The following is a 57,671-nucleotide window of genomic DNA, read 5'->3' as shown; positions in this document are numbered from 1 at the left end:
TAGAGTGTGAAGTAGGATCAATTGGTGGAGAAGAAGATGGAGTTATCGGAACTGGAGAATTAGCAGACCCTAAAGAATGTCAAATTATGGCAGAATTGGGAATAGACTTCTTAGCTGCTGGTATTGGTAATATTCATGGTAAATATCCAGAAAATTGGGCAGGACTAAGCTTTGAAACATTAGAAGAAATTTCTAAAGTTACAGGAGGTATTCCATTAGTATTACACGGGGGATCAGGAATTCCTACAGAACAAATTCAAAAAGCTATATCTTTAGGTGTATCAAAAGTTAATGTAAACACAGAATGTCAATTAGCTTTTGCAGCAGCAACTAGAGAATATATCGAAAATGATGGAGATTTGAAACCTAAAGGTTTTGACCCAAGAAATCTATTAAAACCAGGATTTGAAGGAATCAAAGCTATGGTTCATTCAAAAATTGATATTTTTGGTTCAAGAAATAAAGCATAATAAATACACTATGTTATAAAAGAGTTATTCTTATTGAATAGCTCTTTTTTGTATTTTATACTTAAAAGATATTATCTATTTTTTGTTAAATCACATATTTATTTAATAATTATTAACAGTTAAACAATTATATATAGCTAAAAATATTTTATTATGATAAAATTAAAATATTAAATAAATAAAAGAGGTATTTATGGGAAAAGAAAGAGCAGATGTTCTTTGTGTTAGTCAAGGTTTATTTGAGTCTAGAGAAAAGGCTAAACGGGCGATAATGGCTGGTATTGTCTATAATGATAGCACTAGAATTGATAAACCAGGAGAAAAAATAGACACTACAGCAGAACTACGTATAAAAGGGAAGACTATGCCTTATGTAAGTAGGGGTGGTCTAAAATTAGAAAAAGCAATAAAAGAATTGAATTTTAATGTTGAAGATAAAGTGATGTTGGATATTGGATCATCAACTGGAGGATTTACTGATTGTGCTTTACAAAATGGAGCTAAATACGTATATGCACTTGACGTAGGAACAAATCAATTAGCATGGAAATTACGAATAGACGATAGAGTAAAGGTTATGGAACAAACAAACTTTCGTAATTGTACTAAAGAAATGTTTACACTGCCAGTAGAAAGAGCGTCTATAGATGTTTCTTTTATATCATTGACATTGATACTACCAACTTTAGCTAAAATTATTGAAAAAAATGGTGAGGTTTGTGCTCTTATTAAACCACAATTTGAAGCAGGAAAAGAAAAAGTCGGTAAAGGTGGAATAGTTAAAGATAAAAAAGTTCATTTAGAGGTAGTAGAAAAAATATATTTATTTGCTAACAGTATAGGATTTAGTGTTAAAAATATTTCATTTTCGCCAATTACAGGTGGAGAAGGTAATATAGAATATTTAATGATTTTAAAATATACAAAGGATACTATTCTCAACCAGAAAATAGATATAAAAGAAATCGTTGATTTATCAAATAAATATTTCAAATAGGAGATTTTATGTTAATACAATTAAATATAAAACAATTTGGTATTATACAAAATGCTACTGTAGAGCTGGGTAAAGGTTTGACGGTTTTAAGCGGAGAAACGGGAGCAGGAAAATCTATGATTTTGGCAGCTATTTCACAATTATCAGGTCAAAGAACATCTACGTCATATATAAGACACGGTGAAGATAAGGCGACAGTAGAGGGAATATTTGATTTTCCAAATGATAATAGTTTAACAAAAATATTAAATGATTTAGATATAGAAATAGATGAAGATACAATTATTATTAGAAGAGATATCTATAGTAGCGGAAAAAGTGTTTGTCGTGTAAATAATACAATAGTTAATTTAACAACACTAAAAAGTATTGCCTCATATTTACTAGACATTCATGAACAGCATGATAATCAAATATTATTAATAGAAAAAAATCATATAAAACTATTAGATTCATATGGTAAAGATAAAATATATTCAGTTTTATCAAGTTATAAAGAAAAATATAATGAATATAAGCATATTACAGAAAAAATAAATGCATTAAAGAAACAAGAAAGTGAGATATTACAAAAAGTTGATTTCTTAAAATATCAGTACGAAGAAATAGATGTTCTGGAATTAGAAAAAGATGAAGATATTTCATTAATAGAAGAAAGAGATTATTTACAAAACTACGAAAAAATAAATACTATAACTTATGCTATATCAGAAGAGTTATCAGGAGATTATGGAGTACTTACAGGGCTATATAATATTAAAGAAAATTTAAGCAAACTAAGTAAGTATAATAATAACTTTGAAGAAAAAAGTGAAGAGATAACAAATTTTTATTACATTTTAGAAGATTTACAGTATGATTTATCACGATTTAATAACCATATAGAGTATGATGAAGGTAGATTAAATGAAGTAGAATTTAGATTATCGAAAATTAAATCTTTGGAAAAGAAATATTCAAAATCGTTAAATGAATTAATTATATTTAAAGAAAGTATAAAACAAGAACTTTACGAACTAGAAAACTATGAAGAAAATTTTAATCAATATCAAGAAGAACAAAGTAAGTTAAAAATAGAACTTAAAGAATTAGCTAATAAATTAACTAAGATTAGACAAACTATCGCTACAGATTTAGAATTAAAAATACAAGACGAATTAAAATTTTTATGTATGGAAAAGAGTATTATAAAGATTGATTTTAAAGAAAAAGATTTTGCTAATGATGGTCAAGATAGTATAAAAATACTGATAAGTGCAAATTACGGAGAACCTTTAAAATCTTTATCAAAAGTAGCTTCTGGTGGAGAATTATCTAGAATAATGTTGGCACTTAAAATTATTTTTTCTAGTAGTATTGATGCAGTATCTATTATATTTGATGAGATTGATACAGGAGTTAGTGGTAGAGTATCGCAACGTATGGCAGAAAAAATGTATCAATTAGCAGTTAAATCACAAGTATTGTGTATTTCTCATTTACCACAAACAACTTCACTTGCAGATAATAATCTACTAATAAGTAAAGAAGTTATCGATGAGAGAACTATATCTATAATAAGAGAACTCTCAGGCAAAGAAAAAATAGAAGAAGTGGCTCGTATGATGTCAGGGACAACTAAGACTAAATTGTCCTTACAACACGCTTTAGAAATGGAAGAGATATCAAACTTAACTAGACAAGAAATAACTAAAAAGGTACTTAATCATGACTAATTACTTGGAAATTTATGACTATATAGACAAATTTTTAGAAAGTATATATAGTTCGAAATATTATATTAATTATATTACTGCTGTCAAAGAATATAATAAAAATTTAACAGTACAAAAAACTTATAATGAAATTTTAGATATTAATAAAGAGTTAGAAAAATTAAAAGAAAAATACACTATTTATAGTAAAGAATACCAAGAAAAGAATCGTCAGTTTAACGAATTAAAAAAATATTTTTTTGATATTCCAGATGTTGTTAAATTACGATATACTGAACGCAGGCTACAAAATATTTTTGACGAAGTAATGGATAAAATATCAAGCAATTTTTCTACTCATATGGATAAGCAAAAAGACGATATGTTTTTAAGAAATTGTCTAACTTGTGATTGTAGTATTAAAGGAGAATAATGTTAGAAAAGACAGGTAAAATTGTTAAAGCACTAAGTGGTTTTTATTATGTGTTATTAGAAAATGGAGAAATCATAACAGCTCGAGCTAGAGGAAATTTTAGAAATAGTAATATTTCCCCTTTAGTAGGAGATATAGTAACTACAAAAATAAAAGAAGATTCTATAGGTTATATTACTAATATAGAAGAACGTACTAATGAACTACTGAGGCCTAAAGTTGCCAATGTTGATTATAATGTTGTAGTTACATCTATAAAAGATCCAGATTTTTCTAGTAAGTTACTAGATAAAATGTTAATACTTGCTGAGTATAGTTCTGTATCAAGTATTATAGTATTTACTAAGTTAGATTTGGTAACTAATAATAATGAATTTGAAGAATTTACAGAAATTATGAATTATTATGAAAAACTAGGATATATTGTATTAACTAACTCTAAAGAAGATATAGATAAATTTAAAAACATAGTTAGTGGAAAATTTATTTCAATTTCAGGACAATCTGGTAGTGGTAAATCAACATTTATAAATACTTTATCTAGCGGATTACTTAACATTGAAACAGCAAATATTTCAAAAGCTTTGGGAAGAGGTAAGCACACTACAAGACATATAGAATTTCATAAAATTGATGATTTTTATATTGCCGACACTCCGGGTTTTTCATCATTAGATATTACATTTATAGAAAAAGAAGAATTAAAATATTTGTTTAAAGAGTTTGGTGATACAAATTGCAAGTATCAAACATGTAATCATATTGATGAACCTAATTGTCAAATTAAAGAAGAATTAAAAAATAATGGTAGTAAATATTTAACTAGGTATGAAAATTATAAAACTATATTTAATGAAAAAAAAGAACAAAAAAGGAGATATTAATTATGAAAAAAATATTACCGTCAATTTTATCAGCAGATTTTGCTAATTTAGAAAGAGATATTAAAAATATGGAAAGTTTAGGAGTGGATATGTTTCATATAGATGTTATGGATGGGAATTTTGTTCCTAACATATCACTAGGATTCCCTATTATAGAATCTATAAGAAAAGTGTCTAATAGCGTATTTGATGTGCATTTAATGATAGATAAACCAGAGCTTTATGTTGAACAATTCTGCGATATTGGCGCAGATATGATATCTTTTCATATAGAAGCGACGAATCATGCTGATAGACTACTACAATTAATAAAAGATAATGGAAAAAAAGCGGGAATAGTTTTGAATCCACAAACAGCTATTACTTCAATAAGGCATTTACTGCATAAAGTTGATTATGTTTTAATAATGACTGTAAATCCAGGTTTTGGAGGACAAAGTTTTATTCCTGAAATGATAAATAAAATAAAAGAATTATCTGATATTCGAAGTTCTAATAATTATAAATTTATGATAGAAGTAGATGGTGGTATAAATATTCAAACTTCAAAAGAATGTAGAGATGCAGGGGCAGATCTTTTAGTGTGTGGATCGTTTTTATTTGGCGCAGAAAATAAAGAAGATACATTAAAAGAACTATTAAAATAATTATGAATATATTAGAAATTAGAGAATTGAATTTGATGTTTGGAGGATTAGTTCCTAAATCTTTACCTGAAACAAATAACTGGTGTGCTGTGGATTCGGGTGTAGAATATTTACTAGATAATAATATAATGCCTTTGGCAGTTTATGGAGATTTTGATTCGTTAAAAACTACCAAAATTTTTGAGAATGATAATATTTTGTTTAGAAAAAAAAATAGTCAAAATTTAACTGATGGGGAATTTGCTTTGGAGAAGATTACAAAAGATTTCCCTAATATTAAAAAAGTAAATATTTATGGAGCAACAGGAAAACGTCTAGATCATTTCTACGGTAACATGCTGCTTTTAAATAACAAAAAATATGAAAAGTTAAATTTAACTATAGTAGATGATAATAATATTATGTATGTAGTTAATAAAGGAACTCATATTATTAAAAATAACAGGAGATATAAATATATTTCTTTTGTCCCTATTTATGAAAATACTGCTATAACGATAAAAAATGCTAAGTATAATGCAAATAATTTAATATTATCCTTGGTTAGACCGAGTGCAACAAGTAATGAATTTGTAGAGGACAAAAATATTGAGTTAATAACAAATAAACAGTGTTTAGTAATTTATGCTAAAGATTAACGAGGAGAAAATACGATGACAGATATAATATATTTAATAATATGGTCATGTTTGGCTGGATTTATAGGGTCTTTAGTAGGATTAGGTGGAGGGTTAATTATTACTCCAGTATTAACAATTTTGTTTGGTGTTGATATAAAATATGCTATTGGCGCTAGTATAGTAGCAGTAATAGCTACCAGTAGTGGGGCTGCTGTTGCGTTTGTTAAAGATGGATTATCTAATGTTAAAATAGGATTATTTCTTGAAATTTTTACAACTGTAGGAGGAATTATAGGCGCTATAATTTCAGGACTTTTCTCTTCGAAAGCATTGTATATATTTTTCTCATTAATTTTGATTAACGCTTTTTATGGAATGTTGAAGAAATCTGGTATAATAAAAAAATTGAAGAGTTATAATGATAATATAGAAAATGATAAATATTCTAAAAGGTTAGACTTTGCATCACAATATTATGATAAGGCAGAGAATAAGGTTGTGAAATATAATGTAACTAATGTACCGCAAGGATCTTTAGTAATGTTTGGAGCAGGAGTAGCTAGTGGTATGTTAGGAATAGGAAGTGGTGCATTTAAAGTTATAGCTCTTGATAATTATATGAGGTTACCTATTAAGGTTAGCACAGCTACAAGTAATTTTATGATGGGAGTAACTGCATGTGCGAGTGCATTAATATATTTTTTTAATGGAACTATTAATCCGTATATTGTTGCTCCGGTTGCTTTAGGAGCGTTAATCGGTTCAAGAAGTGGAGCTAAAGTAATGCAACATATTAATGCTAAGTATATAAGATTAATATTTCTACCTATTTTATTATTTACTATAATCAATATGTTACTGAAAGGACTGGGGGTAATCTAGATGAATAGTGATACTATGGCAAAAAGAATATCAAAAGTTTTAGTAACAGGAGTATTAACTAGTTCTATTTTAATTATCATAGGAATAATTTTGGCTGTTGTAGAAAATAATTTTAACTACAATTTAGAACATTACGATTTCAAAGTACTAAAAAATGATTTACTTAATTTTAATTCAAGAGCATTTTTAATGTTAGGAATATTTGTTCTTATTTTAACACCTATAATTAGAGTTTTTTGCATGTTCATACAATATTATATTGAAAAAGATTATACATATATTACCATATGCTTGATAATATTATTAGTGTTAGTTATAAGTTTGTTTTTAGGAGCAACTCATTCGTAATTGTAATTTGTGTCTAAAATGTGTCGTTTTAATGATTGTTTTTCTAAAATATACTTTAAATTAATTATTTTTATTTATTATTACATTATAATATATTAAAATTATAGTGTAATAATTTTTTTATTTATTATTTATATAAAATTGTAAGGAGGAAATTAAAGTGGATTTATTATTACTTTCTAGGTTACAATTTGCTGCAACAACAATATTTCACTTTTTCTTCGTACCAATAACTATAGGTATGGTATTCTTAGTTGCAATATTTGAAACTATGTACGTTAGAACAGGTGATGAGCATTATAAAAGAATAACGAAATTTTTCGGTCATTTATTCTTGATTAACTTTGCTGTAGGAGTTGTAACAGGTATTTTACAAGAATTCCAATTTGGTATGAACTGGTCTGAATATTCATCTTTTGTTGGTGACGTCTTCGGTCCATCATTGGCAGTAGAAGCATTGCTAGCATTTTATTTAGAATCTACGTTTATTGGAATTTGGATTTTCTCATGGGAGAAAATTAATAAAAAATTACACGCAATGTGTATATGGTTAGTATCTATTGGTACTATGTTATCAGCTTTTTGGATTTTATCAGCTAACTCATTTATGCAACGTCCAGTAGGATTCAAAGTAGTGGAAAATGATGTAATTGGAAAAAAAGCAGAAATGGTTGATTTTTGGGCGATAATTACCAATAGTTATTTATGGAATCAATTTCCGCACGTATTAGCTACATCATTAACTATCGGAGCATTCTTGATAGCAGGTATAGCTTGTTGGAAAATTAGTAGAAAACATGAAGTTACAATGTTTAGAAAAGCATTTAAAGTTTCTATAGTAGCAGGTCTTATAGGTTCTATGGGCTTACTGTGGAGCGGACATTCACAAATGCAATACTTAGTTCGTGAGTATCCAATGAAAGTCGCTGCAGCAGAAGCATTATATGAAGATTCTTCTGATCCAGCACCATTTACTATATTAGCCAAAATTAATGAAAAACAACAATCATCAGAACCAATCTTAGAAGTTCCTGGATTGTTAAGTTTCTTATCTTACGATAAATTTGAAGGTTCATTAAAAGGTATGAAAACTTTACAAGAAGAAATGGATCAAAAATACTATCCAGTAGTAGGAGAACACTTGAATTATATTCCAGAAGTTACATTAATATTCTATACATTTAGATTGATGTCAGGAGTAGGTGCGTTATTGTTCTTATTAGGATTAATAGGTACATATTATGCATTTAGAAAAAATAAAAATGAAAGTAAATGGTTCTTAAAAGTTATGCCATGGACTATATTATTTGCAGAATTAGCAGCCGCTTCTGGGTGGATAATGGCAGAAATTGGACGTCAACCATTTATAATTTTTGGACTAATGCCAACTAGTGCCGGAGTTTCTCCGATATCTGCTAATTCAGTATTATTCTCATTAATTGTATTCTGTGCATTATATACAATATTAGGATTTGCACAATTTATCTTATTTAGATATATGATGAAGAAAAAAGAATCAACTGTAGAGGAGGTAATATAGTATGGATTGGTCAGTAGCATTACCAAATATATGGTTTATTTTGATAACAGTATTGTTCACAGGATTCTTTATTCTAGAAGGTTATGATTTTGGAGTAGGAGTTTTAGCTCAACTATTAGGACGTAATGATTTAGAAAAAAGAGTGTATTTTAATACCATAGGTCCGTTCTGGGATGCCAATGAGGTTTGGTTACTAACAGGGGGAGGTGCAATGTTTGCAGCATTTCCTATTTGGTATGGTAAATTATTTAGTGGATATTATATAGCATTTGTTTTAATGTTAGTAGCTCTAATATTACGAGGCGTTTCATTTGAATTTCGTGGTAAATTAGGAGATAATAAAAAGTGGATTAAGACATTCGATCTAGCGATGTTAGTTGGAAGTATTCTGCCTCCGATTTTATGGGGGGTGGCAGTAGCTAACTTTATGACTGGTGCAAAACTTGATGAAAATAAATCTTTAACAGAAGGATTTTTAGGGTTATTATCGCCATTTACAGTATTAGGTGGTATAATGATGTTACTTCTTATGTTAGTTCACGGAGCACAATTCTTGGCTCTAAAAACAGAAGGAGACTTGCGTCAAGGAGCTAGAAATGTATCTAGTTTATTATTCCCATTTACAGCAGTAGTAACATTAATTTTTGCAGTTTGGGCATTATTTAAAACAGATATATTTACAAGACATTATTACATAGGACTTGTATTAGCATTAGTGGCAGTAGTATTCTTTGTTTTATCTTTCATTTTTAATAAGCAAGGAAAAGACTTAAAAGCATTTTTAGCAACTGGAGCTACACTAGGATTTTTAACAATAAGTGTTTTTGTAGGATTATTTCCAAGAGCTATTATCAATAGTGAAGATGTGTCTCAATCATTATTCATATATGATGCGGCTAGTGGTGGATACACGTTAAAACTTATGACGATAATTGCATGCTTTATGTTACCTTTTGTTTTAGGGTACCAAGTGTGGTCTTATTATGTATTCAGACAAAGACTTAAAAAAGAAGATGAATTGGAGTATTAATTAATGGTAAAAAAAGCTAGGAAGAAAAAGATAAAACTTCCTGTAAAAAATAGCTTGAACCTTTTGTTATTAATATTTTCAGTACTAGAAGCAGTTTGTATAATTTTACAAACTGCTTTTTTAGCTAAAGCAATAGTATTGTTATTTAATGGTAATTATAACATTGAAAAAGAGGCACTATTATTTTTTACAGGATATGTATTAAGGACAGTATTTTTACATTTACAACAATATTTTACAGAATTAGAAGCAGTTAAATTGGAGAAAAAATTACGACAAGATCTTATAAATAGTTATTTAGTTAATGGATTAGATTTTGTGCAAAAAGAAGGAACTGGAAAATCTGTTACATTAGCTATTGAGGGGCTAGGTCAAGTAAAAAATTATTTTGAGTTAAACGTATCTAAGAAACTTAGAAGTATTATAATACCTACTTTTATTGTATTTTTTATTTTTTATACAGATCGTGTTTCAGCTATAATGATTTCTTCATTTTTACCTGTTATAGTTATATTTATGATATTACTTGGTGTAACTGCTAGAGAAATGTCAGATAAACAATACAAAAAATATAGAATGCTGTCTAATAACTTTATTGATACAATAAGAGGTATAGAAAGTTTAAAATTTTTAGGAATTAGTAAAAATTACTTACCAATAATGGAAGAAAAAAGCAAAGAGTATAGAAAAAGTACAATGACTACACTTAGGTATGCATTTTTAAATAGTTTTGCACTAGATATTTTGACAACATTAGCTATTGCTTTTTTAGCTGTAAGGCTAGGTATTTTACTGTTAGATGGTGAAGTTTATTTACTGCCATCATTAACTGTATTATTAATAGCTCCTGAGTTTTTCTTGCCGATGAAACAAGCAGCAACTGATTATCATGCTTCGTTAAATGGACAAGTAGCGTATGAAGAAATACTTAGAGTAATCAATAACAAACCTAATTTTAAAACTGATAAAAAAATTATCAATAATTTTGAAACATTACATTTAGAAAATATAGTAGTTGAAAAAGAAGAAAATACTATATTAAAAGATGTTAATTTAACTATAAATAAAGGTGATAAAATTTGTATAGTAGGGCATAGTGGAAGTGGAAAGACTACACTTATATCTGTTCTAGCAAGTTTTTTAGATGCTACATCGGGAACTATAAAATTAAATAATGAAGTAATAGAGTTGAAAAATTCAAATTGGATAAGCAATGTGTCATATATTTCACAATTTCCATACATATTTCCTATGTCTATTAAAGAAAATATTTTATTTTATGCCAAAGATAAAGTAACAGATGAGCGTCTAAAAGAGGTATGTAGTATTGTAGGATTAACTGATTTTATTGAAAACTTAGATAATAAATATGATACTTTAATAGGGGAGAGTGGCTTAGAACTTAGTGGAGGTCAAGCTCAAAGGATAGCTATAGCAAGATCGTTAATAAGTGATCATAAAATAATTATATTAGATGAACCTACAAGCCATTTAGATATAGAAACAGAATTTGAAATAAAAGAAAAATTACTAAACTTATTTGAAGACAAGACAGTCATTATTGCAACACATAGACTACATTGGCTTAACGATATGGATTATGTAGTACATATGAAGGCAGGAGAAATAGTAGATTTTGAAAAGTTAGATACTTATAGAAAATCTAAAAAGTATGAAAATTTAAAATATTTATTAACAGGAGGTAAATAATGACAACAGATTCATTAATTGTAAAAGATGTAAAGAATAATAAAAGTCAAATGTCTTTAATAATAATTCTAGGTTTACTTTCTGTGATAAGTGGTGCTGCATTAATGTATGTTTCAGGTTTTTTAATAAGTAAATCATCATTAAAAATAGGTAATATATTAATGCTACAAGTACCTACAGTATTAACGAGAACATTCTCACTTTCTCAATCAGTATTTTCTTATATACAAAGATTAGTTAGCCATGATTTAGTTCTTAAAATTATTGAAAAAATGAGAAGTAAAGTATACGTAATATTGGAACCTATGGCACTTAGATTAAAGAAAACTTATAAATCAGGAGACTTGTTAGGATTAATATCTGAAGATATTGAACATTTGCAAAATATTTATTTAAAGAGTATATTTCCTAGTATTATATCATTATTACTTTATGTAATTTTTATTACCGTAATGTTTGGATATGATGCATCTTATGCAATTTTAGCAACACTTTTTGGAGTGTTTATAATATTTGTTATTCCTTTTATTTCACTAATAGTAACTAGAAATAATTTAGCTATTATGAAAAATTCAAAATATGAACTTTATAAGGATTTTACTAATGCAATTTTTGGAATATCAGATTTAGTTTCGGCTAATAAAGAAGAAGATTTTATAAAAGATTATAGAAGTAAAGAAGATATTTTGTTGAAAAAAGAGCATAAAACTAAGTTATTTATCCATATAAGAGAAGTAATAATTCAAATACTAGCAGCTTCTGTAGCTTTATTTATGGTTTATAGTTGTAGAAATATGATAATAAATAATACAATAGAAAATGTTTATATAGCATCATTTTGTATGGTTACATTATCGGTATTATCAGTAGTAGTTATGACTGGAGAAGCAATTTCACAAATTCCGGCATATCAAGTTTCTATTGATAGGGTTAAACAATTTTATAAATCTGAAGAAAATATATCTAATGTTGATTTAGAAAAAAAAGATAGTGATTATATAATAGAAGTTAATAATCTTAAATTTTCATATGATGATAAAACTCCCGTTTTAAACGGTATAGATTTAAAAGTTAAATGTGGAGAAAAAATTGCTATTTTAGGACGTAGTGGAGTAGGAAAATCAACTTTAATTAAAGTGTTAACAGGAACATATACAAATTATACTGGTGATATATCTATTTTAGGGTATAAACCTAATGAAAAATTGTTAGGAAGTAAGATTTCGTTATTAAACCAAAAACCTTATTTATTTGATATGACTATTAAAGAAAATATTGAATTATCAGTATTAGATGATAATTATAAAGAATTAGATATAGAAGATAGCTTAGAAAAAGTACAAATTAAAAATTTAATAGATGAATTACCTAATAAATTAAATACCAGTGTTTATGAATCGGGAGGAAGATTTTCTGGTGGAGAACGTCAACGATTAGCATTTGCTAGAACTCTGATTCAAAATAATGAACTGCTGTTATTAGATGAACCTACAGTAGGACTAGATCCAAAAACAGAAAAAGAATTGTTAAAAACTATTTTTGATAACAGTAAAGATAAAACAATATTGTGGATAACTCATCATATGAATTCTATAGAAAATATGGATAGAATAATTTTTATAAAGGATGGAAAAATTGAAATGCAAGGCAGTCATGAAGAATTGTATAGAACAAATAGTAAATATCGACAACTTTATGACTTAGATATGGGATATTAATAGTTATACTAACGATTTAACATAAATATTTTAAAGAACTCTATTTAAATAGAGTTCTTTTTTGTGTTAGATTTAATGAAAAATTTATCGAACTATGTTATCATATAAAAATATAATTTAAGATTGGAAGATTTATAATATGCAGAAGAAAAATAAAATTGTTATTCAAGGAGCAAGGGAAAATAATTTAAAAAATATAAATTTAGAAATACCTCGTGATAAATTTGTAGTTATTACTGGGTTAAGTGGTAGTGGAAAAAGTTCTTTAGCATTCGATACAATATATGCAGAAGGTCAAAGAAGATATGTGGAAAGCCTAAGCGCTTATGCTAGACAATTTCTAGGAAATGTAGACAAACCTGATGTTGATCTAATAGAAGGTTTATCACCAGCAATATCAATTAATCAAAAAACAACTTCCAAGAATCCACGTTCTACTGTATCTACTGTTACAGAAATATATGACTATTTGAGATTACTTTATGCACGTATAGGTGAAATATATTGTCCTAATCATAATATAAAAATAGAAAGCAGCTCTATTAGTCAAATAGTAGATTCAGTTATGAAATTGCCAGAAAAAAGTAGGATACAAGTAATAGCTCCTATGATAAAAGATAAAAAAGGGACTCATAAAAAACTATTAGAAAAATTAGTTAAAGATGGCTATTTACGATTTAAAATAGATGGGGAAAGTTATGAGTCGGATTTTTTACCTGATTTAGAGAAAAATAAAAAACATAGTATAAGTGTAGTAGTAGATAGAATAATTATAAAAGATGATATTCAAACTAGATTAGCGGATTCGATAGAAGCATCATTAAATTTATCAGATAATGGTTTAGTTGAAATAGAAGATATAAAAGAAAATAAAATATATCTATACTCTACTAAACATAGCTGTAAATATTGTGATTTTACAATGGGTGATTTAGAGCCTAGAATATTTTCTTTTAATAATCCTCAAGGTGCTTGTCCATCTTGTGACGGTTTAGGTATCCACGAAACTGTTGATATTAGTAAAGTAATTGATTGGGATAAATCTATAAATGAGGGAGCTATATTACTATTCAATAATTCCACGTCTGTTTATTACCCGAGTCTTATTAAAGCAGTTTGTGAAAAATTTAATATTGATATGGATATAAGTTTTAAAAAACTTTCTAAGGAACAACAAGATATAATATTCTATGGAAATAAGGAAACAGAAGTTACCCATAAATATATTAATGATGAGGGGATTGTAAGAACAAGAGTTATTTATTTTGAAGGTATAGCAACTGTAATATATCGTCGTTATACGTCTGGAATGACTAAAACATCTAGAGAAGCAATGGCGAAGTATATAAAAGAAGATAAATGTAAAACTTGTAACGGCCAACGATTAAAACCTGAGATATTATCGGTATATGTTGCTAAAAATAATATTGCGGATATTACTAAAATGTCGATAAAAGAAAGTTATGATTTTTTTACAAATATAAAATTAAGTGATAAAGATTTTACAATAGCAAAATTAGTATTAAAAGAAATAACTTCTCGTTTACAATTTCTTAATGATGTAGGGCTTGATTATTTAACATTAGATAGATCATCAGGAACTTTGTCAGGAGGAGAAGCCCAACGTATAAGGCTTGCAACACAAATTGGGTCAAAATTGATGGGAGTAACATATATTTTAGATGAACCTTCTATCGGTCTTCATCAAAGAGATAATGAAAAATTAATCAATACAATGATATCAATGAAAGATCTTGGCAATACTGTTTTGGTTGTTGAACACGATGAAGATACTATGTTAGCTTGTGATTATATAGTAGATATAGGACCTAAAGCAGGAGAACATGGAGGAGAAGTTATTGCAATTGGTACACCTAAGGAAATAATGGATAATCCTAATTCTATAACTGGAGCTTATCTTTCTGGCAGAAAAAAAATTGAAGTACCTACAGAGCGAAGAACTGGAAATGGAAATTTTATAGAAATTAAAAAAGCTAACCAAAATAATTTAAAAAATGTCAATGTCAAAATACCTTTAGGAAAATTTGTAGGTGTTACCGGAGTTTCTGGTAGTGGTAAATCGACTTTAGTAAATGAAATATTGTATAAATCAGTTAAAAATATTTTAAATAAAGAAGATATAGATACGACAGTAGTAAAAAGTGTAACGGGTGTTGCAGAGAATATAGATAAAGTTATTGATATTGATCAAAGTCCAATTGGAAGAACTCCAAGGAGTAATCCGGCTACATATATAGGTGTTTTTGATGATATAAGAGATCTATATGCTACTACTAATGAAGCTAAACTTAGAGGTTATAAAAAAGGACGTTTTAGTTTTAATGTTAAAGGTGGGCGTTGTGAAGCTTGTACAGGTGATGGTATTTTGAAAATAGAAATGCATTTTTTACCTGATGTTTATGTTCCTTGTGAAGTTTGTAATGGAAAAAGATATAATCGAGAAACGCTAGAGATAAAATATAAAGGAAAAACTATAAGTGATGTATTAGATATGACAGTAGGCGAAGCGGCAGAATTCTTTAGTAATATCCCCAAAATACAAAATAAAATTAAAACTATGGTTGATGTAGGATTAGAATATATTCGTTTAGGGCAGAGTGCTACTACATTATCTGGTGGAGAAGCCCAACGTGTTAAATTAGCCAGTGAATTATATAAAAAATCTACTGGAAAGACATTGTATATTTTGGATGAGCCTACTACTGGATTGCATATTGATGACATAAGCAGATTAATAAAAATAATAGATAAATTAGTTGATGGTGGAAATACTGTAGTGGTAATAGAACATAATTTAGATGTTATAAAATGCTGTGATCATTTAATAGATTTAGGACCAGAAGGTGGTCAAGGTGGAGGTACAATATTAGCTGAATGTTCTCCGGAAAAATTGGCTACAATACAAAAAAGTTATACAGGGAAATTCTTGCGAAAATTACTGTAAAAATTTACAGATAAATACAAAAACGTTATAATATAGAGTCTTATAAGCTTCAATTAATTATAATTTACTTATAATTAAATTATAAAAAATATTATAAATATATTGTTAAGTATAAAAAAATATGGTAGAATGTATATAGAACTTAAGTATTCGTAGGGCTTATTTATATTCGGGCCTAACACTTTTTTTAAGGGAATAAGAATCTTCTATAAGTATTATGTGCTTAGCCTCTTTATGACGCTAAGATTAAAGAAAGTAGAGCTATTATACCCACCTGATTATATCAGGACCAATTTTTATAAGTTTCTACGATACTTCGGTCTAATGACTTAGCTTGCCTAAGTCATTTTTTAGTTGTAGATTTTTATTACACAATAAATATAAATTTACAATATTTGATGAATAGAAATTTAATGAATAGATTTTGTTTAGGCAATATAGAAATAATTTATAATTAGTAGGAGGATAAGGGTGTTACATCAATTTTCAAGGAATGAATTAGTAATTGGAGAAGAAGGTCTAAATATATTAAAAAACAGTAGAGTAGCTATTTTAGGTATAGGAGGGGTAGGTTCTTTTGCGGCTGAGGCTTTAGCCAGAAGTGGTATAGGATCTTTAGTATTAATGGATAAAGATAATATTGATGTAACTAATATCAATAGGCAAATACACGCTAATACATTAACAGTAGGAAATAGTAAAGTAGAAGAGATGAAAAAAAGAATATTAGCTATAAATCCTGAATGTGAAGTCATAGCACTAAAAAATTTCTATACAGAGGATACTTATACAGAATTTTATGAGAGACCATTAGATTTTGTAATAGATGCATGTGACACTGTAACATATAAAATTCATTTAATTAAATATTGTTTAAAAAATAAAATAAAATTCATTTCTGTAATGGGTGCGGCTAATAAATTAGATCCTACAAAGTTTGAGATTTCTGATATAAAAAACACAAAAATTTGTCCATTATCTAAAGTTATTAGATTAAAATTAAAAAAAGAAAAAGTTTTAGGAAAAGTTCCAGTAATATATTCAACAGAGAGCCCATTGATACCTAGAGAAGAATATACAACAAGAATAGGGAACCAAGAGTCACATATTAGAAAAGCAAAGACCCCACCGTCATCTAATGCTTTTTGTCCATCTGTTGCTGGATTAATTGCTGCTGGGTATGTATATAGAAAATTATTAGAACATATTACTATTAGAACTATAGAGAAAAGTAATTGAATACGCTAAAATTCATTGCTAAAATTAATAAATAAATTTTGGTAGTGTTTTGATTTTTTTTGTTAAACATTATATAATAAAAGTGTATGGGAGGGATAATTATGCAAGCCAAGGATTCTGTATTATCTAACAATCTAAAAAAACTTAGAAAAAAGCACGGTTATTCAATGGTAGAATTAGCTAATACATTAGGTTTATCTTCTCACGGAGTTTATGCTAACTGGGAATATGGAAGAAACGAGCCTAATATCAATACCATAATATCAATAGCTAACTTATATAAAATTACCGTTGATCAGCTTTTAGGTTATTCTGGTGATAAGCGAGATATCATTGTAGGTGATATTCATGAAGAAGTCATAGATTTAATTAATGATTTAACTATTGATGATGTTAAACTAATAAAAGATGTGATTGAAAGATTTAGTGGCTACTCTTTTTCAAAAAAGCGTAAATTGTAATTAGTTATTCGTTGTTACCAAAAGAGAGTCTACGAAAGACTCTCTTTTTTAGGTAGGTGATAGTTATAAACGTAAAGAAACAAATGCAAGAAATTTTAGATTTTGCTATCGAAAATAAAGCAAGTGATATTCACATTTACCCCACATTAAATAACACTAATAAAATAAAGTTTAGAATTAAAGGAGAGTTATCAGAACATATAAAATTAAACAATGATGAGATAGAAAGTGTTATTTCCCTTTTAAAATTTAATGCCAATATAGATATAGCTCTAAATAAAACCCCTCAAAGTGGCAAATTCAAATATACATTTAATGATAAAATATATTATTTAAGAGTATCGACACTTCCTTTAACAGAAATTATGGAAGGGTGTGTTATTCGAGTTTTTACCGATGAAATTGATGACGTTAATTATAGTTTGTTACCGGAAGATATAGTAAAAATTGACTCATTAAAAAAATATACAAATGGTCTTATTATATTTTCTGGACCTACTGGTAGTGGGAAATCAACGTCAATGTACAAGTTAGCAAAAGATATTTCTAATTATAATAAACAAATAATATCTATTGAAGATCCTGTAGAAAAGAATATAGATAAAATAGTACAGATGCAAGTTAATGAAAAAGCTGGAATAAACTATGATAATGCTTTAAAATCTATATTACGTTGTGATCCCGATGTAATAATGGTAGGAGAAGTAAGAGATAGAGTTACTGCAAAATATGTAATAACAGCTAGTTATTCTGGACACTTGTTATTGACGACAATACATGCAGAAAATTGTATAGGTGTCATAAATAGACTATTAGATTTAGGAATAAGTATCGAAGATTTGAAACAAACTTTGTTATGCATTATTTCACAAAGATTAGTAAAAACAAAGAACAACGAAAGACAATTAATTACAGAAATTTTAGATAAAGAAGCTCTCTATAACTATTTACATAAAGATGAAGTCAATTTTATTACTATGCAGGAGAAATTTGATAATGCATATAAGGAAGGTATAATATCTTATGAAGAAAAAGAAAAATGGGGATATTAAAAAACTTTTATCCAAAGACGATAAAATATATTTTATTAAAAGACTTCACGAATTAATAAAACATGGCTATATGTTAGAAGAGTCTATAGAATTTTTGATGATTCAATATGATGTTCCAGCAGAACGTATTTCTATATTGAAAGAAGAAATGGCTAGTGGAAAAAAATTATCTTACATTTTAGAAAAACTATCTTTTTCTCAAGCAGTAGTTAGTAGAATGCAGTTTGCGGAGTATTATGGTAAAGTAGAGAGTATGCTTTTAGAAATAGAGAATTATTTATTAATAGAGAAAAATCAAAAAGATAAAATTATTAAAACTATTAGATATCCCATGATTTTGACTACAATGCTTATTATACTTCTTATTATTTTCAATTTGTTAGTTATCCCACAATTTCAAAATATTTATACAACTTCAAATATAAAAATGGATACACAAGTTACTATACTTATCAATATTTTATATTATTTACCTAAAATACTTGTAGGTACAATTATTATATTATGCACTTTTTCAATTTATATTTGGTACACTTTTAAATACAAACCCCAAATTTTTTTAAAGACTATTCCTAAAATACCATTAATCAATACTTATTATAAGTATTACTTTTCTTATCAATATTCTTCAGAACTTAGTTTGTTTTTGATGAGTGGTTTTTCTGTAAAAACAGCTCTGGAAGAAATTATAAAAAAAGATTACAATTTTTTCTTTACTATATTTTCTGAGAAAATTAAAGAGGAATTAGTTTTAGGAGAAAACTTTGAAAATGCAGTACAAAAAATAATATATTTTGATTCTAATATTAGTAAGTTTATAGTACATGGTATAAGAAATAGTATGTTAGATAAAGAATTAAAACTTTATAGTGACATAATGCTAGATTCTTTTATAAAATTAATAGATATAAGATTGAAAAAAGTTCAACCCATACTGTTCTTTTTACTAGCTTTTGTCATAATGGGATTATATTTAACGATACTATTACCTATATTTAATATGACAAGTACATTAAAATAGAAAGGAAAAGAATATGAATAGACTAATAAAATTAAAGAAAAAATTTTCAGGGAAAAAAGGATTTACTTTGATAGAAATGTTAATAGTTATATTTATTATAGCAATATTGTTACTATTAATAATACCTAATATTACAAAAAATCTTGATACAGCGAAAGATAAAAGTTCAGAAGCATATGTAAAGACAGTACAGTCTCAAATAACAGCTTACGAAATTAATGAAAATGACAGTAATGTAACTTTCCAAAAATTAGTTGATAAAGGTTATCTAGAAGGTTCTGCTGAAGAAGCTAGTAAAGCTCCTAATGGAAAAACAGTAATAATTAATAATGGTAAAGCAAGTTTACAGCAATAAGGGATTTAGCTTATTAGAAACTATAGGTGTATTATTTATAATAAGTGTAATAATTATAATTTTATCATATAATCCTGTAAAAATTTTTGATAAATACAAAGAAAGACTTGCAGTTAATGAAATTGTATCAGACATTTATAAAGTACAAACTAAAAGTTTAGTTAGTGATAAAGGAAACTCTATTCATTTCTTTGAAGAGTCAAATAGATATATTGTTTATTGTGATTCGATAAGAGAAGATAAATATATAAATGCATATGGTGTATCAGGAACAGGGGATAGAGATTTTAAGTTTAGATACAATAAAGGAAACGTTAATATTGCTAATACAGTTTTGGTAAAATTTAAGCATAGCACATATGAAATAATAATACACCTAGAAACAGGTTATGTAACTGTAAATGAAAAATAATAAAGGTTTTACATTGTTAGAAGTTTTAGCTGGGATATTTATATGTTCTTTGATACTAATATTTTTAATTCCAAATTTAGTTCTTGAATATAATAATTTGAATGATATGGAACAAAAATTAGAATTAAAATATATACTGTATGAAGAATTATCTATTAATGACAATGAACAATTTGAACTTGTAAGAGATGACTATAAAATAGTTGTTACGGATAGTGGAGCAACTATAGAGAATTTAATTACAGGTGATATTGTTGAATACAAATAGTAACAAAGGATTTACTTTAATAGAGGTAATTATTTCAGTTTTATTATTATCTATCTTAGTGATATTATTATCTTATATTTTAAATTTGAGTTCAAATATTTCAAAAAGATTTTTGAGTTATAGTGATTATGAATACGCAATGATGCACAAAAAAATCTTTGAAATATATAATAATTCATCTAAAATGGAAGTTGTAGGAAAAAATATATATTTTATAAATAAAGAAGAAGATATTGAAGATAAGATTGTGTTTACTAGCAAGAAAATATATAAGCAAAGAAAAAATCCAGATAAATATTCTGCTAGGGGTTATTCTCTTTTGTTAGAAAATATTAAAGAATCTTCTTTTGATATTAATAATGAAATATTAACAATAAATATTAAAGATAGAGAAAATAATGTGAGAAAGCTGAAGTTAAAAATAAAAAAAGAACAATCCGAAGAAAATGAAAATTCCGATGAAGATAAAAAGGGAGAAAATGATAATTAAAAAATTAGATAAATTAAAAAATAATACAAAGGGAAGTGCAGTAATAGTTTCTCTTATAGTTTTAAGTTTAATCGTCATTGTAGTTGTTAGTATATCTACCATATACATAAATAAAATCCACAGTCTAAAAAATATAAATGATTATTACGACAAACAAATTATTAAAAAATTAGAATCTAGATAACTAAATTAAAACCTATCTTAAGATATATTCTCTTAAGATAGGTTTTAAACATTGATAAAATTGTATATTCAATATATTGATTGCTAGTTGAGATTAATCTATTTATATAGTATAATTAAATGTAAAATAAAAAATGAGGAAGAAGAAAGATGAGTAAAGTAAGAGTTAGATATGCACCGTCACCAACTGGTAATTTACATATAGGTAATGCACGAACAGCATTATTTAATTATTTATTTGCTAAACATTATGGAGGAGATTTTGTATTAAGAATTGAAGATACAGATTTCAAACGTAATAAAGAAGAAGGTGAAAGAAGCCAACTTCAATATATGAAATGGCTAGGATTAGAGTATGATGAGGGTATATATAAAGAAGGTAAGTTTGGTCCTTACAGACAATCAGAAAGATTAGATATTTATAAAAAATATGCGGAACAATTATTAGCAGAAGATAAAGCATATAAGTGCTATATGACTGCTGAGGAATTGGAAGCTGAACGAGAAGAACAAATAAAAAATGGATTACCTCCTCGTTATAGTGGTAAGCATGCACACTTAACTAAAGAACAGCAAGAAGCTTTTGAAAAAGAGGGAAGAAAGCCAGCTATTCGTATTAGAGTTCCACAAGATAGAACATATAGCTTTAATGATATGGTTAAAGGTGATTTAAGTTTTGAAGGAAAAGATTTTGGAGATTTTGTTATTCTAAAAAATGATGGAGTAGCTACTTATAATTTCTGTGTTGCAATTGATGATCATTTAATGGAAATTTCACATGTATTAAGAGGTGATGATCACATCTCTAATACTCCGAAACAATTAGTGGTTTATGAAGCTTTAGGATTTACACCACCTATTTTTGGACATATGACACTAATAGTTAATGAAAATAAGAAGAAGTTGTCAAAACGTGATGAAACTATTATTCAATTTATAGAACAATATGATTCTTTAGGTTATTTGCCAGAGGCTATTTTTAATTTTATAGCATTATTAGGTTGGTCACCAGAAGGTGAAGAAGAAATATTTAGCAAGGAAGAATTTGAAAAGATATTTGATGAAAAACGTCTTAGCAAATCACCTGCATTCTTTGATAATCAAAAATTAACATGGATAAATAATCAATACATTAAAAAGCAGCCTTTAGAAAGAATAGTAAACTTGTCAATTCCGTTTTTAATAGATAAAGGAATTGTATCTAAAGAGCAAGTAGAAAATAATAAAGAATGGTTTAATAAATTAATTGCGTTATATCAACCGCAGATGAGCTTTGGAGCAGAAATAGTAGAATTAACTAGTATGTTTTTCAAAGAAGAATTAGTATTTGGAGAAGAAGAAAAAGAAATTATATCTTTAGAGACTTCAAAACATGTATTTGAAACTTTAATAACTAAGATAGCAAACTTAGAAGAATTTACAGCTGATAACATAAAATCATCTATAAAAGAAGTTCAAAAAGAAACAGGTATAAAAGGTAAAAACTTATTTATGCCGATACGTATTGCAACTACAGGACAAATGCATGGACCAGAATTAAATCTTAGTTTAGAATTATTAGGAAAAGATAAAGTAATTGCTAGATTACATTCTATATTATAAGAAAAAAATTTTAAAGAAGTAAACAAAAAATATTGACAAGATATATAAATTAATGTTATTATACTTGTTGATATTGTTTATATATCTTCACGAGTAAGCCCCGGAAAACTTAGTCGTTATGACAGATTAAAACAACATCTTAGGAGGAAATGACATATGCGTCAAACTTATATGGCAAAGCCATCAACTGTAGAAAAAAAATGGTATGTAATCGATGCTGAAGGACAAACTTTAGGTCGTTTATCATCAGAAGTAGCATCAATACTTAGAGGAAAACATAAACCTACTTATACACCTCATATTGATACTGGAGATAATGTAATAATTATCAATGCTGAAAAAATTGTATTGACAGGTAAAAAATTAACAGATAAAATTTATCGTCGTCACACAATGCACCCAGGTGGATTAAAAGAAAGAACTGCTGGAACTATGATAGAAAAATATCCAGAAGAACTTTTAGAATTGTCTATCAAAGGTATGTTACCAAAAAATACTTTAGGTAGAGCTCAAGGAATGAAACTTCATGTTTATCGTGGAGCTGAGCACCCACATGCAGCACAAAAACCAGAAAAATATGAATTACGTGGATAATAGGAGGAAAAATTAAATGGCACAAGTAGAATATCGCGGAACAGGACGCCGTAAAAGTTCAGTAGCACGTGTAAGATTAGTACCAGGAACTGGGAAAGTAACTATCAACAATAGAGAAATGCGTGAATACTTACCATTAGAGTCTTTAATATTAGATTTAATGCAACCATTAGAAAAAACATCAACTACAGGAAACTATGACGTTTTAGTAAATGTACATGGTGGAGGGTACACTGGTCAAGCTCAAGCAATTCGTCACGGAATTGCTCGTGCATTACTAGAAGTAAACCCAGAATATCGTAAAGATTTAAAACCAGCAGGATTGTTAACACGTGATCCACGTATGAAAGAACGTAAAAAATACGGTCTTAAAGGAGCACGTCGTGCACCACAATTCTCAAAACGTTAATATATTGGCTTTTATGTCGATTAGAAAACAGTTCATATTTTATGGACTGTTTTTTTTAATAAACTTAGTAAGCTATTCAGTTGAAAAATCGTTATAATTAACTAGTATTCTAAAAGAATATTATTTATGAGTTATCAATATAAAAGTGATATATATTTGAAAGAAGTAATACTAAATGTCAGTGATTTAAAAAACAGACGAAATTTTATAAAGAAATATTGGGGATAAGCTAAGCGTTTTTGATGAATTAGATGATAATATTTTACTAGGTAAAGGTAAAGAAAGATTAATTCGATTAATATAATTAATAATCAAAATTTTATGGTTTGTATAATCTAGCTCTTTTATTACCTAGTAGACAAGATGTAGCAAATATTTTATATTTAGTGGTATAGCTATTTAAAATAAAAACACTTATCTTTAATAAGTATTTCTAAAGATAAGTGTTTTTATTTTTTAGTTTTTAAATTTTCTTCCCATGCTTGTAATCCATTTTTTAGCATATAGATGTCAGTATATCCATTTTTTTTAAGGGTTAAAGCAGCGCGTGGAGCAAGTGATCCATTTTTATCACAAAGATATATAGGTTTATCTTTTAGTAACGAAGAATATTTGAATGACATTTGTGATAATGGAATATTTCTAGCTCCATTAATATGAGCATATACAAATTCGTCTTTTTCTCGAACATCTATTAATTGAACTTGACGTATATTTTTTTTGAATTCAGCATATGGTAATTTTTTAACTGCACTATTAATTCTATAATAATTATAACCACCAATGGCAGCTAAAACTAATAATACTATTAATAAAGTTATTAAAAATTGCATAGAATCCTCCTAGGTATGATATAATAACTATTGAGAATTATATCATATTATTATTTAATTTACAATGGAAGATGCAGGAGTTTTAATATAATGAAAATAACATCAAGTAATAATAAAAAAATAAAAGAGTTACTGAAGTTAAAAGATGTAAAAAATATAAAAAAAGAAAAAAAATATATTGTAGATGGATTACATTTAGTTGAAGAAGCAGTAAAGAACGAAGTCGCATTAGAAATATTTGTAGTAGAAAATTTCCTAAAAAATTTAGATTTTATAAATAAAAATATTAAGGTTAATGTCATAGATGAAGCTGTAGCTAAACATATAACAGACACAGTTAATAATCAAGGAATATTTGCTTTATGTAAAATATCAGAAAAAAAGATATTTTTAGATAATTATAATGACATTATTATACTTGATAGAATACAAGATCCAGGAAATCTTGGTACTATAATAAGAACTGCTGATGCTTTTGGTTATGATTGTGTTATTTTAGGTAAGGGAACTACCAATATGTATAATCAAAAAGTTATGAGAAGCATGCAAGGTAGTAATTTTCATATAGATTGTTTTGATAACATAGATATTGTAGAGTTTATGGATAAATTAGAAGACTATGAAATTTATGCAACTTCATTAACAGGTAAATATTATTTAGAAGATATACATAAGAAACCTAAAAAATCGGCAATTATTTTAGGCAATGAAGCTAATGGAGTATCAGATGATATTTTATCAAAAGTAAATAATCCTATTAAAGTAAATATGTCGGGAGTAGCAGAAAGTTTGAATGTTGCTGTAACTTCAGGTATAATTATGCACTATTTAAAGAATCTATTAAAATAAGTTGAATAATTTGTAATATCTATGTTATTATAGAATATGTTGGAGGTGGAAGAATGTTAAAAATTATAGCAGTGGATAAATCTGGAATGTTACATACAGATATATCTTTAGAAGATTTGAAAAGTGAAAAAATTGCTTGGTATTGGGTTGATTTTAGCATTCCTAAAAAAGAAGAAATAGAATTATTATCTACTTTTTTTAAATTTCACGAACTTTTAATAGAAGATTGTTTAACTTTATTAAAAAGACCTAAAATTGAAATAACTAGACAGCAAATATTTTTAGTATCACATGTTTTAAGAAACATTGATGCTGATTATGAAACATTAAATATGTTTATAGGTCAAAATTATATAGTAACATTTCACTTATCTCATATACAGTATATTAGTAGGGTAGTATCAAAAGTTCTAAGACATGGAAAAGACTATACTCCGTTGCATGTAGTACATATGCTAATTTCAGAAATTGTTGAGGGATATCAGCCGTTGATATCTAAGATAGAAAATAGACTAGATGAACTTGAAGAAAATGATGCTCATACAAAAGGTAGTATAATAATGGATGAGGTATTTGATCTTAGAAGTGATTTGTTAAAACTTAGAAGAGGTCTTATGCCGATGCGTGAGTTATTACATAGATTTCTTGTTTCTCGTCGTGTAGAAATGACAGAAAATGATAGAAAATATTTTCATGATATATATGATGATTTAGTTCAACAAACAGAAATAATAGAAGCAAATAGAGAATTAGCTAGTGATATACGTGAGAATTATATGACATATAACTCATTTAGATCTAACAACATTATGATGACGCTAACCGTTATATCTACTATTTTCTTGCCATTAACTTTCTTGGCAGGAGTTTATGGAATGAATTTTACCAATATGCCTGAATTAACTACCAAATATGGATATTATATTTTATGGATAGTAATGGCTTCTATAGCAGGAGGAATGCTTTGGTACTTTAAGAAAAAAGGTTGGTTCGAAATTTTCTAGTGAGGTTTTATGAATTTTTTTAAATTAACTATACTGTTTATAATTATTTTATTTATTAATAAATGTTTATTAAAATTGGAATATACAAAAATATTCAAAAAAAATAGTACAAATGAAATATTTGCTATAAATATGGTATTATCCGTAATTATAGGATATTTATTTTATCAAGCAATTTTATTAATTTACAGTTTATCAACTAATTTAATATAAAAAATAACGTCAATACATTTACATTGACGTTATTTTTTATATTGTACTATATTTCTCGATAAACTCCAACACATTCGCCAAGAACCTGAACATCTCTAGTAATAATAGGTTCATAATCAGAGTTACAAGGTTGTAGAACTACATTATCTTTTTTCTTATAAAATTTCTTTAAAGAAGCTTCATTTGAATCTGTTAACAAAACTGCTGCAATACGTCCATTAGCAACTATTGATTTTTTTCGAATAAATACTATATCTCCGTCTAATATTCCAGCCTCTATCATACTATCGCCTTTTACTCGTAAAGCAAAGTCTGCTCTAGTAGTTTGATCAACATACATGTAGTATTCAAAATCCTCAACAGCATAAACTCCATCTCCTGCACAAATAGTTCCTAAAATTGGAATTTTATTAACATTATCAAATAAGTCATTTTCATTTTCGTAGATGTCTTGCTCTACGCTAGGATTATCTGTAAGTCCTAGCAACCAATTAGGATTAACATTTAAACAATTAGCTATTCTATACAATTTATCTTGTTTAGGTACATATTTACCTTTTAACCAATCGCTAATAGATGAAGGTGTAATGTTTGTCATACGAGATAATTCAATTTGTTTTATATTATTTGTTTGCATATATTCTTTTAATCGTAGATGAAATGTCATTTAATTATCCAACTCCTATTTTATCTTTATTATATATTATAAAGTAATCCGTAATAAAAAACAATATTTTTATTAAAAAATTAAGAAAACTTTACAAAAACTATTGATTTTCGGATATCCGTATGTTAATATATAAATACGGAAAACTTAAAAGAAATTAAAGGAGAATTATAATATGTTTTTATATTGGTTAGTAGCAGTAATAATAATAGTTAAAATTTCTACATTTTTCGAAGAAAATAAAATTAAAATTGTAAAAAGAAAACCTAAAAAGTTATATGTCAAATAAAAACGTTTTAAACAATAAAGTTATTGAAAAAACTTTCTTAAAAGTTTATAATTATTTTATAACATTTTAGGAGGAATAATAATAGATGAAATTAGTTTTAACAAGACACGGAGAAAGCCAATGGAATTTAGAAAATAAATTTACTGGTTGGGTAGATGTTGATATTACAGAAAAAGGACGTCAAGAAGCAGTAGCAGGTGGTCAAAAATTAAAAGAGTTAGGTTTCCAATTTGATGTAGCATATACGTCATATCAAAAACGTGCAATTAAAACGTTAAACATTATTTTAGAAGAAATGGAACAATTATGGATTCCAGTTAATAAAAGCTGGCGTTTAAATGAAAGACACTATGGTGCTTTACAAGGATTAAATAAAGCAGAAACTGCTGCAAAATATGGTGATGAACAAGTACATATTTGGAGAAGAAGTTTTGATGTAGCACCTCCACAAGTAACAAAAGAAGATCCAAATTATCCAGGAAATGACGTAAGATATGCTAATATTCCAGAAAGTGAATTACCTACTGGAGAAAGTCTAAAACTTACTATAGATAGAGTTCTACCGTATTGGAAAGAAGTAATATCAAAAGATATTAAAGAAGGAAAAAATGTAATTATTTCAGCGCACGGAAATAGTTTAAGAGCATTGATTAAATATTTACTACAAATATCAGATGAAAAAATATTAGATTTAAATTTACCAACAGGAACACCATTAATATTTGAAATTGATGAAAATCTTAATATTATTTCTGCTCCAGAATTATTCTAATTATGAAAAATATTAAATATCTTTTAGTAGCTATTTTTCTAGTAGTTTTGCAAGGTTGCTCTAATAATGTAGAAAAAATATCTACAGAAGAAGCTAATAAAATTATATCTTCTATTAGTTCACAAGATTTACAAAAAGTAGAGATTAATAGTTCTAACAATGAAATTATGCTTTACGTAAATAAAGAATTTATTACTAAAGAAGATGTTGATAGTATATTATCTAATATAAGAGTAGGAAATGTTAGTGGATTATCTGCTTTTGATAAAGATAATTTTTCTAATAAAATTTCTAGTGTGCAATTAGTATCTATTAACAAAAATAAAGCTATTTTTAAAATAAATAGCTTAAATGATATAGAATTAAATATTACTACTAGCAGATATTCTGATGATTATGTTAAATCATCTATTAGAGAATTATCACAAAATATCATTAGATTTAATGAGTTGGCAGGTAGGATAGAAATTGATATAAAACAATATAATTTAAGTGATACTAGAATTGATGAATTTAACAATGCTTATAACGAATTAAATAATTCTATTAGTAAGGTCAAGACATTAACTAGTGACAACACTAATTTTAGTAATTTATCTAAGCTACAAGAAAATATAAGAGTTGTAGAAAATAATATGGATGTCATAAAGCAAGCTGTAAATAGTGGAGTTTCTGCTATGAATTCTAATGCTATTAATAACAGCTATCTGAACATAAACGAATTAGATAAAATTGCTAGAGAAATAGTAACTTTATAAAAAAATATCCTTAAACCTAATTACTGGGTTTAAGGGTATTTTTAATTTTCTAGAAAATCAAAAGGTGTAATGTCTTCCATTCCTATTAAAGGATCTATAAAATTAATATTTTTTGGCGTTAAAATAAAATTAGTAATGCTATCTTCATTAACATTATTATTTATGCTTGAAAAATATTTTTCTAGATAGGATTCTCTAATTATAATATTATTTTCATCAATAGCATAATAGAATACTTTGGGATCACCACAAAGAATTAACTTTGTTTTTGCTCTTGTTATCGCCGTGTATATTAGGTTTTTATTTAACATAAAATTGTAATTATCTATTAGAGGAATGATTACATATTCAAACTCTGATCCTTGAGATTTATGTATAGAACAGGCATATGAAAGTGTAATTTGACTTAAATCTTGCTTTTCATATGTTACAAAGTTATTGTCATAATCTACTACTATTTTATATTTGTTATTTTCTTTATAAATATCATAAATAATACCTATATCTCCGTTAAAAATATTGTCCTCTGGCCTATTAACTAATTGCATAACTCTATCATCAATTTTATATATTAACTCACCATATTCTATAAAAATATCATTATCATTGAAATTATATTGAATTGTTTTGTTAATTTCGTTAATACCATACAAACTTTTATAAATAGGAGCTATTATTTGTATTTTGTCGTTGGTAGTTTTTGTCAAAATATCCTTGTAAATATTCGATATATTTTCTAACACTTCAGTTTTTTTAGTAATAAAAAATTTACGATCATCAAAATTTTCTAAAATATCAATTTTCAAATTATTTTTTATTGAGTGTGATAAGCTAATAATACTAGAGTTTTCTGATTGTCTAAAGATTTTATTTAATTTTGTTGTAGATATTTTTTTACTATTTATTAAATCGTTTAGTACATTACCAGGCGCGATAGAAGGTAGCTGATCATTATCTCCAACAAAAATTATTTTAGCATCTTTATTGATAGTTTTTAGCAAATTACTCATTAAGAAAATATCAATCATACTAGCTTCATCTATTATTACTAATTTTGATTGTATTTTTTTGTCAGAAGAAAATTCTTTCATATCTGTATCTTCACTAGTCCAACCAATAGCTTTATGAATAGTTGATGCACTAAATCCAGTGCTTTCTGACATTCTTTTTGCAGCTTTTCCAGTAGGTGCGCATAAAGTTAAAATATTTTTTTCATCATCCAAGAGTTGAACGTAAGAATAATTATTAATTTTTTGAAAGAGTCTTATCACTCCTAGAATTATAGTTGTTTTTCCAGTACCAGGTCCACCAGTTAGTATAGAAACACTATGATTAACAGAGTTTTTTATAGCTTCAATTTGTGAATAATCATAGTTTATGTCTAATTCTTTCTCAATTTCAAGAATATATTTGTTAATTAATTTGGGATTATGCTGTTCAAAAGAATCATCGTTTTCAATTCTACTATTAATATCTTGATATATAAAATATTCTGAATAGTGTATTTCTGGTAAGAAAATATCATCTTCTATATTAGATAGTTGTCCAGTATCTAAGCAATATTCTAATGTATCAACAATTTTATCTTTATCAATTTGTATGTTTCGTGCTTTGTATAAAGTGTTATATGTATGGTATAGTAAATTGTTTTTTTTGATGTATGTGTTACCACTGCCATAGCAATAATTACTTAAAGTATAAATAAATCCAGCCGCGATTCGTTCTGTATCATCGGCAGCTATTCCTATTTTTTCTGCAATTTTGTCAACTGTTGAAAAATTAATTCCTTGTATATTATCAATAATAGAGTAAGGATTACTATGTAATATATCTAGAGTACGTGACTTGTAGTGATTATAAATTTTCATAATCATATTATTACTTAAATTATATTCATTTAATTTCAATATTATATCTTGGGTTTGTTTATTACTAATAATAGTTTCATAAATAGTTTCTTTTCTAAGTTTAGGTATTCCTTTTATGCTAAATAAAGCATCCTTATCGTTGTATATTTTATCTAGACAATCAACTCCTAATTTGTCAACAATTAATTCAGCAGTTTTTTTCCCTACACCTTTAAATGTAGGGCCAGATAAATAAGCAACAATAGTTTCTTTATCTTGTTTTATTACTACTTCAGCAGTTATAGAAGAAAGTTGTACACCATATTTTCTATGTTCAACTAATTCACCTTTAAATAAATATAATTCGTCTTCTTTAAATTCTATATTATCAAATGTTCCTGTAACTGTTAGATAATCACTATCAGTAAAATCATAACTTTCATTCAAAAATACTGATAAAATAAAGTAATTATTATCTTTATTTTGAAAAATTATTTTATTTATGTATCCTTCTATATTTAACATATAATACCTCTATACTAATATAATATCTTAATATTATAATAATTGATTATTATTGTCTAGTATTATAATATTTTTATTCAACGTAAATATTATAATTTTATTACAAAAAAGTTTATATACTACAACTTTTTTAATAATGTGATATAATTACAATAATAAGGAGATATATTATTATGGTAAAACTTGAATATATTTATAAAGAAATATCTAAATTAGCCAATGAAAATTTGGCAGAAAAATGGGATAATGTAGGAATAATGTTAGGAGATCCTAAAAAAAATGTAAACAAAATTCTAATAGCTTTAGATGTAACTACATTTGTTGTAGAAGAGGCCATAGAAAAAGAGGTTGATTTGATTATTTCTCATCATCCTTTAATATTTAGTCCATTATATAAAATTGACTATGCAAATTTTAAAGGACAAATAATTAAAGAATTAATATTAAATGATATAGCTGTTATTTCGGCACATACTAATCTAGATTCCGCAAAAGATGGATTAAATACTTATTTATCAAATTTATTAGGTTTAAGAAACCTTACAGTATTAGCAGAAAATCCAAACAATAGTGAAGTTGGACTGGGAAGAGTGGGAACTTTACCAAGTGAAATGTCTCTTGATGATTTTATAACTTATACTAAAGAAAAATTAAGTTTAAATTTTGTAAAATTAGTCAAAGCTAATGAAAATGATATTAAAACAGTAGCTATACTTGGAGGTGCAGGAGGTAATTTCGTTTATGATTTACCTAAAGTAGATATATACCTAACAGGTGATATAAAATATCACGAAGCTATTGATGCAATAGAAATGAGACAAAATTTATTAGATATAGGTCATTTTGCAGAAAAAGTTAGTAAAAATTTATTAAAGGAATATTTAGAAGGTTTAGATTTAACTAAAGAATGTGATATTTTCTTATCAAAAGTAGAATATGAACCATTTGAAATAAAATAGGAGGATAAAAATATGAGTAAAGCTACTCCTACCATGGAAGATTACATAGAAGTAATTTATTATTTAGTAAAAGAAAAAGGATATGCGAGATCAGCAGACATTGCTTTAAAATTAAATGTCTATCCATCAACAGTAACTAAGATGTTAAAGAAGTTAGATTCTGAGGGATATATATTATATGAGAAATATAGAGGGATAGCATTAACACAAAAAGGGAAAAATATGGGAGATTATGCACTAAGGAGGCATAATATATTAGAAGAATTCTTAAAAACTATAGGGGTGAAAGAAAAGAATATTTATGATGAAGTTGAAGGTATAGAACACCATTTAGGACGTGACTCTATAAATAAAATACAACTTTTAACAGAATATTTAAGAAAAAATAATTACAAAATTGACTAGATTGGACAACATATATGGCAGACAAAGAATATTTAAAGTTATGTAAGCATATTTTAGAAAATGGAATTTTAAAAGATGATAGAACAGGAGTAGGTACAAAAAGTATATTCGGCTATCAAATGAGGTTTGATTTGTCTAAAGGATTTCCATTATTAACTACAAAAAAAATTAATTTTAATTTAATATGGTCCGAGTTGTTATGGTTTATTAAAGGTGATACTAATATTAAGTTTTTATTAGAAAACAATAATAATATTTGGAATGAATGGGCATTTAAAAAATGGATAGAAAGCCCTGAGTATAATGGTCCTGATATGACAAATTTTGGACATAAGGTACTAAAAGATCCTGAATTTAATAAAGAATATCAAAAGCAAATGAAAATATTTAAAGAACGTATTTTAAATGATAACACATTTGCAGAAAAGTATGGAGATTTAGGAAATGTTTATGGGAAGCAGTGGCGAAATTTTAATGGTATAGATCAACTAAAAAACGTTATAGAGCAAATTAAAAATAATCCAACGTCAAGAAGAATAATTTTATCTGCATGGAATCCCAAAGAAGTAGATACTATGGCTTTACCGCCTTGTCATACTATGTTTCAATTTTATGTATCAGAAGGAAAATTGAGTTGTCAATTGTATCAAAGAAGTGGTGATGTTTTTTTAGGCGTTCCATTTAATATTGCATCTTATGCACTTTTGACAATTTTAATCGCTAAAGAGTGCGATTTAAAAGTAGGGGAATTTGTTCATACTTTGGGAGATGCCCATATTTATACTAATCACTTTGAGCAAGTAAAGAAACAGATAGAAAGAGAGCCTTATAACTTACCAACATTACAAATTAATGATTTTGATACAATTTTTGATTTGAGCATAGAAGATGTATCGTTGAAAAATTATGAGTGTCATCCATTTATTAAGGCACCGATAGCAGTATAGAGTGGAGGAATTTGATGATATCTTTAATAGTAGCATACGATAAAAATAAATGTATAGGAAATAATAATACTATTCCTTGGAGATTAAAGGGTGATATGAAGAGAGTTAAATCCCTAACAACAAATCAAACGATATTAATGGGAAGAAAAACGTATGAAAGTATAGGGCGTCCGCTTCCTAATAGAGTTAATAGGATTTTAACTAGTAATAGTAATTACAGTGCTGAAGGCGTAGAGTTATTTACTAATATTGACGATGCTTTAAAGAATATTACTACAGAAAAATTATTTATTTTTGGTGGCAGTAAAGTATACGAGCAACTTATAGATAAATGTACTGAAATCTATATAACAGAAGTTGAGGCAAATATAAAAGGAGATAGTTATTTTCCTGATTTTAATAAAAATGAGTGGTCTTTGGTTAGTGAAGAGAGCTTTAAGAGTGATGCCGATAATGAATATGATTATAAATTTCTTTATTATAGAAAAAAAGAGGTGTAGTTATAATGAGAAAAATAAAAATAGTTACTGATAGTGCAGCAGATTTAACTAAAGAAGAAATAGAAAAGTACGATGTTGAGGTAATACCTCTAACAGTCAATATAGACGGAGAAGAATTTGAAAATATAGATAATAGATTATATATAGAAAAAATGCGAACGACAGACAAATTTTCTACAAGTCAACCAGCTGTGGGGAAATTTTATGAAACATACGAAAAATGGACCAAAGAAGGATATGCTGTTATATCTATTCATATTTCAAATGTAATTAGCGGAACTGTAAATACTGCGATGTCTGTTGCAGCAGAATTTGATAATGTTTATGTTATTAATAGTAAATCAGCATCAAGAGGGACATCGTATTTTGTTAGAGATTGTGCTAATTATATTGCTGATGGAAAAGAAGTAGAAGAAATAGTAAACTATTTGAACGAAAAAGTTAATAAAGTTATTACCTACGTAACTATTGATAATTTAAACAATTTAGTAAAAGGTGGACGTATAAAAAGAACAGCAGGACTTATAGGTAACTTGCTAAATATTAAAATCTTAACAAAAACAACGGATACAGAATTAGCTCCTCTAGACAAAGTTAGGGGGAAAAAGAAACTTATCCAAGCATTAATAAGCAATATGCGTACTGAAATAGCAGACAGGAAAATAAAAACAATAAGCCTACCGCATGCTTTATCATCAGAATACGTCAAACTGATAAGAGACGCTATAGCAGAAAATTTTGATTATATTGTAAAAGATGAAGATATTTTTGTAACAACACCTATAATATCTACCCATACGGGAGAAGGGGCTGTAGGAGTTTTAATAGAGTTAGCATAATTTTAGGAGGTAGCTCATGACAAAATTTGATAATACTGATATGTTTAATAAAGAAGAATACAATAGAGAGTTTATTAAATTGACTCTAGATAATGTTATAGATAGTATAGAAAGTAAAGGGTATGATCCTGTTAGTCAAGTTATGGGATATATAAAAACAGAAAATCCAGTTTATATACCTAGATACAATGGAGCTAGAGAAAAAATTTCTAAAATACAAACAGAAGATTTGTTAGAATATTTGATTTACTATTTTGTTGATAATAGAAAAAAATAATTAAGGAGAAATAATGATAGGTAAACGAATTATGGCTCTTGATTACGGAAGTAAAACTATAGGAGTTGCTATAAGCGATGCTTTGCATATTACAGCACAAGGTATAGAAACTATCCAGATTAATGAAGCTATAAAAGACTTTAAGATAAAGAGAATAAAAGAGCTAGTAGACGAATATGATGTAGATAAAATAATAGTGGGCTTACCTAAGAATATGAATAACAGTATAGGTTTTAGGGGAGAAGCCACATTAGAATTTGTAGAAGTATTGAAAAATAAGTTGAAAAATATAGAAGTTATTTTACAAGATGAAAGACTTACTACTATGGGAGCTGAAAGAATTTTGATAGAAGCAGATATATCTAGAAAAAAAAGAAAAAAAGTTATAGATAAAATGGCAGCTATTTTAATTTTACAAACGTATTTAGATTCAAAATAATATTAATTTATAGGAGAATAATTATGAACGAAAAAGATTTAGACAAAATGAATGTTGGAATGGATGAAGAAGTTTATACACTGAGTGATGAAGATGGTGTAGAGAAAGAGTACAGAAAGATATTAGAGTTTACTAATCCTACTAATAACAATTTGTATTATATTTTTACTGAAGAAGCAAATATTGATACTGATGAATTACAAATATTCCCTATGGTTTGTATAGAAGAAGATGATCAAGTTAGATTTGAACCTGTAGAAACTGATGAAGAATTTGATATGATTTCAGAAGTTTTAGATATATTATATTCTGATTCTGAGGAGAATTAATAAAGTAATGAGAGAAGATAAGTTAAAACGTCGAGATGAACTAAGAGCAAAGAATAAGAGAAAATCAAAAGATATATTACCTACAATTTTTATAGGAATAATGTTTTTATTAATAGCAGCATTATCATATACTTATTATTTAACTACGCCAGTAGACAAAAGTAATCAAAATAAGATTAGTTTAGAAGTTAAGGAAAGTTATGGTAGTAGTATTATAGCTGAAACATTATATGAACAAAAATTAATAAAAAGTGCAAATTTATTTAAAATATATGCTAGATTACATCCTAATAGCGACTTTTATGTAGGTAATTTTGAACTTAGTCAAGATATGAATATGGCTAGTATTTTTGAAGCATTGACAGATAAAACTAAAACTAATTCAGGAGTCAACCTTTCTATTATAGAAGGAGATAATATAGAAAAGATTGCTGCTAAGGTAGAGAAGGTTACTGATATAACAGCAGATGAATTTTTAGCTAAAGTAAATGATAGTACATTTATTGAAACCTTAAAAAAAGAATACCCTAATCTTATAACAGATGCTTTAGATAATCCAAATATAAAATATAAATTAGAAGGATATTTATATCCTGCAGCGTATAATATAGATAATAGTAATAAATCTAATGTAGAAACATTAATAAAACAAATATTAAAAACAACTAATGATAGAGTTGTTCCACAATATAATAAAAATAGTAAAGTATGGAATATATCTGGTATTAATCAAAATATAGATATTCATGACTATATAACTATGGCTAGTATTTTAGAGAAAGAATCTACAGCAGATACTGATAATAAATCTATAGCAGGGGTATTCCTAAACAGATTGAAAGTAGGTATGCAATTACAAACTGATCCTACAGTATATTACAGTGTAGGTAAAACTAACGGAGCACTAACTGTACAAGATTTAGCAAACACTAATCCTTATAACACTTATACTAATTTAGGATTTCCTCCAGGACCTATTGCAATGCCTAGTCAAAAATCTTATGAGGCACTTAATGATGCTACTCAACATGATTACTTGTATTTCTTAACTGATAAACAAGGTAAAGCATATTTTGCAAAAACATATGCAGAACATGAGGAATTAGCCAGAAAATATGTTGAAGGATATATTTCAACTAACCAATAAAATATAAAATAAACTTGAGCAACAATGAAGTGCTCGGGTTTATTTTATTTTGTAGTATACTACTTGCATTAATTGACTTTTAATATAAATTACTTTATAATTAGATATATTTTGTGAGGTAATAATATGGATAAAAATAATAATGTGAAATGCTCATTTTGTGGGAAAAATTCAGATGAAGTTTTTAAAATGATAGCTGGAAGAGATGTATTTATTTGTGATGAGTGTGTTGAACTATGCTATGATATGTTAGATCAACAAAAAATTTTAGATAATAGTATGAGCGTTGATAGTTTTAAGCTATTAAAACCAAAAGATATTTTTAAAAATCTTAATGAATATATAATAAGTCAAGATAAAGCAAAGAAAGCAGTAGCAGTAGCTGTTTACAATCATTATAAAAGAGTAACAGCTACTCAAGATAATGAAGATGTAGATTTACAGAAGAGCAACATAGCTTTAATAGGAAGTACAGGATCTGGAAAAACTTTAATAGCTCAAACATTAGCAAAGATGTTGGATGTTCCATTTGCGATTGCAGATGCTACTACATTGACAGAAGCTGGATATGTAGGAGAAGATGTAGAAAATATTTTATTACGTCTTATACAAAATGCTAATTATGATATAGCTAGAGCAGAAAAAGGTATTATATATATTGATGAAATTGATAAAATAGCAAAAAAAGGAGAAAATGTTTCTATAACTCGTGATGTTTCTGGAGAAGGTGTTCAGCAAGCTTTGCTTAAGATTTTAGAGGGAACTGTAGCTAGTGTACCACCTCAAGGAGGTAGAAAACACCCAGGCGAAGAAATGATAAAAATAAATACAAAAGATATACTTTTTATTATCGGTGGAGCTTTTGCAGGAATAGAAGAAATTATAAAAAGACGTCTAGGTGATAAAATTATAGGTTTTTCTAAAACAGAAGAAAAAGAAACTTATACAGAAGAATCTATTATATCGAAGATAAAACAAGAAGATTTAGTAAAATTTGGTATTATTCCAGAATTTATAGGAAGAATACCTATTATTTGTTCTTTAGAAGAACTAACGGAAAAAGATTTAGTTAGAATTTTGGTAGAACCAAAAAATTCAGTGATAAAACAGTACAAATATTTATTTGAGCTAGATAATGTAGAACTAATATTTGAAGATAAGGCATTATTAGCAATAGCCAGAGAATCAATAAAAAGAAAAACAGGAGCAAGAGGACTACGTTCAATTATAGAAGAAATATTAATGGACGTTATGTTCGAACTACCTAGTAAGAAGAATGTTAGTGAGTGTACTGTTACTGAAGAAAATGTAAAAAATAAAACTAAACCACTATTAACATAAGGAGAATTATTTTGGATAAATACTATTTATTGGAACATAAAGAATTTCTTGTCCCAGGGCACAGTTATATTTTGGAAGTTTATGATAAAAATTTTTTAAAAATATTTAAAAATCTCAACAAGGATAAAAAAATTAATGTTTTTATTACTAGTAATAGAGAACCACTAGATAATTTTAATGAAAATTCTAATGACGATGATTTTTTTGACGAGCAAGGATTCAATAAATACTTTGGAATGTATGGGAATATCACTTTTGATAAAAAAAGCAAACTTTTTACTTATAACTGTGAGGGTATAGCAGAAATAAAAAGTGGTGTTTATAAAAATGATATAGTTGAATATTTGGATATAGAAAAGTCACAATTTAGAAATACTGATTTTGATCAAGAAGAGACATTAAAAGAGTTAAAAGTTTTGTTCAAGAAGTTTCAAGAAATAAGTAAGATAGATATAGGATTTTATAATATAAATGATTTGAACAAATTTATTAATAAAAATTTGAAATACTTTCCGTTAGATGAATTAGCTATGAAAAAAGTTGCGTTCACTCTTGACTTAAAAAGAAAGGCTAAATTTGTTATAGACGCTATCCAAAAATTTTTGGGAACGGCAGAATACAAAAATAAAATAGATACTAAAGTAAGAATTAATATTGACAATCAACAAAAAGAATATTTTTTAAGAGAACAAATGCGTGTAGTTCAAGAAGAACTTAAAGAATTATCTCCAGAAGAAGATGATATAGCAGAACTTAAAAATAAAATTTTAGAATTAAAACTAAATTCAGCTGATGAAGATGTTTTATTAAAAGAATTATCAAGATTAGAAAAAACTCCTCCAATGGCTCCAGAACATGCAATAATAAGAAGTTACTTAGAAACAGTTATTTCTTTACCATGGAATGTATATACTAATGATCAAATTGATATTAAGAAATCTGAGAAGATATTGAATGCTGATCATTACGGACTTGATAAGATAAAAGAACGTATTTTGGAATTTTTGGCTGTAAAAAAATTACGTGCAGATATGAAATCCCCAATTTTATGTTTAGTAGGCCCTCCTGGAGTAGGTAAAAGTTCACTTGTTAAATCTATTGCAACTGCAATGAATAGAAATTTTGTTCGTATATCATTAGGTGGTGTAAGAGATGAAGCAGAGATAAGAGGTCATAGAAGAACATATGTAGGTGCATTACCGGGTAAATTAATTCAATCATTAAAAAAAGTTAAAAGTAAAAATCCTGTAATTTTATTGGATGAAATAGATAAAATGGCTTCAGATATAAAAGGAGATCCTGCTGCAGCTATGTTAGAAGTTATTGACCCTGAGCAAAATAATGAATTTGTTGATCATTACTTGGACATACCTTTTGATCTTTCTAATGTATTATTTGTTGCAACAGCAAACAATGTTTCACTTATTCCAGCACCTCTTAGAGATAGAATGGAAGTTATAGAATTAGGGTCATATACTGTGAAAGAAAAAGAGAATATTGCTTCTAAATATTTAGTAAAAAAACAGTTAAAAGAGAATGGTCTAACTGCAAAAAATTTATCATTTACTAAACAAGTAATTAATAAAATTATTAATGGTTATACATATGAAGCTGGTGTTAGAAATTTAGATAGAATAATAGGGAAAGTTTGTAGAAAAGCTGCACTTAAAGTTCTTAGTGGCGAAGAGAAAGTTAAGTTAAATGTAAGTAATATTACTGAATTTTTAGGACCAGCTAGATATGATTTAAAAGATAAAAATACTAGTCCTCAAATAGGAATTGTCAACGGATTAGCATATACTTCTGTTGGGGGTGATACGCTAGAAATAGAAACTAGTATCTCGGAAGGTAATGGAAAGATAATATTGACTGGTAAATTGGGAGAAGTTATGAAAGAATCAGCTCAAACAGCAATATCATACTTACGTACTAATGCAAAAAATTTAAAATTAGAAGACTTAGATTTTAGCAAAATTGATATTCATATTCATGTTCCAGAAGGAGCGGTACCTAAAGATGGCCCATCAGCTGGGATTACTATTACTACATCTCTTTATTCTAGCTTAGCAAAAAAATATGTTGATAATAATATTGCAATGACAGGAGAAATGACTCTACATGGAAAAGTATTGCCTATCGGGGGAGTTAAGGAGAAATTATTAAGCTCTGAAAGAATGGGAATAAAAAAAATTATTTTACCACTAAAAAACAAACCTGATCTTATAGACGTACCTAATGATATTTTAGAAAAATTAGATATTAATTTTGTCACTAATATTTCACAAGTTTTTGATATAGTTTTTAAAGAGGTTTAATATGGTAAAATTTAATGTAAATAATGTAGAACTAATGATTAGTGCTGTATCTAAGAGACAATATCCAGAACATAACATGCCAGAGATAGCTATGTGTGGACGTTCAAATGTAGGGAAATCATCTTTTATAAATACTATATTAAATAGAAAAAATTTTGCAAGAGTATCATCAAAACCCGGTAAAACAAGAACATTAAATTTTTTTAATGTAGATGATAAAGTTGCATTAGTTGATGTGCCGGGATATGGATATGCAAAACTATCGAAAAAAGAAAAAGAAAAATTGTATGATATGATTGTTGAATATTTTGTTAATAGCGAAAAATTAAGTTTTGTTCTTCATTTGATGGATAGTCGACACAAACCTTCAGAAGATGATATAATGATGAATGAATTTTTGAACTATTATGAAATCCCATTTATTATAGTATTAACTAAAGTGGATAAAATATCAAAGAATGATTTAGCTAAAAGTCAAAAAAAAATAAAAAGTGAATTAGATTTAACAAATAATATAGATATAATACCTTTTTCTTCAACAAAAAAATTAAATGTTAATAAAATTTTAGAAAGAATATATTCTATTTTATAAAAGTGAGAGTTTTTCTCACTTTTTTCTGGTTATAACAGAAAAAATTTATTCTTTGTATATTTTTTATTACTTTTATTTACACGAAAGAAATATTTAAAATAAACAGAATATATTGTAATTTAATTGATATTTTGCTATATTATAAATATCTAGTTTTTATAAGGAGATAAAAAAGTGAATATTAACAATTTAAAAGATAAAATTGGAGAACAAGTTACTTTAGGAGCATGGATTGCTAATAAGAGAAGTAGCGGAAAAATTGCATTTTTTCAATTAAGATATGGAGCAGGATTTATACAAGCAGTAGCACTAAAAGAGACTTTAGGAGAGGATAGATATCAAGAGTTACGTCATCTTACACAAGAAACTTCTATTAAAGTAACAGGGGTTATTAAAGAAAATGAAAGGGAACTTTCTGGAATAGAATTAGAAATCACTGATTTTGAAGTTATTAGTATAGCTACTGATTATCCTATTACTCCAAAAGAACATGGAGTAGAGTTTTTGGCAGATAACCGCCATCTGTGGATTCGTTCTAAAAAGCAACATGCTATACTTACTATAAGAAATCAAATAATTAAATCAACATATGATTTTTATGAACAAGAAGGTTTTTTAAAGCTAGATCCACCTATCTTAACGTCATCAGCTCCAGAAGGAACTACAGAGTTGTTCCATACACAATATTTTGATGAAGAAGCATATTTATCACAATCTGGTCAATTATATATGGAAGCTTGTGCAATGTCATTTGGGAAAGTGTATTCATTTGGTCCAACATTTAGGGCAGAAAAATCAAAAACTCGTCGTCATTTAATAGAGTTTTGGATGATAGAACCAGAGATGGCGTTTTGTAATCATAATCAAAGTTTAGATATTCAAGAGAAATACGTTAATTATTTAATAAATGATGTACTTAAAAAGAATATGACAGAGCTAAAAATATTAGGCAGAGATATAGAAGCATTAAAAGCAGCAACAGGAGAGTTTCCACGTATAAAATATAAAGATGCAATAAAATTATTAAAAGATAATGGATTTGATGATATAGAGTACGGACAAGATTTTGGATCTCCTCACGAAACATTTATTGCTAATAGCTATAATAAGCCTGTATTTATAACACACTGGCCAAAAGAAATAAAACCATTCTATATGAAAGAGGATCCTGAGGAAGCAGGAGTGGTTCTTTGTGCAGATTTAATTGCTCCAGAAGGATACGGGGAAATAATTGGTGGTTCGCAAAGAGAAGATGATTATGATACGCTATTAACAAATATTAAGGCTCACGACTTAAATATTGAGGCATATCAATGGTACCTTGACCTTAGAAAATATGGTTCTGTAGAACATTCTGGATTTGGATTAGGCTTAGAAAGAACAGTAGCTTGGATTACTGGAAATGGTCATGTTCGTGAAACTATTCCATTCCCAAGATTATTGAATAGGTTAACACCATAATTATGAAAAATCTTAAATTAGAAGGTCTTTATGTAAATAAAGACCTATTATTAAATTTTCACAATTACAATTTAACTGCATCAGAAATGATATTTTTATTGCAGATTAGTTATATATCAGAACAAGGTGAGCGTCAATTAGATACAAAACAGTTTGCTAAAGAATTGTCTATATCAGAAACTCAATTTCTAACAAGTTTACAAGATTTATATAACAAGAAAGCAATTAAAATTAGTTCTACAAAAAGATTAATATTTTTGATTTTGAATCAAGAGGATAAGTACTATAATTTAAAGGATTTATTAGTATTTACTGAAAAATGGTTAAATAGAATACTAACTCCTCAAGAGATTGATATTATTGCAACGTGGATAGATAGTAAATTTACAAAAAAAGATATTCAAGAGGCATATAATCTTTCTAAAGATATTAAAAATATAAATTATATAAATGCTATATTAAATAATAATACTAATTATTTAGATAATAGTATAAATGAGGATGATATTTTAAATTATGACTGGATTAAATGATATGCAAAAAGCTCAAAAAATTAAAGAATATTTAGACAAAAATTATCCGAATGTTCAAGCTGAATTAAATTTCTCTAATAATTTGGAGTTATTAATAGCAGTTTTGTTATCAGCACAGTGCAAAGATGAGTATGTAAATAGAGCGACAGAGGGCTTATTTCGAGATTTCAAAACTATTGATGATTATGCCGAAGCTAGTGCTAACGATATAGAAAAATATATAAGGTCATTAGGGTTATATAAAGCTAAATCAAGAAATATAAAGCTGCTAGCAGAAATGTTACGAGATGAGTATAATTATATTATACCCAAAACTAGCGAAGATTTAATAAAATTACCAGGTGTTGGAAGAAAAACTGCTAATGTTGTGATGTCTGTTGGATTTAATATACCTGCTATTGCAGTAGATACACATGTAGAACGAATTTCAAAACGCTTAGGTCTTGCTGAAGAAAAGGATAAGCCATTAGTAGTTGAGAAAAAGTTGATGTCTATTTTTCCAGAAAAAGATTGGTCAAAAATTCATCATCAATTAATTCATTTTGGACGTTATCAATGTAAGGCAAAAAAGCCTGAATGTCTAAATTGTGAATTAAAAGATATTTGTAAATATAATAAGCTAGGAGAATAATATGTTCTTAATTTTTCTTTTTGTAATTATTTTTATTGCAATAGATCAAATATCTAAATATTTTGTTGTTACAAAAATGACTTTAGGAGAAAGTATTACAGTAATAGATAATTTCTTCTTTATTACTTCGCATAGAAATAAAGGAGCTGCTTGGGGAATTTTACAAGATAGTAGATTATTTTTTATACTAGTTACTATTTTGTTTCTTATTGCAGTATTTATCTATATTTTCAAAATAAGACAGAATTTAAATAAATTTGATTGCGTTGTCTTTTCTTTAATAATAGGAGGAGCAATAGGTAATTTTATAGATAGATTAAAATCAGGAGAAGTTGTTGACTTTTTAGATTTTAATATTATAGGTTATAACTTTCCAATTTTTAATTTTGCAGATACTTTTATCTGTATAGGAGCGTTACTATTAGCGATAAAAATATATAGAGAAGATTAGTATTAAGAAGTAAAATTAAAATATACATGGATTTATCTAGTATATTTTAATTTTACTTCTTATTTCTTTATAAATGATGTGTTATTACATATACAAATTAATGACACTGTGGTAAAATATTAAAAAGGTATTTTTGTATTATATGGAGATAATAATGGAATTAGAAAAAATAATTAAAATATCACAACTATATGATTTTTATAGCGAGTTGTTAAGTAGTAAACAACGTTTGTATATAAAAAATTATTTTTTTGATGATCTATCACTAGCGGAAATTTCGGAAAATTATGGAATTTCTAAACAAGCTATATCAAATAGTATTAAAAGAACTATAAGTGAATTGGAGCAATTTGAAGAAAAATTAAATTTAATAAAAATGAGTAACGAAAGATTATTTTTACTTAATGAAATAAGAAAAATAAATGACAATAAAGATATTGATATTTTTGTAGAACAACTAATAAAATTAGAAGATTAGGAGAACACTTATGGCATTTGAAAACTTATCAGAAAGATTACAAAGCACAATTGCAAAAATAACAGGAAAAGGAAAAGTTACAGAATTTGATGTAAAAGAAATGATGAGAGAAGTAAGATTAGCACTGTTGGAAGCTGATGTTAACTTCAAGGTTGTAAAAGATTTTGTAAAAAGAATTAGTGAAAGAGCCGTTGGAAGTGAAGTTATGAAATCATTGACTCCAGCTCAGCAAATTGTTAAGATTGTTAATGAAGAATTAATAGAACTTTTAGGTGGAGAATCATCGGAATTAGCTCAAGGAAAAAAGATGACTACCGTTATGATGGTAGGATTGCAAGGAGCAGGGAAAACTACTACTGCAGGAAAGCTAGCATTAAAAGTAAAAAAATCAATGAAAAAAAGACCACTGTTAATTGCAGCAGATGTGTATAGGCCAGCAGCAGTGCAACAGTTACAAACGTTAGGGAAACAATTAGATATTCCAGTATTTTATGTAGATAAAGATCCTGTAGATATAGTAAAAGATGGACTAAAATATGCTGAAGAAAACTACTTGAACTATGTTATTATAGATACAGCAGGGCGTCTACACATTGACGAGTTACTAATGGAAGAGTTACAAAATATTAAAAAGACAACTAATCCTGATGAAATATTATTAGTTGTTGATTCAATGATAGGACAAGAAGCAGTAAATATAGCAACATCATTTAATGAACAATTAGATATTACAGGATTAGTCTTAACAAAATTAGATGGGGATACACGTGGTGGAGCAGCATTATCAATAAAATCTATTACCGATAAACCTATAAAGCTTGTTGGTATGGGAGAAAAAATGAACGATTTAGAATACTTCCATCCAGAAAGAATGGCATCTAGAATTTTAGGGATGGGAGATGTTCTAACATTAATAGAAAAAGCGCAATCTAGTATAGACGAAGATGAAGCAAAAAAAATGCAAGAAAAAATGCTAAATCAAACATTTACATTTGAGGACTTCCTGACACAATTAAATCAAATAAAAAAATTAGGATCGTTAAAAGATATACTAGGAATGATTCCAGGAATGGGTAAACAATTAAAAGGTTTAGATATGTCACAAATAGACGAGAAACAATTTACTTACATAGAAGCTATAATTCAATCTATGACCATAGAAGAGCGACAAAACCCAGATATTATTAATGTACCAAGAAGAAAAAGAATTGCTCAAGGTAGTGGAAGACCTATAAGCGAAGTCCACAAACTTATTAAACAATTTGAAGAGATGAGAAAAATGATGAAGCAATTTGGTGGTATGATGAATGATAAATCGAAAAGAAAGGGATTAGGAAGAATGTTTGGTGGAAAACTTCCTTTTTAGAGGTATATGAACAACATAGTACTTTTTCAACCAGAGATACCTGCTAACACAGGAAATATTGCTAGAACTTGTGTTGGTACAAATACTAGACTACATTTAATTATGCCTATAGGATTTTCTATTGATGATAAACATCTAAAAAGAGCTGGTTTAGACTATTGGGAGCATTTAGATTTAGTAATTTGGGATAGCTTAAATCATTTTTTGGAAAATACTGATAGTAAGAATTACTTTTTAATTACTAAATTTGGAGAAAAAGTTTATACTGATTTTGATTTTTCTAATGATAATAATGAAGAACTATATTTTATTTTTGGACGTGAAACAAAAGGTCTTCCAGAAGAGTTTAGAGAGAAGTACAAAAGTCAAACATTGAAAATACCTATGACGGATAAAGTACGTTCTCTCAATTTGTCTAATACTGCAGCTATGGTTATTTATGAAGCTCTAAGACAGCAAAATTTTAAAGGTTTAATTAACTAAAATTCAGATAATACCGAATTAAATTAAAGACCTACTAGCTAAACAATAAAAATTACTGATATTATATTAATAGATAGAGTAGGTTTTAATTAGTTTATATCAATGAAAATATTATAAATATTTTTTAAATAAAATTAATTAGAAGTACATTTTAAATTTCCAAAATTATAAAAATTATAATAAAATATTTCTAAGAATAAAAAAAGGAGTTATGGTTTTATGAAATTATATTATGCACCTGGAACGTGCGCACTAGCTTGTTGGATATCGTTAGAATGGTCTAATGTAGATTACACAGTAGAGAAAGTAAAATTGGGATCACCTGAATATCTAAAAATCAATCCTCTAGGAATGGTACCTGCATTAGATATTCCTAATTACAAAATTTTGACTCAAGCAAATGCAATATTGCAATATATAGCAGAATACAATAAAGATAATGATTTGGGAGCTGATGAAGGGATAAACGCGACTGCAGAATTTAATGAAATTATGGCATTTTTGACTGGAGATTTTCATCCAGCGTTTTGGCCAATGTTTATGCCTAATCGTTACACATTATCAAAAAATGGAGAAGAATTAGAAAAAGTATCACAAGCAGCATTTATAAGAATTGACAAAGTTATGACATTTTTAAATGGTTTAATAGGTGATACAAATCATGTTTACAAAAATAAAAAAACTGTAGCTGATGCTTATGCCTATGTTATGGCTAGATGGACTGTAAAAACTCCAAAACCGTGGACTGAATATCCAAATATTGCTCGTTTTATGAAAAATATGGAGAAAGATGAAGCAGTTCAAAAAGTTTTGGAACTTTCTAAATAAAATATAAAAATATGAAATAAAATTCAATCTATATTATTTAATTTATAATTATAGAACATAGATTGAATTTTATTATTTTTATATGATTAATCACAATATTCTTTATTATATTAACTATTTTTGATACAATTAATTCAGTATCGCATTATATAGGAGGTAAATACTAATGCTTGAAAATGTTGAATTTACAAATATGTGTATGATTTATGATGAAGACAGGGTAGTTGTTATCGAAAGAAAAAAGAAAGATTGGCCGGGCATTACTTTCCCAGGAGGACATGTAGAATTTGGAGAATCGTTTTCTGATAGTGTTATTCGTGAAGTAAAAGAAGAAACAGGATTGACAATTTACTCTCCTCAAATATGTGGAATAAAAAATTGTATGGAAGGTAATAGAAGATTTGTAGTTTTATTTTACAAAACAAATAAATTTGAAGGAGAACTAGTTTCTTCGAAAGAAGGACCTGTTTGGTGGGAAGATATAAAAAATTTACATAATTTAAAACTAGCTTTAGATATGAACGACATGATTCGTGTTTTTAATGAAGACGATTTAAGTGAATTTTTCTATTTTAAAGATGAAGATGATAATTGGACTTATGATTTGAAATAATTTTATCAAAATATCTTAGAATTAAATAAAAAATATGAGATGATTGGAAGTGAAAATATGGCATCAAGTAAACAGTATTTGGAATTTATTTTAGAACAATTATCTAATTTAGAAGAAATTACGTATCGTTCTATGATGGGAGAATATATTATTTATTATAGAGGAAAAATTGTAGGCGGTATTTATGATAATAGATTTCTTGTGAAGCCAACAAAGTCAGCAATTTCTTATATGTCGGAAGTGGCGTATGAGCAGCCATACGAAGGAGCAAAAGAAATGTTATTAGTAGATAATATAGAAGATAAACAATTTCTTGTAGGATTATTAACCGTAATGTATGAAGAACTTCCAGCGCCAAAAACTAAAAAGAAAAGATAATTAAATGTATACGATAGACAATATTTACTATCGTCTTTTTTTATAATGATAGAATAAGTAGTTAGAATTGGTAGTATCTTTAATTTATTAATATATATTTTATAGTTTTTAAATTTGATATATGTTATAATAAGACGGTATATTTAAGAGAGGAACTATTTATGCTAGAATTTCGAGATGTATTTTTTAAATACGATAATACTGAAGATTACATATTAAAAAATATTAATTTCAAAATTAATAGTGGGAAATGGCTTACTATATTAGGTAATAATGGTAGTGGTAAAACTACATTATTAAAGCTAATTTATGGACAACTACGACAAAATTCTGGAAGTATTTATTTTAACGACAAAGAAGTAAGTGATGATAATTTTTCTGATATTATTAATAATTTAGCAGTAGTTTTTCAAAATCCTGATAGTCAATTTGTAGGTAATACAGTTGAAGAAGATATTGCTTTCGGTCTTGAAAATAGAAATATTCCCCAAGATGAAATGGAAGAAATAATAACAGAGATGCTTACTATTGTAGATATGTCTGATTTAAGAAAAAAAGAACCTAAAGATTTATCTGGAGGACAAAAACAAAGAGTAGCTATAGCTTCGGCATTGGCTCTAAATCCTAAATTATTAATTTTAGATGAAGCTACTAGTATGCTAGATCCTAAAGCGAGGAAAGTGTTATTAGATTATATAAAAAAAGTTCAACTTGAAAAAAAATTTACAGTAATATCAATTACTCACAATGTAGAAGAACTGAAATATAGTGATAATATTATATTGCTTGATAAAGGAGAGATAATAGTAAACGATGAGTCTTCTAATATATATAATCTAACAGAATTATTAGCGCAGTATAATATAGAAATTCCCTTTTTAGAAAGATTAAAGATTGATATTAATAAAAATTTTAAAAAAAATATTTTTAGTGAAAAAGATAATAAGGAGGATATGGTCGAGAAGTTATGCAAGTTAATTTCGAAGAAGTAAATTTTATATATAATCCAGATACACCTTATGAAAACAAAGTTTTAAAAAATATTAATTTAGAAATAGATGAAGGAAGTTTTACTGCAATTATAGGAAAAACTGGAAGTGGTAAATCAACGTTGATAGAACATATTAATGGCTTATTAATAGCTAACAGTGGCTCTGTACAATTAGATAATTTAGTAATCGAAAATAAGAATAGTAGAAAAGAAAAAAAAATATTAGAAAATAATTTAGTAAAATTTCGTGAAAAAGTTGCCATGCTGTTTCAATTTTCAGAGCAACAACTTTTTGCAAATACTGTATTAGAAGATATTGTTTTTGCTCCTATAAATTATGGAGTATCTAGGGAAATTGCAGAAAAGAGAGTTAGTGACTTAATAGAACTAATAGGATTAAGAAAAGAGTATTTGATGAAATCTCCTTTTGAATTATCTGGTGGAGAAATGAGAAAAGTAGCACTTTGTGGAATTTTGGCACAAGAGCCAGATATTCTAGTTTTGGATGAACCTTTTATAGGACTGGATTTTAAAAGTAAAATTGAATTGATGAACCTTATAAAAAAAATATATGAAGAAAAAAAAATAACGGTTATATTTATAACTCATGATATGGAATCAGTTTTACACTATGCTACAGATATTGTAATAATGAAAGATGGAGAAGTTGTAGTTAAAACTAATAATAAAGAGGAATTTGTTAATACTCTTATAAGCGAAGATTATGATTTAACTTTACCAGAAATAATAAAATTCCAATATGATTTAAAATTAAATAATGTATCTTTATCAAAACTACACTATAATTATGATGATTTGTTGAAGGAGATTATGGATAGATTGGAGTATGTTGATGAATAATTCATTATTTAGTAAATATATATCTGCAGATACTCTTATTCATAATTTGGATCCTAGAGTTAAACTTATCGGTACAATTTTTTATTTAATAAATATTTTTATTGCTAATACTATTATAGAATTTGTAGTTTTATTTATATTTTTACTAATATTATGTTATTTAGTTATGATTAATTTAGGATATTTATTATCAGGGTTTAAATCAATATTAGTCATAATATTTTTTACATCACTAATTCATATTATATTTAATAAAACTGGAAGTGAAATATTTAGTATTTTGAATTTTAGTATATATAGCGGTGCAATATATAGTATTATTTTAATGTGTGCCAGATTTTTCTTAGTTATAGCTATAATGATTATATTTATGATAACTACATCTCCTACTGAGTTAATGGCTGCTGTAGAAAAAGGGTTATCGCCATTAAGTAGATTAGGTATTAACGTATCTACTTTTTCCTTGCTGTTATCAATTTCTGTTAGATTTATTCCTACTATTGGAGAAGAAACTAATAGAATTATAAATGCTCAAGTTTCAAGAGGTGCAAATTTACGTTCGGCAGGCATAATTGAAAAAATTAAAAATTTTATTCCTATTCTGATTCCTATATTTATTGCTACTTTGAAAAGAGCAGATGATTTGGCAACAGCTATGGAAGTAAGAGGATATAACCCTGATAAAAAAAGAACAAAATATAAAAAATTAAAGTATAGTAGATATGATTATTTAAGTTATGTAATAATAATAGTCTTAACATTATTTATTGTCATATAAATTTAGGAGTATAAATGAGTATAAAAACAGAAATAATAGAAATAAAAGCAAAAGATAATCAAATATTTGAACAGTTAAAAAAATATTATAAAGATGGAAAATTAATAGCTATTCCTACTGAAACTGTCTATGGATTAAGTGCTGATGCTACTAATGATATAGCTACAGAAAATATTTATAAAGCTAAAGGAAGACCTAGTGATAATCCGCTAATAGTCCATTTCGCTAGATTAGAGCAGCTAGAAAATATTGTTAGTTTTGAAAACAAAAATATAAAAAAATTAATAGATTCATTTTGGCCTGGCCCTATGACTATAATTTTGCCTATGATAAATAATAATAAAATATCAAAGAATGTTACAGCTGGATTGGATACTTTGGCAGTAAGAATGCCCAAAAATGAAATTGCTAGATTAATTTTGGAGAAAACTAATACTTTGTTAGCTGCTCCTAGTGCTAATACAAGTGGGAAACCGTCGCCAACAAAATTTGAACATGTTTATAATGACTTAAATAATAAAATAGATGTGATAATAAAATCAGATATATCTGAAATAGGGCTAGAAAGTACAGTAATAGATTGCACTAAATATCCTTTTGCTATAGTTCGTCCAGGAAGTATAACGAAAGAAGATATTGAGCAAGTATTAGGTAAAAATTCTGTTTATTATAATGAACAAGAGGATCCAACGAAAATTATTTCTCCTGGTATGAAGTATCGACACTATTCTCCGGAAGCTGATTTAATAATTTATACAGAAAGCGAAGATAGTTTATTAGAAAAACTAGAAAAATATGACTCAGAAGTTGGATTTATCACATATAAGAATATGAGTAACAAATTAAAAAATCTTAAAGTTAATATAAAATATTTAGCTGATAGTAAAGAAAACATTGAAGAATGTAATAAAAATTTGTATAATATTCTAAGGGAGTATGATAAGGAATGTGTGAAGAAAATATATATATTAAATATATTAGAAACAGATAAATCAAAAGCTCTTGTTAATAGATTAAAAAAAGCAAGTAGCAAACAATAATTATAAGAGGTTAATTTATGTCGAAAAAATTATATGTAGTTATACCTTGTTATAACGAAGAAGAAGTTTTATTTGAAACTGCAAAAAGAATAAAAGAAAAAATGAATAATATGAAAGATGACAATTTAATTTCAGATGATAGTAGGGTTGTCTTTGTAAATGACGGTTCAAAAGATAGAACTTGGGAAATGATAGAAGAACTTCATAATCAAGATGATATTTTTAGTGGTATAAATTTGAGTCGAAATAGAGGTCATCAAAATGCTCTTTTAGCGGGACTTATGACTGTTAAAGATTATTGTGACGTATCTATTTCCATGGATGCAGATTTACAAGATGATATTAACGCAATGGATAAAATGATAAAAAAATATTTATCGGGTAAAGACATTGTTTATGGAGTACGATCAGCTCGTACAACAGATACGTTCTTCAAGAGATTTACTGCTGAAGGATTTTATAAAGTGATGGAGAAGTTAGGAGCTAATACAGTTTTTAATCATGCTGATTACCGTCTTATGAGTAAGAGAGCATTGGAAGGATTAGCAGAATTTAAAGAAGTAAATTTATTTTTACGTGGCTTAGTACCTATGATAGGTTATCCAACAGATATTGTAACTTATGAAAGATCAGAAAGATTTGCTGGAGAAAGTAAATATCCTCTATCAAAAATGTTAGCTTTTGCGTTCGAAGGTATTACATCATTATCAGTTAAGTTAATAAGATTTATTACGCTTGCAGGCTTTTTAATGATTTTTGTATCAATTATATTCTTCATTTATAGTATAATGAGTTATTTATTTGGTAATGTAAGTAAGGGTTGGTCGAGCTTAATGATTTCATTATGGTTTATAGGTGGAATGATTATGATGTCGTTAGGTATTGTAGGAGAGTACATAGGAAAAATATATTTAGAGACAAAAGAAAGACCAAGATTCATTATCGAAAAGTTTTTAAATAAATAATTTTAGTAGGGTGTTTTATGAAAAAGAAATTAATTTCGAATTTTCTAATATCAGCTGTCGCTATTTTATTTTTTATATTAATGGCATTAAATTCTTTTTTAGTATTGACCAAAACGGCAATATTTCCTACTGATTATCAAGAGACATTTTATTACACACAAGATAATACTATACTGAACATTTTATTTTTAATAGTGTTCAGTATAGCGCTATTTTTTTTATCTAAATATATAAAAAGAATAATAGGAATAAAAAGATTTGTCTTGTTGGCAATGATCTATTTATTTGTAGTAAGCTTATTATTTGCCATACTAAGACGTGATTATGTTCAGTATGATCCTTTTAATGTAATTGATCAAGCCAGTAACTTTTTGCGAAATAATTATACAGGTTTAGAAAAAGGTAACAATTATTTGTATATTTATTCTCATCAAATAACGACAGTGTTTATGTTTCAAATATTTTTTGCAATATTTGGAAGAGTAACTTTTATACTTTATTTGGTACAATGTTTTTCTATAAGTTATATATTGTTTATTCTGTATAAGATTTCAAATATCTTGTTTGATAATGAGAATACTAATTATATAACGGTAATATTAACATTATTTAATTTTCCTTTAATATTTTATGTAGCATTTATATATGGGACATTACCGGGAATGTTTTTAACTCTTTTATCATTTTATCACTTTATTAAATATAGCAAATCAAATAAGTGGTACGATTTAGTAATATCGTTAATTTCAATAAACCTAGCTATTTTATTAATTGGTAATAATCTAATCAATATGTTAGCTATATTTGCTGTTACTGTAATATATCTGATAAATAAATTTGATAAGAAACTTTTAATTTTTATGATTGCTAGCCTTGTGTTTATGACAGGGGCGAAAAGTACTATTGAAAATTATTATGAGGTAGTATCTAAACAAGATATTCCTCAGGGAGTTAATAAAATCTCTTGGATAGCAATGGGAATGCAAGAAGGAGATAGAGAAGCAGGTTGGTGGAATAGCTTTAATTATGATATTATGACAGAAGAAGATTATGATAATGAACGTGTAGTTGAAATTTCCAAAAAATCTATTTCACAAAGATTAAATGTCTTTAGGAATAATCCTAAATACGTAATAGATTTTTATGTTAGAAAGTATGAAAATCAATTTATAGAACCTACTTTCCAAAGTTTGTTAATAACAGCACCTCAAAAAGATGTTGAGGAAGGTAATAAGATTATAGTAATTAAAAATAAATTGTTACAAGAACTATATTTTGGAACTACTAATAAGATTTTGTTTAATGTAATGAAAGTTATGCAAATATTTATCTATTTGTTTACAATGATTTTTGGAGTAATAACTTTTAAAAAGAAAGAATTAAATTATTTAATTATTCCAATAGCCTTTATAGGTGGAACATTATTTCATATGATTTGGGAAGCCAAAAGCCGCTATATATTTCCTTATTTTATCTTTTTGATACCTTTAGCAGCTTACGGATTTGTTATTACTAAAAATATGGTTATAAAATATTATGAAGAAAAAGGAGGAAAAAAGTATGATAAAAAAAATACTTAACTTAATAATAACGTTAGGCCTAGCAACTTGTATTTTAACTCCTAATATACAGGCAGCAGATAATTACGTACCTTTTCCTCAAAAAGAAGAAGTAGATACAACAGAAGAAATATATTTTCGTGATTTAAACCTAAAAGAAGCAATATTGGAATATTACAAATTCCATATAGATAAAGAGTATAAAGATAATAAAATTACTAAAGGTATGATGAGTAAATTTACAACTCTATACTTACCTTGGTCAAACATTTTTTCTTTAGATGGATTAGAAAATGCAGTTAATTTAAAAAATTTAAATTTAGCTAATAATTTTATAGAAGATATAACACCTATAACAAATCTGACAAAATTAGAAGATTTAAATATCAACAATAATAAAATTAAAGATGCAGACGAATTAAGTAAATTAACAAATTTGAAAAAATTAGCTATTAAAAAAAATATAATAACCAATTTAAAATTTTTGAATAATATACCAGTTGAAGAGTTAGATATTTCTTATAATGGAATTTTAAAAAATTCTATTGCAGAAGAAGTAGACTTATCTAATATAAGAACTTTAAAAATTACTGGATTAGGTATAGAAAATATTAATTTTCTTAAAACGGCTACTAAGTTAGAAACTTTATTTGCAGAAGAAAATAAAATAAGAGATTTAGCTCCTTTAGAGAATTTAACAAATTTAAAAATGTTATTTCTTGATAAAAATAATATTGTAGATTTATCGTTATTAAAAAATTTAGAAAAGTTGAGTGAGTTAACTCTTGCCAAAAATAATATTACAGATATAACTGCTCTTGAAAATAAAAAAGAATTGTATAGATTAATACTAGACGGTAATAAATCTCTTAGTAATATTTCAGTACTGGCTACTGTTACAAATTTGTCTAGTTTATCTATTAACGATACTAATGTATCTGATATAAGCTCTTTAAATGATTTAAAATATATTTTTTATGTGTCGCTTATAAATAGCAATGTATCTAAAGATAGTCAAAATAAATTTAGAGAGTATAATGAAAATTATAAAAAAACTCAAAATATAGATAAAAAAGTAGAAATTATAGGTAATAAAGTAGGTAAATATTTCACAATAAAAAATTATATTTTTATGTTAATAATGATAATAATTACATTTAGTGGAATAATTAGTTATTGGAGAAGAAATAAGTAATTTAAAATATTGTTTAGTTAATTCTAAGCAATATTTTTATTTTTTCATATAGTAATTTTTAAGTAATATGTATAAGGTAGCAATGGAATTTTGTTTTTTATAATGTATATGGTATAATAAAGTATTATATATTCGTAGTATTAAGGAGAATTATGGCATTTTTAGAAATAATAGATGAACAAAACTATGTAGATGAAAAGTTTAGAGATTTAATTATTAATTTATTAGAATTAGCAGCGAAAATTGAAAAAGTAGATATTGATAATACAGAGTTATCAATAACTTTTGTAGATAAAGATGAAATTCAAGATATTAATAGAGAATACCGTGGTATTGATAAACCTACAGATGTTATTTCTTTTGCATTAAATGATGAAGTAGAAGGAGAATTAAAAATTATAGGAGGTAATCAAATAGATTACTTAGGAGATATAATTATTTGTGTAGACATAGCTAAGGAACAAGCTCTAGAATATAATCATTCTTTTGAAAGAGAACTAGGATTTTTAGCAGTACATGGATTTTTGCATTTATTAGGTTATGATCATATGACAGATGAAGACGAAAAAGAAATGTTCGGAAAGCAAGATACTATTTTAAACGAATATGGATTACTAAGATAGAAAGAGGATTTAATGTATAACGAATTGATAAAAACAGGATTTATTACTATTATAGGACGACCTAATGCAGGAAAGTCTACTTTACTAAACAATGTTTTAAAACAAAAAATAGCTATTATGTCTGATAAACCCCAAACTACTAGAAATATTATAAATGGTGTTTATACAGATGACGATTCACAAATAGTATTTATTGATACACCAGGAATACATAAACCTAAACATAGATTAGGTGATTATATGATGAAAGTAGCAAATAGTGCAATAAAAGAATCAGAAATAGTCTACTTAATTGTTAATGCCTCTGAAAAGTTTGGTAGTGGTGATGAAAGAATCTTAAATATTATAAAAGAATTAAATGTACCTACATTTCTATTATTAAACAAAATAGATTTAATTACTCCGGAGCAGTTAATAAAAACTATCGATTTCTATAAAGATTTGTACGATTTCAAAGAAATAGTTCCTATATCAGCATTAAAATCAATTAATGTCGATAACTTATTAAATGTTACTAAAAAATATCTTACTCCTAGTATAAAAATGTATCCTGATGACGTAATAAC

General features: G+C 26.8%; 64 protein-coding genes and 1 other RNA gene (2 of these 65 running past the window's edge). 62 read left to right on the top strand and 3 right to left on the bottom strand.

What is annotated here, in order from left to right:
* The 27 genes from fba to rpsI form a co-directional block, all read left to right on the top strand.
* On the top strand, positions 1-470 hold the 3' portion of the coding sequence (gene fba, locus AC1XWJ_RS01890) for a class II fructose-1,6-bisphosphate aldolase (protein ID WP_483334165.1). The gene continues 397 nt to the left of window position 1, outside the view; only the last 470 of its 867 coding nucleotides appear in the window; the start codon falls outside the window, past its left edge; it ends in the stop codon at positions 468-470.
* Positions 471-663: 193 nt separating this feature from the next.
* Positions 664-1,467 carry a TlyA family RNA methyltransferase gene (locus tag AC1XWJ_RS01885; protein ID WP_483334163.1) on the top strand — a complete coding sequence of 268 codons (804 nt, stop codon included), beginning with the start codon at positions 664-666 and terminating at the stop codon, positions 1,465-1,467.
* 8 nt (positions 1,468-1,475) lie between these two features.
* Complete coding sequence (recN, locus tag AC1XWJ_RS01880) at positions 1,476-3,182, top strand: DNA repair protein RecN (RefSeq protein WP_483334162.1); 1,707 nt, start codon at positions 1,476-1,478, stop codon at positions 3,180-3,182.
* Positions 3,175-3,594: a YlbF family regulator gene (locus tag AC1XWJ_RS01875; protein ID WP_483334161.1), complete on the top strand. Its 420-nt coding sequence runs from the start codon at positions 3,175-3,177 to the stop codon at positions 3,592-3,594. Before recN ends, AC1XWJ_RS01875 begins: the two co-directional genes overlap by 8 nt.
* On the top strand, positions 3,594-4,478 hold the full coding sequence (gene rsgA, locus AC1XWJ_RS01870) for a ribosome small subunit-dependent GTPase A (protein ID WP_483334160.1): 885 nt from the start codon (positions 3,594-3,596) through the stop codon (positions 4,476-4,478). Before AC1XWJ_RS01875 ends, rsgA begins: the two co-directional genes overlap by 1 nt.
* Positions 4,479-4,480: 2 nt before the next feature.
* Positions 4,481-5,125 (top strand): ribulose-phosphate 3-epimerase, encoded by a 645-nt coding sequence (gene rpe / locus AC1XWJ_RS01865; protein WP_483334159.1) that lies wholly within the window; start codon positions 4,481-4,483, stop codon positions 5,123-5,125.
* Between the two features lie 2 nt (positions 5,126-5,127).
* Positions 5,128-5,763 carry a thiamine diphosphokinase gene (locus tag AC1XWJ_RS01860; protein WP_483334158.1) on the top strand — a complete coding sequence of 212 codons (636 nt, stop codon included), beginning with the start codon at positions 5,128-5,130 and terminating at the stop codon, positions 5,761-5,763.
* 15 nt (positions 5,764-5,778) lie between these two features.
* Entirely contained in the window at positions 5,779-6,627 is an 849-nt protein-coding gene (locus tag AC1XWJ_RS01855) for a sulfite exporter TauE/SafE family protein (RefSeq protein WP_483334157.1), read from the top strand.
* The gene (locus AC1XWJ_RS01850; RefSeq protein WP_483334156.1) at positions 6,628-6,975 is read left to right on the top strand and encodes a DUF1634 domain-containing protein; all 348 of its coding nucleotides are present in this window, start codon (positions 6,628-6,630) and stop codon (positions 6,973-6,975) included.
* 160 nt (positions 6,976-7,135) lie between these two features.
* Positions 7,136-8,515 carry a cytochrome ubiquinol oxidase subunit I gene (locus tag AC1XWJ_RS01845; RefSeq protein WP_483334155.1) on the top strand — a complete coding sequence of 460 codons (1,380 nt, stop codon included), beginning with the start codon at positions 7,136-7,138 and terminating at the stop codon, positions 8,513-8,515.
* Position 8,516: 1 nt separating this feature from the next.
* Positions 8,517-9,545, top strand: a complete 1,029-nt coding sequence (gene cydB / locus AC1XWJ_RS01840) for a cytochrome d ubiquinol oxidase subunit II (protein ID WP_483334154.1) — start codon at positions 8,517-8,519, stop codon at positions 9,543-9,545.
* 3 nt (positions 9,546-9,548) lie between these two features.
* Positions 9,549-11,255 (top strand): thiol reductant ABC exporter subunit CydD, encoded by a 1,707-nt coding sequence (cydD, locus tag AC1XWJ_RS01835; protein ID WP_483334152.1) that lies wholly within the window; start codon positions 9,549-9,551, stop codon positions 11,253-11,255.
* The gene (cydC, locus tag AC1XWJ_RS01830; RefSeq protein ID WP_483334151.1) at positions 11,255-12,973 is read left to right on the top strand and encodes a thiol reductant ABC exporter subunit CydC; all 1,719 of its coding nucleotides are present in this window, start codon (positions 11,255-11,257) and stop codon (positions 12,971-12,973) included. The genes cydD and cydC overlap by 1 nt, the downstream gene beginning before the upstream one ends.
* A gap of 139 nt (positions 12,974-13,112) precedes the next feature.
* Entirely contained in the window at positions 13,113-15,938 is a 2,826-nt protein-coding gene (gene uvrA, locus AC1XWJ_RS01825; protein ID WP_483334149.1) for an excinuclease ABC subunit UvrA, read from the top strand.
* A gap of 135 nt (positions 15,939-16,073) precedes the next feature.
* Positions 16,074-16,265: non-coding RNA, 6S RNA (gene ssrS / locus AC1XWJ_RS01820), on the top strand.
* 144 nt (positions 16,266-16,409) lie between these two features.
* Positions 16,410-17,177, top strand: coding sequence for a tRNA threonylcarbamoyladenosine dehydratase (locus AC1XWJ_RS01815; protein WP_483334148.1), 768 nt, complete (start codon positions 16,410-16,412; stop codon positions 17,175-17,177).
* Positions 17,178-17,278: 101 nt separating this feature from the next.
* Positions 17,279-17,638 carry a helix-turn-helix domain-containing protein gene (locus AC1XWJ_RS01810; RefSeq protein WP_483334147.1) on the top strand — a complete coding sequence of 120 codons (360 nt, stop codon included), beginning with the start codon at positions 17,279-17,281 and terminating at the stop codon, positions 17,636-17,638.
* A gap of 56 nt (positions 17,639-17,694) precedes the next feature.
* Positions 17,695-18,690: a competence type IV pilus ATPase ComGA gene (gene comGA / locus AC1XWJ_RS01805; protein ID WP_483334146.1), complete on the top strand. Its 996-nt coding sequence runs from the start codon at positions 17,695-17,697 to the stop codon at positions 18,688-18,690.
* Positions 18,662-19,711, top strand: coding sequence for a competence type IV pilus assembly protein ComGB (gene comGB, locus AC1XWJ_RS01800; protein WP_483334145.1), 1,050 nt, complete (start codon positions 18,662-18,664; stop codon positions 19,709-19,711). The genes comGA and comGB overlap by 29 nt, the downstream gene beginning before the upstream one ends.
* Positions 19,712-19,724: 13 nt before the next feature.
* Positions 19,725-20,066, top strand: coding sequence for a competence type IV pilus major pilin ComGC (gene comGC / locus AC1XWJ_RS01795; RefSeq protein ID WP_483334144.1), 342 nt, complete (start codon positions 19,725-19,727; stop codon positions 20,064-20,066).
* Positions 20,041-20,478, top strand: coding sequence for a prepilin-type cleavage/methylation domain-containing protein (locus tag AC1XWJ_RS01790; protein WP_483334143.1), 438 nt, complete (start codon positions 20,041-20,043; stop codon positions 20,476-20,478). Before comGC ends, AC1XWJ_RS01790 begins: the two co-directional genes overlap by 26 nt.
* Positions 20,468-20,746: a prepilin-type N-terminal cleavage/methylation domain-containing protein gene (locus AC1XWJ_RS01785; RefSeq protein ID WP_483334141.1), complete on the top strand. Its 279-nt coding sequence runs from the start codon at positions 20,468-20,470 to the stop codon at positions 20,744-20,746. The genes AC1XWJ_RS01790 and AC1XWJ_RS01785 overlap by 11 nt, the downstream gene beginning before the upstream one ends.
* On the top strand, positions 20,733-21,236 hold the full coding sequence (locus tag AC1XWJ_RS01780; protein ID WP_483334140.1) for a prepilin-type N-terminal cleavage/methylation domain-containing protein: 504 nt from the start codon (positions 20,733-20,735) through the stop codon (positions 21,234-21,236). Before AC1XWJ_RS01785 ends, AC1XWJ_RS01780 begins: the two co-directional genes overlap by 14 nt.
* Complete coding sequence (locus AC1XWJ_RS01775; RefSeq protein ID WP_483334138.1) at positions 21,226-21,420, top strand: hypothetical protein; 195 nt, start codon at positions 21,226-21,228, stop codon at positions 21,418-21,420. The genes AC1XWJ_RS01780 and AC1XWJ_RS01775 overlap by 11 nt, the downstream gene beginning before the upstream one ends.
* 149 nt (positions 21,421-21,569) lie before the next feature.
* Entirely contained in the window at positions 21,570-23,021 is a 1,452-nt protein-coding gene (gene gltX / locus AC1XWJ_RS01770; RefSeq protein WP_483334137.1) for a glutamate--tRNA ligase, read from the top strand.
* Positions 23,022-23,177: 156 nt separating this feature from the next.
* Positions 23,178-23,615: a 50S ribosomal protein L13 gene (rplM, locus tag AC1XWJ_RS01765; protein WP_483334135.1), complete on the top strand. Its 438-nt coding sequence runs from the start codon at positions 23,178-23,180 to the stop codon at positions 23,613-23,615.
* A gap of 16 nt (positions 23,616-23,631) precedes the next feature.
* Positions 23,632-24,024: a 30S ribosomal protein S9 gene (gene rpsI, locus AC1XWJ_RS01760; protein ID WP_483334134.1), complete on the top strand. Its 393-nt coding sequence runs from the start codon at positions 23,632-23,634 to the stop codon at positions 24,022-24,024.
* 449 nt (positions 24,025-24,473) lie between these two features.
* On the opposite strand, the gene AC1XWJ_RS01755 is transcribed toward rpsI, so the two are convergent.
* Positions 24,474-24,857 (bottom strand): rhodanese-like domain-containing protein, encoded by a 384-nt coding sequence (locus AC1XWJ_RS01755; protein ID WP_483334133.1) that lies wholly within the window; start codon positions 24,855-24,857, stop codon positions 24,474-24,476.
* A 90-nt stretch (positions 24,858-24,947) separates the two neighbouring features.
* Between AC1XWJ_RS01755 and AC1XWJ_RS01750 the strand changes: the two genes are divergently transcribed.
* Together AC1XWJ_RS01750 and corA are read left to right on the top strand one after the other, a co-directional pair.
* Positions 24,948-25,706 carry a TrmH family RNA methyltransferase gene (locus AC1XWJ_RS01750; RefSeq protein WP_483334131.1) on the top strand — a complete coding sequence of 253 codons (759 nt, stop codon included), beginning with the start codon at positions 24,948-24,950 and terminating at the stop codon, positions 25,704-25,706.
* A 53-nt stretch (positions 25,707-25,759) separates the two neighbouring features.
* Positions 25,760-26,710 (top strand): magnesium/cobalt transporter CorA, encoded by a 951-nt coding sequence (corA, locus tag AC1XWJ_RS01745; protein WP_483334129.1) that lies wholly within the window; start codon positions 25,760-25,762, stop codon positions 26,708-26,710.
* 259 nt (positions 26,711-26,969) lie between these two features.
* On the opposite strand, the gene AC1XWJ_RS01740 is transcribed toward corA, so the two are convergent.
* The gene (locus AC1XWJ_RS01740; protein WP_483334128.1) at positions 26,970-27,590 is read right to left on the bottom strand and encodes a LexA family protein; all 621 of its coding nucleotides are present in this window, start codon (positions 27,588-27,590) and stop codon (positions 26,970-26,972) included.
* Between the two features lie 374 nt (positions 27,591-27,964).
* Here AC1XWJ_RS01740 and gpmA point away from each other — a divergent pair, with 374 nt between their 5' ends.
* Positions 27,965-28,651, top strand: coding sequence for a 2,3-diphosphoglycerate-dependent phosphoglycerate mutase (gpmA, locus tag AC1XWJ_RS01735; RefSeq protein ID WP_483334127.1), 687 nt, complete (start codon positions 27,965-27,967; stop codon positions 28,649-28,651).
* A gap of 2 nt (positions 28,652-28,653) precedes the next feature.
* A complete protein-coding gene (locus AC1XWJ_RS01730; protein ID WP_483334125.1) occupies positions 28,654-29,409 on the top strand; it encodes a hypothetical protein in 756 nt (251 codons plus the stop codon).
* Between the two features lie 41 nt (positions 29,410-29,450).
* On the opposite strand, the gene recD2 is transcribed toward AC1XWJ_RS01730, so the two are convergent.
* Positions 29,451-31,781, bottom strand: coding sequence for an SF1B family DNA helicase RecD2 (gene recD2, locus AC1XWJ_RS01725; RefSeq protein ID WP_483334124.1), 2,331 nt, complete (start codon positions 31,779-31,781; stop codon positions 29,451-29,453).
* Positions 31,782-31,954: 173 nt separating this feature from the next.
* Between recD2 and AC1XWJ_RS01720 the strand changes: the two genes are divergently transcribed.
* The 31 genes from AC1XWJ_RS01720 to era form a co-directional block, all read left to right on the top strand.
* Entirely contained in the window at positions 31,955-32,740 is a 786-nt protein-coding gene (locus AC1XWJ_RS01720) for a Nif3-like dinuclear metal center hexameric protein (RefSeq protein ID WP_483334123.1), read from the top strand.
* A 12-nt stretch (positions 32,741-32,752) separates the two neighbouring features.
* Positions 32,753-33,145, top strand: coding sequence for a transcriptional regulator MntR (gene mntR, locus AC1XWJ_RS01715; protein ID WP_483334122.1), 393 nt, complete (start codon positions 32,753-32,755; stop codon positions 33,143-33,145).
* A gap of 14 nt (positions 33,146-33,159) precedes the next feature.
* Positions 33,160-34,092 (top strand): thymidylate synthase, encoded by a 933-nt coding sequence (locus tag AC1XWJ_RS01710; protein ID WP_483334121.1) that lies wholly within the window; start codon positions 33,160-33,162, stop codon positions 34,090-34,092.
* 14 nt (positions 34,093-34,106) lie between these two features.
* A complete protein-coding gene (locus AC1XWJ_RS01705) occupies positions 34,107-34,592 on the top strand; it encodes a dihydrofolate reductase (RefSeq protein WP_483334120.1) in 486 nt (161 codons plus the stop codon).
* A gap of 5 nt (positions 34,593-34,597) precedes the next feature.
* Positions 34,598-35,431, top strand: a complete 834-nt coding sequence (locus AC1XWJ_RS01700) for a DegV family protein (RefSeq protein ID WP_483334119.1) — start codon at positions 34,598-34,600, stop codon at positions 35,429-35,431.
* Between the two features lie 16 nt (positions 35,432-35,447).
* A complete protein-coding gene (locus AC1XWJ_RS01695) occupies positions 35,448-35,708 on the top strand; it encodes an IreB family regulatory phosphoprotein (protein WP_483334117.1) in 261 nt (86 codons plus the stop codon).
* 13 nt (positions 35,709-35,721) lie between these two features.
* Positions 35,722-36,147: a Holliday junction resolvase RuvX gene (ruvX, locus tag AC1XWJ_RS01690; RefSeq protein WP_483334115.1), complete on the top strand. Its 426-nt coding sequence runs from the start codon at positions 35,722-35,724 to the stop codon at positions 36,145-36,147.
* A gap of 23 nt (positions 36,148-36,170) precedes the next feature.
* Positions 36,171-36,476: a DUF1292 domain-containing protein gene (locus AC1XWJ_RS01685; protein ID WP_483334114.1), complete on the top strand. Its 306-nt coding sequence runs from the start codon at positions 36,171-36,173 to the stop codon at positions 36,474-36,476.
* Positions 36,477-36,483: 7 nt separating this feature from the next.
* Positions 36,484-37,623 carry an endolytic transglycosylase MltG gene (gene mltG, locus AC1XWJ_RS01680; protein WP_483334113.1) on the top strand — a complete coding sequence of 380 codons (1,140 nt, stop codon included), beginning with the start codon at positions 36,484-36,486 and terminating at the stop codon, positions 37,621-37,623.
* 126 nt (positions 37,624-37,749) lie between these two features.
* Complete coding sequence (gene clpX, locus AC1XWJ_RS01675; protein WP_483334111.1) at positions 37,750-38,964, top strand: ATP-dependent Clp protease ATP-binding subunit ClpX; 1,215 nt, start codon at positions 37,750-37,752, stop codon at positions 38,962-38,964.
* 11 nt (positions 38,965-38,975) lie between these two features.
* Positions 38,976-41,279 (top strand): endopeptidase La, encoded by a 2,304-nt coding sequence (gene lon / locus AC1XWJ_RS01670; RefSeq protein ID WP_483334109.1) that lies wholly within the window; start codon positions 38,976-38,978, stop codon positions 41,277-41,279.
* Position 41,280: 1 nt separating this feature from the next.
* Positions 41,281-41,871: a ribosome biogenesis GTP-binding protein YihA/YsxC gene (gene yihA, locus AC1XWJ_RS01665; protein ID WP_483334107.1), complete on the top strand. Its 591-nt coding sequence runs from the start codon at positions 41,281-41,283 to the stop codon at positions 41,869-41,871.
* A 174-nt stretch (positions 41,872-42,045) separates the two neighbouring features.
* Positions 42,046-43,332: an asparagine--tRNA ligase gene (asnS, locus tag AC1XWJ_RS01660; RefSeq protein WP_483334105.1), complete on the top strand. Its 1,287-nt coding sequence runs from the start codon at positions 42,046-42,048 to the stop codon at positions 43,330-43,332.
* Between the two features lie 2 nt (positions 43,333-43,334).
* The gene (locus tag AC1XWJ_RS01655) at positions 43,335-43,865 is read left to right on the top strand and encodes a DnaD domain protein (RefSeq protein ID WP_483334103.1); all 531 of its coding nucleotides are present in this window, start codon (positions 43,335-43,337) and stop codon (positions 43,863-43,865) included.
* Positions 43,849-44,496, top strand: a complete 648-nt coding sequence (gene nth, locus AC1XWJ_RS01650; protein WP_483334102.1) for an endonuclease III — start codon at positions 43,849-43,851, stop codon at positions 44,494-44,496. The genes AC1XWJ_RS01655 and nth overlap by 17 nt, the downstream gene beginning before the upstream one ends.
* Before the next feature lies 1 nt (position 44,497).
* Positions 44,498-44,947, top strand: coding sequence for a signal peptidase II (lspA, locus tag AC1XWJ_RS01645; RefSeq protein ID WP_483334100.1), 450 nt, complete (start codon positions 44,498-44,500; stop codon positions 44,945-44,947).
* Between the two features lie 154 nt (positions 44,948-45,101).
* The gene (gene ylxM / locus AC1XWJ_RS01640; RefSeq protein ID WP_483334098.1) at positions 45,102-45,425 is read left to right on the top strand and encodes a YlxM family DNA-binding protein; all 324 of its coding nucleotides are present in this window, start codon (positions 45,102-45,104) and stop codon (positions 45,423-45,425) included.
* A 10-nt stretch (positions 45,426-45,435) separates the two neighbouring features.
* Positions 45,436-46,791 carry a signal recognition particle protein gene (gene ffh, locus AC1XWJ_RS01635; protein WP_483334097.1) on the top strand — a complete coding sequence of 452 codons (1,356 nt, stop codon included), beginning with the start codon at positions 45,436-45,438 and terminating at the stop codon, positions 46,789-46,791.
* A gap of 6 nt (positions 46,792-46,797) precedes the next feature.
* Positions 46,798-47,274: a tRNA (uridine(34)/cytosine(34)/5-carboxymethylaminomethyluridine(34)-2'-O)-methyltransferase TrmL gene (trmL, locus tag AC1XWJ_RS01630; protein WP_483334096.1), complete on the top strand. Its 477-nt coding sequence runs from the start codon at positions 46,798-46,800 to the stop codon at positions 47,272-47,274.
* Positions 47,275-47,493: 219 nt separating this feature from the next.
* Positions 47,494-48,102 (top strand): glutathione S-transferase family protein, encoded by a 609-nt coding sequence (locus AC1XWJ_RS01625; RefSeq protein WP_483334095.1) that lies wholly within the window; start codon positions 47,494-47,496, stop codon positions 48,100-48,102.
* Positions 48,103-48,268: 166 nt separating this feature from the next.
* The gene (locus tag AC1XWJ_RS01620) at positions 48,269-48,715 is read left to right on the top strand and encodes an NUDIX domain-containing protein (protein WP_483334094.1); all 447 of its coding nucleotides are present in this window, start codon (positions 48,269-48,271) and stop codon (positions 48,713-48,715) included.
* A 57-nt stretch (positions 48,716-48,772) separates the two neighbouring features.
* Entirely contained in the window at positions 48,773-49,093 is a 321-nt protein-coding gene (locus AC1XWJ_RS01615) for a TfoX/Sxy family protein (protein ID WP_483334093.1), read from the top strand.
* 161 nt (positions 49,094-49,254) lie between these two features.
* Positions 49,255-50,085, top strand: a complete 831-nt coding sequence (locus AC1XWJ_RS01610) for an energy-coupling factor transporter ATPase (protein ID WP_483334091.1) — start codon at positions 49,255-49,257, stop codon at positions 50,083-50,085.
* Positions 50,061-50,945: an ATP-binding cassette domain-containing protein gene (locus tag AC1XWJ_RS01605; RefSeq protein WP_483334089.1), complete on the top strand. Its 885-nt coding sequence runs from the start codon at positions 50,061-50,063 to the stop codon at positions 50,943-50,945. The genes AC1XWJ_RS01610 and AC1XWJ_RS01605 overlap by 25 nt, the downstream gene beginning before the upstream one ends.
* Positions 50,938-51,723, top strand: a complete 786-nt coding sequence (locus AC1XWJ_RS01600) for an energy-coupling factor transporter transmembrane component T family protein (protein WP_483334088.1) — start codon at positions 50,938-50,940, stop codon at positions 51,721-51,723. The genes AC1XWJ_RS01605 and AC1XWJ_RS01600 overlap by 8 nt, the downstream gene beginning before the upstream one ends.
* 14 nt (positions 51,724-51,737) lie before the next feature.
* Positions 51,738-52,763: an L-threonylcarbamoyladenylate synthase gene (locus AC1XWJ_RS01595; RefSeq protein ID WP_483334087.1), complete on the top strand. Its 1,026-nt coding sequence runs from the start codon at positions 51,738-51,740 to the stop codon at positions 52,761-52,763.
* 17 nt (positions 52,764-52,780) lie between these two features.
* Positions 52,781-53,728: a glycosyltransferase family 2 protein gene (locus AC1XWJ_RS01590; protein ID WP_483334085.1), complete on the top strand. Its 948-nt coding sequence runs from the start codon at positions 52,781-52,783 to the stop codon at positions 53,726-53,728.
* Positions 53,729-53,745: 17 nt separating this feature from the next.
* Positions 53,746-55,308, top strand: a complete 1,563-nt coding sequence (locus AC1XWJ_RS01585; RefSeq protein ID WP_483334084.1) for a glycosyltransferase family 39 protein — start codon at positions 53,746-53,748, stop codon at positions 55,306-55,308.
* Positions 55,289-56,482 (top strand): leucine-rich repeat domain-containing protein, encoded by a 1,194-nt coding sequence (locus AC1XWJ_RS01580; RefSeq protein WP_483334083.1) that lies wholly within the window; start codon positions 55,289-55,291, stop codon positions 56,480-56,482. Before AC1XWJ_RS01585 ends, AC1XWJ_RS01580 begins: the two co-directional genes overlap by 20 nt.
* A gap of 149 nt (positions 56,483-56,631) precedes the next feature.
* On the top strand, positions 56,632-57,105 hold the full coding sequence (ybeY, locus tag AC1XWJ_RS01575) for an rRNA maturation RNase YbeY (RefSeq protein ID WP_483334271.1): 474 nt from the start codon (positions 56,632-56,634) through the stop codon (positions 57,103-57,105).
* 12 nt (positions 57,106-57,117) lie between these two features.
* On the top strand, positions 57,118-57,671 hold the 5' portion of the coding sequence (gene era, locus AC1XWJ_RS01570; RefSeq protein WP_483334082.1) for a GTPase Era. Its footprint extends 355 nt past the window's final position; only the first 554 of its 909 coding nucleotides appear in the window; the start codon lies at positions 57,118-57,120; its stop codon lies beyond the right edge, outside the window.

The sequence above is a fragment of the Gemelliphila sp. 1F1 genome, assembly GCF_056897515.1.
This window is presented reverse-complemented; position numbering and strand designations above follow the sequence as displayed.

Coding starts and splice junctions, on each gene's coding strand:
- AC1XWJ_RS01885 (WP_483334163.1), top strand. CDS start 664: ATGGGAAAAGAAAGAGCAGATGTTCTTTGTGTTAGTCAAGGTTTATTT.
- recN (WP_483334162.1), top strand. CDS start 1,476: ATGTTAATACAATTAAATATAAAACAATTTGGTATTATACAAAATGCT.
- AC1XWJ_RS01875 (WP_483334161.1), top strand. CDS start 3,175: ATGACTAATTACTTGGAAATTTATGACTATATAGACAAATTTTTAGAA.
- rsgA (WP_483334160.1), top strand. CDS start 3,594: ATGTTAGAAAAGACAGGTAAAATTGTTAAAGCACTAAGTGGTTTTTAT.
- rpe (WP_483334159.1), top strand. CDS start 4,481: ATGAAAAAAATATTACCGTCAATTTTATCAGCAGATTTTGCTAATTTA.
- AC1XWJ_RS01860 (WP_483334158.1), top strand. CDS start 5,128: ATGAATATATTAGAAATTAGAGAATTGAATTTGATGTTTGGAGGATTA.
- AC1XWJ_RS01855 (WP_483334157.1), top strand. CDS start 5,779: ATGACAGATATAATATATTTAATAATATGGTCATGTTTGGCTGGATTT.
- AC1XWJ_RS01850 (WP_483334156.1), top strand. CDS start 6,628: ATGAATAGTGATACTATGGCAAAAAGAATATCAAAAGTTTTAGTAACA.
- cydB (WP_483334154.1), top strand. CDS start 8,517: ATGGATTGGTCAGTAGCATTACCAAATATATGGTTTATTTTGATAACA.
- cydD (WP_483334152.1), top strand. CDS start 9,549: ATGGTAAAAAAAGCTAGGAAGAAAAAGATAAAACTTCCTGTAAAAAAT.
- cydC (WP_483334151.1), top strand. CDS start 11,255: ATGACAACAGATTCATTAATTGTAAAAGATGTAAAGAATAATAAAAGT.
- uvrA (WP_483334149.1), top strand. CDS start 13,113: ATGCAGAAGAAAAATAAAATTGTTATTCAAGGAGCAAGGGAAAATAAT.
- AC1XWJ_RS01810 (WP_483334147.1), top strand. CDS start 17,279: ATGCAAGCCAAGGATTCTGTATTATCTAACAATCTAAAAAAACTTAGA.
- comGB (WP_483334145.1), top strand. CDS start 18,662: ATGAAGAAAAAGAAAAATGGGGATATTAAAAAACTTTTATCCAAAGAC.
- comGC (WP_483334144.1), top strand. CDS start 19,725: ATGAATAGACTAATAAAATTAAAGAAAAAATTTTCAGGGAAAAAAGGA.
- AC1XWJ_RS01790 (WP_483334143.1), top strand. CDS start 20,041: ATGGTAAAGCAAGTTTACAGCAATAAGGGATTTAGCTTATTAGAAACT.
- AC1XWJ_RS01785 (WP_483334141.1), top strand. CDS start 20,468: ATGAAAAATAATAAAGGTTTTACATTGTTAGAAGTTTTAGCTGGGATA.
- AC1XWJ_RS01775 (WP_483334138.1), top strand. CDS start 21,226: ATGATAATTAAAAAATTAGATAAATTAAAAAATAATACAAAGGGAAGT.
- gltX (WP_483334137.1), top strand. CDS start 21,570: ATGAGTAAAGTAAGAGTTAGATATGCACCGTCACCAACTGGTAATTTA.
- rplM (WP_483334135.1), top strand. CDS start 23,178: ATGCGTCAAACTTATATGGCAAAGCCATCAACTGTAGAAAAAAAATGG.
- rpsI (WP_483334134.1), top strand. CDS start 23,632: ATGGCACAAGTAGAATATCGCGGAACAGGACGCCGTAAAAGTTCAGTA.
- AC1XWJ_RS01755 (WP_483334133.1), bottom strand. CDS start 24,857: ATGCAATTTTTAATAACTTTATTAATAGTATTATTAGTTTTAGCTGCC.
- AC1XWJ_RS01750 (WP_483334131.1), top strand. CDS start 24,948: ATGAAAATAACATCAAGTAATAATAAAAAAATAAAAGAGTTACTGAAG.
- corA (WP_483334129.1), top strand. CDS start 25,760: ATGTTAAAAATTATAGCAGTGGATAAATCTGGAATGTTACATACAGAT.
- AC1XWJ_RS01740 (WP_483334128.1), bottom strand. CDS start 27,590: ATGACATTTCATCTACGATTAAAAGAATATATGCAAACAAATAATATA.
- gpmA (WP_483334127.1), top strand. CDS start 27,965: ATGAAATTAGTTTTAACAAGACACGGAGAAAGCCAATGGAATTTAGAA.
- AC1XWJ_RS01730 (WP_483334125.1), top strand. CDS start 28,654: ATGAAAAATATTAAATATCTTTTAGTAGCTATTTTTCTAGTAGTTTTG.
- recD2 (WP_483334124.1), bottom strand. CDS start 31,781: ATGTTAAATATAGAAGGATACATAAATAAAATAATTTTTCAAAATAAA.
- AC1XWJ_RS01720 (WP_483334123.1), top strand. CDS start 31,955: ATGGTAAAACTTGAATATATTTATAAAGAAATATCTAAATTAGCCAAT.
- mntR (WP_483334122.1), top strand. CDS start 32,753: ATGAGTAAAGCTACTCCTACCATGGAAGATTACATAGAAGTAATTTAT.
- AC1XWJ_RS01710 (WP_483334121.1), top strand. CDS start 33,160: ATGGCAGACAAAGAATATTTAAAGTTATGTAAGCATATTTTAGAAAAT.
- AC1XWJ_RS01705 (WP_483334120.1), top strand. CDS start 34,107: ATGATATCTTTAATAGTAGCATACGATAAAAATAAATGTATAGGAAAT.
- AC1XWJ_RS01700 (WP_483334119.1), top strand. CDS start 34,598: ATGAGAAAAATAAAAATAGTTACTGATAGTGCAGCAGATTTAACTAAA.
- AC1XWJ_RS01695 (WP_483334117.1), top strand. CDS start 35,448: ATGACAAAATTTGATAATACTGATATGTTTAATAAAGAAGAATACAAT.
- ruvX (WP_483334115.1), top strand. CDS start 35,722: ATGATAGGTAAACGAATTATGGCTCTTGATTACGGAAGTAAAACTATA.
- AC1XWJ_RS01685 (WP_483334114.1), top strand. CDS start 36,171: ATGAACGAAAAAGATTTAGACAAAATGAATGTTGGAATGGATGAAGAA.
- mltG (WP_483334113.1), top strand. CDS start 36,484: ATGAGAGAAGATAAGTTAAAACGTCGAGATGAACTAAGAGCAAAGAAT.
- clpX (WP_483334111.1), top strand. CDS start 37,750: ATGGATAAAAATAATAATGTGAAATGCTCATTTTGTGGGAAAAATTCA.
- yihA (WP_483334107.1), top strand. CDS start 41,281: ATGGTAAAATTTAATGTAAATAATGTAGAACTAATGATTAGTGCTGTA.
- AC1XWJ_RS01655 (WP_483334103.1), top strand. CDS start 43,335: ATGAAAAATCTTAAATTAGAAGGTCTTTATGTAAATAAAGACCTATTA.
- nth (WP_483334102.1), top strand. CDS start 43,849: ATGACTGGATTAAATGATATGCAAAAAGCTCAAAAAATTAAAGAATAT.
- lspA (WP_483334100.1), top strand. CDS start 44,498: ATGTTCTTAATTTTTCTTTTTGTAATTATTTTTATTGCAATAGATCAA.
- ylxM (WP_483334098.1), top strand. CDS start 45,102: ATGGAATTAGAAAAAATAATTAAAATATCACAACTATATGATTTTTAT.
- ffh (WP_483334097.1), top strand. CDS start 45,436: ATGGCATTTGAAAACTTATCAGAAAGATTACAAAGCACAATTGCAAAA.
- trmL (WP_483334096.1), top strand. CDS start 46,798: ATGAACAACATAGTACTTTTTCAACCAGAGATACCTGCTAACACAGGA.
- AC1XWJ_RS01625 (WP_483334095.1), top strand. CDS start 47,494: ATGAAATTATATTATGCACCTGGAACGTGCGCACTAGCTTGTTGGATA.
- AC1XWJ_RS01620 (WP_483334094.1), top strand. CDS start 48,269: ATGCTTGAAAATGTTGAATTTACAAATATGTGTATGATTTATGATGAA.
- AC1XWJ_RS01615 (WP_483334093.1), top strand. CDS start 48,773: ATGGCATCAAGTAAACAGTATTTGGAATTTATTTTAGAACAATTATCT.
- AC1XWJ_RS01610 (WP_483334091.1), top strand. CDS start 49,255: ATGCTAGAATTTCGAGATGTATTTTTTAAATACGATAATACTGAAGAT.
- AC1XWJ_RS01605 (WP_483334089.1), top strand. CDS start 50,061: ATGCAAGTTAATTTCGAAGAAGTAAATTTTATATATAATCCAGATACA.
- AC1XWJ_RS01600 (WP_483334088.1), top strand. CDS start 50,938: ATGAATAATTCATTATTTAGTAAATATATATCTGCAGATACTCTTATT.
- AC1XWJ_RS01595 (WP_483334087.1), top strand. CDS start 51,738: ATGAGTATAAAAACAGAAATAATAGAAATAAAAGCAAAAGATAATCAA.
- AC1XWJ_RS01590 (WP_483334085.1), top strand. CDS start 52,781: ATGTCGAAAAAATTATATGTAGTTATACCTTGTTATAACGAAGAAGAA.
- AC1XWJ_RS01585 (WP_483334084.1), top strand. CDS start 53,746: ATGAAAAAGAAATTAATTTCGAATTTTCTAATATCAGCTGTCGCTATT.
- AC1XWJ_RS01580 (WP_483334083.1), top strand. CDS start 55,289: ATGATAAAAAAAATACTTAACTTAATAATAACGTTAGGCCTAGCAACT.